Consider the following 57,671-nt stretch of genomic DNA (forward strand, 5'->3'; position numbering starts at 1 on the left):
TCAGGTGTCAGGTGTCAGGTGTCAGGTGTCAGGTGTCAGGTGTCAGGTGTCAGGTGTCAGGCCAGCATTTTCAGCGCGCTGCGATCCTGAGGCCAATTATAAATCATTAAAAAGTCGCTAATTTATCTTCAATGCGTTGACCAGAAAGCCTCTACGAAAGTGCTTCCGTCATAAAGCACACTTCTTGCCGGCCCGGTTGGCATTAGCCTTAATCTTAAAGCCAGACGCTGCAACAAAACTGTCATCTTCTTGACATAGGCTGACCCTACACTTTTTGAGGCAGTAACAGGTAACCCAATGGCAATCATTAAGGCAAGAAATTACAGGGACGCTGAAGAGATGCTGCAGTCCGGTATCAGCAAGGTTGAACTGGCCTATGACATTGACAGCGATGATTTTTTTCGATTCGCCAGCCACTGGTGCGATCGCGGCGCGAAGATTTCCCGCGGCAATAAGCACTTTGTCGTTTCACTGAAAGGGCTGCACATTCCTCCCAACAAGTAACCTGCGCCGCGCTTTACTCTCGGTACGCTAACCTGCTTAAATCCTCTTTTTGATTAACAGGCAGAAGAAATGCGTTCTGATTGGCTCAACAGACCGGCACAGAGCGAACCGGCGATTTTGTCGGGCGCCACCTTACCCAAAGATCGGTTTTTAGCCGCGCCCGTCAGTTCCCGACTGGCAGAACATCCTGATGTTCTGCTGGTACAGGCCCGCTACGATCTGGCTTATTACAGCGACCAACTGTTCACCGACTATCGCCTGCCCTTCCCTGCTCACCTGAATAAAGCCGTGGCGAAACGCCGGGCGGAATACCTTGCCAGCCGCTTGTGCGTGCGTGCAGCGCTGCGTCAGTTTGGCTTTGACGACTTCCTGTTGACTAACGATGCCGACCGCGCGCCGGTCTGGCCAGAAGGAATAGCGGGTTCCCTTTCGCATACCCGCGCCTGCATCAGCCTCCTGCTGGCCGATAAGGTGACGGGAAAGCAGCCCGGCGTGGATTGCGAAGAGATTATGCGGCCCGAAGCGGCGGAAGAGATGCGTGAGATGATTATTAACGAGCGCGAACACGGCATTTTACAGAGCAGCGGCGTGCCGTTCGCGACCGCGCTCACCGCCGCTTTTTCCCTCAAGGAGAGTCTGTATAAGGCGCTGTTCCCGCTTTTCCGCCAGTTTATGCATTTCAACGAGGCGGAAATCATCGCTTGCCGGGCCGGACTGACCAACGTCACGCTGCGGTTGAACCGGGCCTTATCGCCAGGCTTTCCCGTCGGCACGCTGTTTACCGGCCGCGTGGCGCTGGCTGAAGGGCAGCTGACCAGCTGGGTCATCGTCACGCAGGCGGCCAATACGCCCACTGGCCCTTATTAAGCCATAGCCTCAGGCTGGCTTATCCATTTTTTAGCCAGCCTGAGTGACGGCAAGCCGGCGTCGGCAGGCTAGTCGGTGCCGGTGCGTTTTACCGCATCCAGCGTAGCCTGATCGCGCGCTTCGCCGATCAGCTCGCTTAGTTTGCCTTCACGCATTTCCAGCAGCCTGTCGGCGTGCAGAAAATAGTGGTCGTCATGGCTGATGGCAACAACGGTTTTGCCCATCTCTTTCAGCCACGGCAGCAGCTCGCGGTAGAAGATGCGGCGGAAATGCGGATCCTGATCGGCGGCCCATTCGTCCAGCAGCAGAATGTCGCGCTGCTCCGCCGTAGCAAGCAGCATCGCCAGACGCTTGCTCTGCCCTTTCGACAGTTTAAGGTTCAGCACCCGGTTGCCTTCAAGCTTGAGTTTATCCTGCATATGCAGGCGCTCCAGCCACAGCTGTACCTGAGCCGGATCGGCCGGTTCGCCGCTGGCGTCGATCAGGCGGTCAAACAGGTGAACATCGGTAAAGACGGCGGAGAAAAGGCGTCGATAGTCCGCCATCTCCGTTGCCGCCACCGGCACGCCGTCCAGCAGGATCTGCCCGGATACCGGCTGATAAAGGCCGGTCAGCAGCATCGCCAGCGTGGATTTACCGCTGCCGTTGCCGCCGATCAGAAAGACCAGCTCGCCGCGTTTCAGCGTCATGTCGATCGGGCCGACGGCAAAGCCGCCGTCGCCATAATGAAACACCACGTCACGCAGCTCCAGCGTTTGCCACGCACGCGCGGCGGCGGGCTGCGCAAAGCTTTCCTGGTAAGCCGCCAGCCTGAAGGTGTGGAGCTTGTTAAAGGCAACCTGAGCGCTCAGCAGCGTAGGCAGCGCGCCGACGGCGGAAAGCAGCGGCGTGCGCAGGAACAGCAGCGTCAGCGAATAGGTCGCCGCTACCGCCGTATTCGCCCAGCCCAGACCGTTAGCCATAAAGAAGACCAGCCCGATGGCGCCCAGCATCATGATATTCGACCAGTTCACCGCGCTGAGATGGAAAGTATCGGCGCGCACAATATGGTGACGATATGCTCGAGCGTCTTCCTGATAAACCGTCTCGTAAATTTGCTGCGCGCGCTGGCGGTTAAGCGCCAGCTCTTTGCGCCCTTCGATAATGGTTTGATAGTCGGCGTAAAGCGCGTCTTCAAGCTCGCGCAGCTTCGCCAGATGGCGATAGACTCTGGAGACCAGCAGCCAGCCGCCGACGATGGTGATGGTCAGCCAGAGGGTAGTGATCAGCAGCATTTTCGGCGACAGCCACGCCAGGTAAGCGGCCGAACCTAAAGTCAGGATCACGCCCTGGATCAGCTCGGGCAGGCGCACAAAGGCAAGGGTAATGCTGCGGACGTCGCTGGTCAGCGCGGCCAGCAGCTGGGCGCTGCCGATCTGTTCGATACGTTCGATCTGCGTATCCAGAATGCGTCGAATAAACTCACCGCGCAGCCGATAAACAAAATGGTGGCCAAGCAGCGTCAGCGCCAGCTGCGAGGCCAGGGTCACCGCCATCAGCAGCAGCAGCAGCCCAAGGAAAGAAGGCAGCAGCCAGGTACCGGCGTTCAGCGAAACAATCAGCTCGCGGTTGATAAAAGCGATCAGCCCGATACCGAGCGCGGCGCTCAGCAAACTGAGGCCAATAACCAGCACAAAAGGCCAGCGATACTGGCGGTAAACGACGCGAAGCAACTCCATGACACTATCCCATTATTCTGAGCAGCCTGCAGTTTAATGAGAAGCGGGACGATAGCAATAATAATTCTCGTTTACCGAAAAGCGCGCCGGAAGGTCAGATTATAGCGAAATGCGCCGGTGGCCGGATGGCTGCCCGCTTTTAACGGCAGGATGCCGTGATAGCGCAGGCGCGACGGCCCGCCCCATACCACCACGTCGCCATGCTCCAGCAGCACGCGCTGCACCGCGTCGCCTCGCTCGAAGCCGCCAAACTGAAACACGGCGGGCAGGCCCAGCGAAACAGAGACGATAGGCTGGCGCATATCCTGTTCGTCCTTGTCCTGATGCAGGCTGAGCTTCGCCTCCGGCGCATAGCGGTTAATCAGGCAGGCATCGGGCTGAAAATGGGGAAAACCGGCCTCTTCCGCGCAGGCCACCGCCAGCTGATGGAAGCGATCCGGCATCGCCGGCCAGCGCTGGCCGCTAACGCTGTCGTATTCGCTGTACTGATAGCCGCGCGCGTCCGTCGACCAGCCGAAATCGCCGCAGTTGGTCATCGCCACCGACATGCGGTGTCCGCCCGGCGTAATGCGGTGATGAAAAGGATTCTGCGCGGCGATATCGTCAACCAGCGCCAGCAGCGCTGCCGCCTCGTCCCGCGCGCGTCGACGCAGGATAGCCGCGCCTTCCGCCAGCGGCTCCAGCCAGGGCGCTTCTTCACTAAATAAGTCCAGCATAATGGCTCCTTAGCGGGCCGTTGCCCGTGAGTAAATGCCGCTACTGCGCTTCCGGCAGCAGAAAGGCGCTGAACTGCGGCGACATCCAGCTGCTAAAGCCGTTGCCCTGCTTCACGATCAGATAAACCGCCAGCTGTTCGCGCAGCGCCAGCGCCTTCGCCTGCTCTTCGCCAAGCACCATCAGGCCGGTATCCCAACCGTCTGCTTCCAGCGCGGTGGTCGCGATCACCGTTGCGGAAACCAGCTTGTGCTGGATCGGCTCGCCGGTGGTCGGATCGATCACATGCGAAATGCGTTTGCCGTTCAGCTCATAATAGTTGCGATAGCTGCCGGAGGTGCTGATACCGTGCCCCTGCAGATCCACTACTGCCTGCACCGCGTTTTCTTTATCGGTAGGCTTCTGGATCGCTACTTTCCACGCCTTGCCCTCGGCGTTTTTGCCGCGCGTCAGCACCGCGCCGCCGACGGAAACCAGATAGTTGTTAATCCCTTCTTTTTCCAGCAGGCGCGCCAGATGATCGGTGGCGAACCCTTCTCCCATGGTGGACAGATCGACATAAAGATTCGGCAGATCCTTTTGCAGATAAGCCCCTTCGCTGCGCTGGATAACGCGCAGATGTTGCAGGCCGGTCAGCGCGCGCGCCGCCGCAATCTGCGCCTGCGTCGGCACGGTGGCAGGCTGCTTAACCGGCCCAAATCCCCACAAATTGACCAGCGGCCCGACGGTGATGTCCATTTTGCCGTGCGTTTTCTGGCCGATGCGCAGCGCCAGAGTGACGATGTCCGCCATGTTGTCGCTGACCGGCTGCGGGTCGCTGCCGCGATACTGATTAAAGCGCGAAAGCACCGAATCGGCTTTCCAGGTCGACAGCTCCCGATCGTCATTATCCAGCTGCTGCTGTACCGCTTTTTGCAGATTTTCTTTCAGGCCGGGGTCAACGTTGGCGAGGCTAACCCTCCAGAATGTTCCCATAGTGCGTCCTTCCAGCACCATGGCTGACGCACCAACGGTTTCACGATGACGGTCACAGCCGGAAAGCAGGATAAATGCTGCCATAACAGGATAGTACAGCCATTTCTTCTTCATATTACGCAAATTTCCCTGCAATAGTTTTGGTCCTGAAAGCGTGAAAATGCAGCATGGCGCCGGACCAGGCGGGGTTGATCTTCTGACGGATGCTACTCAGTATACCCATTGAACCCACTTTACCGCGGCGCTTTGCCGCAATAATGGAGGTCTTTATGATCTACTTTCTGCTGCCTTTCGTCTGTCTCGCGCTGATTATCTTTTCAGGCTACAAGCATTACAAGCAGACGCATACCAGACAGCTCAATCGTCCACGTTTTCGCTGAGAAAGTGGTCAGGGAGGTACGCTAAGCGCAGGGAAACGGCGAAGAGTTAAGAAGCGGGAGCGCATGGCGCGCTCCCGCGTAAATCAGAACTGGTATACTAAGCCCAGCGCTACTACGTCATCGGTGTTGATGCCGGCAGCGTCGGTAAAGTTGTTGTCATCAAGCAGGTTGATCTGGTAGTCAACGTAGGTAGACATGTTTTTGTTAAAGTAGTAAGTCGCGCCTACATCCACATATTTTTTCAGGTTCTGCGTGCCGTATCCTTCGATATCGGAGCCGCGAGAGCTGACGAACGCCAAAGACGGACGCAGGCCGAAGTCGAACTGATACTGCGCCACCACTTCCCAGTTATCCGCCGTGTTGGCGTAACCGTAGATGCTGTCGTCGCTTCTGCTGTCGCCAAAGCGGGTTGCGTTGTAAGAACGGGTATACATCGCCGCCAGGTAGATGTTGTTAGCATCATATTTCAGACCGCCGGTATAGGCTGTTGCCTTGTCGCCGTTACCCAGAATGCCGTTGGTGTTATTGTTCTGTTCGTTGGTGCGGTCAGAGCTGAACATCGCCGCGCCGATACCGAAGCCGGAACCCAGATCGTAAGTGGTGGACAAACCCCAGCCGTCGCCGTTGCGCGCCAGCACGTCACGTCCGTCCAGCTCGGTGCCGCTGTTGTTTTTGCCCTGATACTGGATAGCGAAGTTCAGGCCTTCAACCGCACCGAAGAAGTTGTTGTTGCGGTAGGTCGCCAGGCCGCTGGAGCGCTGGAACATAAAGTTGTCCGCGCCGTAGGTGTCGCCGCCGAACTCCGGCAGCACGTCGGTCCATGCGCCGATATCGTAAGCCACGCCGTAATTACGACCATAGTCCAGAGAGCCCGCATCGCCGAATTTCAGACCGGCAAAGCCAACACGCGTGTAGCTGTCTGCGGTGCCTTCATTTTCCGTGGTGTTCAGCGCCGCCTGGTATTCCCACTGGCCGTAACCGGTCAGCTCGTTGCTGATTTGGGTTTCGCCCTTGAAGCCGAAGCGCAGATAAGACTGGTCGCCATCGGAGCCATCGTTATCAGAGAAATAGTGCAGGCCGTCTACTTTGCCAAACAGGTCGAGCTTGTTCCCGTCTTTATTGTAGATTTCTGCCGCGCCGGCAGAACCTGCGATCAGCATGGCCGGAACGACCAGGGAGAGAACGCGAAGTTTCATTTTGTATTACCCTCTTGTTATATGCCTTATTTACCACTGCGTGCTGAACGTCGAAAATTCAGTCGGCACCCTCATGGTAGAGCGCGGACAGTAATAATCTATAAAGAAAATGCTACTAAATTTCCGAATGTGTTTCATTTTGTAATTCAAATATTACAAAATGATAATAACCGGGAACTTTACGGCCGCACGCAGTGATAAAAAATAACGCACGTAATGTCAAGTAATAGCTAATCTTTGAAGATTCATATGGTTATGTAATGTTACTTGTGTGAGCACTGAATGATAAAAAGGCGTAGCATTTTGGTTTATAATAACCGGGCTATCATCATTTTATTTCATTATTACCTTCATTCACCCCGAATGTTTTGTTTTACCCTATTTTTCGGCCGAACCTTGTGTTCGGCTTTTTTTATGGCCGCTATCTGCAGAACGCCTCGCTGTTTCTACGGTTATAATTAAGGCCAAAAAAAACCGCTGAACGGCGAATGATAAAAGTTTATTTCATTCACTATTCAGCGGCGTAAGTAATTATCTTTCGCGCAGCGACTCTTTAACCTTATTCAGCGGCTTAACCAGGTAATCCATGACGGATTTCTGGCCGGTTTTAATTTCAACGTTTGCCACCATGCCGGGCACGATAGGGAATTTTCTGCCGGCCTTATTGACCAGCTCCGCTTTCTGCGTACGTACGTAAACGCGATAGTAATACTGGTCGCGTTTAACCTCGTCCTGCAGCGTATCCGGCGAAACCGTCTCCACTTCGCCATCCAGATTGCCGTAGATAGAAGAGTCGTAGGCGGTGATTTTGACCACCGCAGGCAATCCCGGACGGATATAGGCGATATCGCGCGGGTTGATGCGAGTTTCAATCAGCAGCTGATCCTCCAGCGGAACAATCTCCATCAGCTTACCGCCCGGTTGCAGCACCCCGCCGACGGTGGTGACCTGGATATCTTTGACGATGCCGCGCACCGGCGAATAGAGCGTGGCGCGCGTCAGCTGATCCTCTTTACCGGTCAGTACCTGGAGCTGAGCATCCAGATCGGCATTGTTTTTAACCTGTTCCTCGCGCGCGCGTACCGCGTAATCATTTTTTGCCTCGTCGATCTTACCGCGCAGATCGCTAATCTGCCGACGCAGCCGGATCACCTCCACCTGCCCCGCCGCGCCTTTCGCCACCAGCGGCTCGGTCATGCGCAGCTCGTCCTGCACCAGCTTCATCGACTGGGTAAGGTTGCTGACCGTTTCCGTGAGGTTGCGCCGACGCGACTGGAAAAGCTGCGTCTCGCGCGCCACCAGCTCCGGCTCCTTGAGCGTTTCAGCGCTGAACGCCAGCGGCGCGCCGGTCAGTTCAGCACGCAGTCGTTCCGCCGAGGCGCGCAGCGTACGGGCTTTAGCTGCCGCCTCGCCAAAATTGGACTGAAAGCGCGTGGGGTCGAGACGGCCCAGCACCTGGCCCTTTTCGACGATATCGCCTTCATGCACGTTCAGCTGATTGACGATGCCGCCGTCCAGGCTGTCGATAATCTGCGCGCGGCTGGACGGCGTGACTTTACCGGTGCCGACCGTGACCTCGTCCAGAATGGCGAAGTGCGCCCAGACAAAAAAGATCACCAGCGCGGCGGTACAGAGCCAGATAATAGCCGAGGTGCGCTTTTCGTTACGTTTCAGGCTGCGGTCGATCAGTATCAGGCTCATGCTGCGTCCCCCTGTCCGCCGGTTTGCTTCGCCGTCTGCGCGGCGGCGGCGCGTAAAATATCATCGCGCGGGCCGTCCGCCACGATGCGCCCGTTATCCATAACGATAATTCTGTCCACCAGTTTCAGCAGCGCCGGACGGTGCGTGACCAGCACCAGCGTGCGGCCCGACAGCCAGCCCTGCATCTGCCGGATCACATACTCTTCCAGCGCTTCATCCATCGAGGCGGTCGGCTCGTCCATCAGCACCACCTGCGGCTGCCGCAGGATCATGCGGCTGAGCATCACCATTTGCCGCTGCCCGCCGGACAGGCCGCGCCCGCCCTCGTTGATAATACGGTCAAGGCTGGACGCATCCTGCTGCACCAGGCTCAGCGCGCCGCTGACCTTCAGGGCCTGGAGCATTTCCTGCTCGCTGGCGTGCGGATTGCCCAGCATCAGGTTTTGCCGCAGCGTGCCGAAAAACAGGCGCGAGTCCTGCGACAGCCAGCCCAGCTGACGACGCAGATCTACCGGATCGATGCGCTGAACGTCCACGCCGTCGACGATCACTTTGCCCTGCGTTGCCCGCGCCTGCCCGGCCAGCAGCTTCAGCAGCGTGGATTTCCCCGCGCCGACCTTGCCGAGGATCGCCACGCGCTCGCCCGGCTTGATTTGCAGCTGGTTGATGGTCACCACGTTTTTGACGTTTTCCTCATCGTAGCTGTATTGCACGCCGCGCAGATCGTAATGGCCGGTCAGCGTCGGACAGTGCGCCATTTCGCCCTCTTCCGGCTGATCCAGCGGTTTTTTCAGCAGCTCATCCAGACCCGCCATCGCGGTTTTGGCATGTTGCCAGCGCGAAAACACCATGGTCAGCTGCATCAGCGGCGCGATAGTGCGCGACGAGAGCAGACTGCTGGCGACCAGCGTCCCGGTGGTGATATCGCCGTTCAGCACCAGGTAAACGCCGAACACCAACATGCTGGCATAGGTCAGCTGCTGCACCGTCGAGGCCCAGCCGGTCAGCCTCGCGCCCCACAGCCTTTGCTGCATGCCGATGGTGGCGCTGACCTCATGCGTCTGCTCCCACTGCCGCTGGAAATAGGGTTCCGCCTGTAAGGATTTGATGTCCTCGATGCCTTCGATGGTTTCCACCAGCACCGCGTTGCGCAGCGCGCCCTCGCGTAGCCCCTCTTTCGCCAGCTTCGCCATCGGGAACTGTACCAGCAGCCCCGGAATAACGATCAGCGGGATCGCCAGCAGAGGAATAATCACCAGCGGGCCGCCGATAAAGCCCATCAGGCATAAAAACAGGATCACAAAAGGCATATCCGCCGCCGCGCCCACGGTAGTCGAGGTCAGCAGCTCGCGAACCTGATCGATTTCACGCAGCTGCGAGATAAAAGACCCGGTGGATTTTGGCCGCGCTTCGTTGCGAATATTCATCGCACGCGCGAACAGCATGGAGGAAACTTTCAGATCGATGCGCTTTCCCATCAGATCCGAAACCTGGGTGCGCATCAAACGAATCACATATTCGATGGCGGCGGCAATCAGCACGCCGGCGAACAGTACCCACAGCGTCGGCTCCGACTGCGCCGGGATCACGCGGTCATAAACCTGCATGGAGAAAAGGATGCCGGCCAGCGCCAGCACGTTGCCGACCACCGAAGCCAGCGAAATCTCCATGATGCGGCGGCCCATGCCGCGAAAGTTTTCCCAGAACCAGTGCTTTTTGTACGGCTGCACAAATTCGTCGATGCGCGCGTCGCGTCCGCGCGCCGCCACGCCGACAATGCCGACCTGCTCCTGGCTTTGCGCCAGCAGCAGCGCCAGCTCGCTTTCCCGCACCACGTCGCCGCCGTCGCTCAGCCAGTAGCGCGCTTTGCCCTCCGTATCGATGGTTTCCACCACCACCACGCTGCCGTTTTCCATAATCAGCACCACCGGCGTCACCTCCTGCCGCCAGCGAATTTTATCGCGCGGCATCATGGTCAGATGCAGGCCCAGCAGGCCCGCCAGCCGTTCCAGCTGCTGCGCGGGCGTCAGATGCTCGAACCAGCGCATCTGCTGACGCAGCGTGGAGCCATCCGCCGGTTTGCCAAAGCGCGCCGCCACGCGCAGCATCGCGTCAATCCAGTTTTCAGTACTAGCGGTTTTGGTCATAAGTACGGCCTTATCTTGTTTGGCATCAGAGCGATGGCAGGGTTTGTCCGCTGGTGGCTTCACGATCGATGCCCATAATATCCAGCAGGTTGTCGACGGCGGAAGCGTAGCGCACGGTGGCGTCCCAGCCGTCGTAAAGCGCGGTCAGACGGCTGCTGTCAGCCTGAAAGACATCCTGCTCAACGCTCAGTAAATCGTTGAGGCTGCGCTTATTTAATTTGTATTCGTCGGCGTAAACCGAGCGGGTGTGAGCGGCGCTGCTCAGCTGCTGCTCGCCTGCCGTCTGGCGCTGCTGCGCGCCAATCATGTCGGCATAGGCGGTGGAGGCGCTCTGATTGATATCCAACTTGGACTGTTCGACGGCGGCCTGGGCCGCTTCGCGGTCGCCTTCCGCCGCGCGGGTTCTGGCGTTGACCAGACCGCCCTGATAAAGCGGCGCTTCTACCTGAAGCTGTAGCTCATCGTCCCAATAGGATCGGGTGGCGTTTTCATAACGCGTGCGGCCCGCCTGCACTTTGATGGTCGGCCAGTGGTTAGAGGACGCCTGGCGAACGCGTTCGATCGCCGCTTCCTGTTTGGCCTGCGCGCTGCGCACCGCCGCGCTTTTTTCGTAGGCGATCCTGTCCAGCGTGATCTGCTGATTCAACAGCGACTGCGGCAGCTCCGGCAGCGCGCTGGGCACCACGCCGGTCAGCACCGTCAGCTGCGCCAGCGCAGAGCGTTCTGAAGCGCGGTACTGCTCCATCGTCGCGTGCATCCCGGCGATGCGGGTTTCCGCCTGTAGCACGTCCGACTGCGAGCTTAACCCCGCGTCGGCGCGCATATGGGCGATGTCCTTGACATGTTCCAGCGAGGCGACGTTGTTTTTGGCCGCCTCCACCAGCGCCCGGTAGCGTTTGACCTGCAAATAGGCCTGTAGCGTATCCTGCGCCACCGTGGTCATGGTGTCGTAAAGGGCGAAGCGATAGGCTTCAGAGAGGTGATGCTGTTCGTCAATAGCGCCGCCGGTGCGGCCAAAGTCATACAGCAGCTGGCTGAGGGTAATGCCGCCAGAGCCGTTGTTGTTGAGGCTGCCGGAGGAGTCGGTGGTGTGCGATCGTCCACCGGTCGCCGCCAGGGAAATTTGCGGATACCAGGCGCTTTCGGCGGCATCCAGATCGGCCTCGCCCACGCGGATTTGCGCGGCGGCCTCGGAGATTTTTGGGTTGCGGGCAAAGGCCCGGAGGATAGCTTCACGTAGCGTCAGCGTTGAGATTTGCTCCTCGGTGGGAGCGGCACGCCAGTTAAATTCCACTTTCTGCTGCTTTGCTGCCAGCGCATTCTGTCCCACGGTGCCGCACAGCGCGGCCAGGCACAAAGATACCCACACTTTCTTCATCCTGGTCCTCTCTTCCTTCTTCCTTTTTGGTGAAAAAACGGCCGGTGCGGCAACCCCGCGCCGGCCTGTTACGTCAGGCAGTCTGTACCTGTAGATTATGTTGAATTAAGACATCCGCCAGCGTGCCTTCATGGCTTGCGGAGGAATTGTGATAGAGATCAAACTGCTGACCGGCGATCGTCTGCATACCGGCCTCGTTCCAGACGCCGCCTTCGGCGGTGCTCAGCGTCACCGCGCTGCCGTCCGCGCCTTTGATGGTCAGCGCCTCGCTGGCGTTGTCGGTCAGCGCCAGCAGATCCTTTTGCCCCAGCGTAAGGCTGTTGCTGCCGGAGGTGCCGAGGTCGATCGTTTCAACGCTGCCAATCTTCAGGCCCAGCGAGGCGAAATCCAGCGCTTCGTGCGCACCGCCCAGCACCAGCGTGTCGTGACCGGCGCCGCCGTTCAGATTGCTGAGCAGATTCAACGTGGAGAGCGTAAAGGTGTCATTGCCCTCGGTGCCAGCGGTGGGAGCAACGCTTTCGACGTGGCTGGCTACGGCCGGTTCGCCGCCGGTAGCGCCGCTTTCCGTTACGGCTGCCGCGCTGCTCTCGTGCGCATCCGTGGCGCTGGCGTGACTAACGTCATCCAGGGGATTAGCCTCCGCAAGCAGGCTAAACGTACTTTGATCGGCCGTTTCTACTGTGGCTGGCGCATCCGGCAGAGTGACGCTATCCCGCGTCTCATACCAATGGCCCGCCGCGTCCTGATAGGAGACGTAGAAGCCAGGCGTAGAAGAAATGGAGGTGTATTCGCTTACCGGCACCTCGGATGTGAAAGTGCCGTCCGCCGCCACGTTGATATCATAGTAATTAAGCAGCTCGCCGCCATAAAACGACAGCTTGTCTACGGGGAGCGGTTCGGTCACCGTGCCGCTGATAAGGTAGTAAGCATTATCGTCGTGATAAACAACATCTTCTGGCGTCAGCGCGTTAAACGTCAGCACGGGATCGCTACTGTGAAAATGCGACAGCAGCAGGACGTCGCGGCTGGCGCTGGCATTGCCGCCCGCGCTTTCAACGCTGACCTTAAGGTTATAGTAGCCGTCCGCCGTCGCCTCTATATCCGCTGAAGGGATCGTGGCCATCCAGTGATTGGCGTAGACATAGCCAGTATAGGTTTTGTCGGCCAGGGTAATGGTAACTTCGGTGTCCGTATGCAGACCCCAGCTGTCGCCGTGCAGCTGGACATCATTCTGATAGTTGGCGTAATCAACGATATCGTTGATTTCCACCGTATCCATGGTCAGCGTTGGCTGCACGTCCGCCGCATAAAGCTCCACACTTAGCGACGCGCTGTGTTCATGCCCGGCCGAATCCTGCACGCTGGCGAGTATCGTGGTATTACCGGCGGTCAGCTGCTTAGCGTCGTTCTCGTACAGCCAGGTTGTCCATTCGCCGTTCTGCCCTACGATAACCGAGCCGAGTGCAAGCGAGCCGATGGACACGGTAACCCTGGCCCCCACCTCGCCGGTTCCCCTGATGGCGTAATCATCGGTAAGGATGTTGAGATTGACGCGGTTGTCGTCGGAGAGGCTGTTAATGGTGACGGTCGGCGACGTGCTGCCGCTGTAAAAGTCCAGCGCCAGCGAACTGGAGCCAACGTTTTTCGCCATGTCCGAAATCGTGGCCTGTAGCGTGTAGTCGCCCGCGGTCAGCTGCTGCGCCTGCTGCGGCGTCAGCGCCGCCTGCCAGGTTCCGTCAAAGCCGACCGTGGTGTGCCAGGTCAGCGCGCCCAGCGTCAGGGTCAGCGCATCGCCCGCATCGCCCGTGCCGGTAAAGAGATAATTTTCGGCGATCTGGTTGAGATTGATGTGCGTCCCGTCAGCAGGGGTGTCGATAGCCGTTTGCGGCGTGCTGACGTCGGTAAAGAAGTAAGCCTGGGTGCTACCCGTTTCGCCTTCCGCGTTGCTGGCGGTCACGGTGATCCAGCGCTTGCCGGTATTAAATTCGCTGTGCAGCAGCGTTTCGGTATTCAGATCCAGACGCCAGTTCCCATCGTTGGTCACCGCGGCCTGGTAGTCCACGCCGTTGATATTCACCGTAACCGTCTGGCCGCTGCCGATCGCGCCGGTCGTGCCGACCAGGGCCTGACCGTCAAGCTTTTCACTGCGATTCAGCCAGCCATCGCCAAAAGGCGTATTGATAGTGGGATGCGGCACGGCGGTGGCGGCCAGCAGCACGCCGCTACTGTCTGCTTCAGGCTGGGCAGCGGGGATCGCCTGCCCGGCGGTCGCGGCTGCGGCTGCGGCTGCGGCGGCATCGTCGGCGGAAACACTGTCAACAGCCGCAGCGGGCGTCACCGCGCCGTTGTAAAACGTAATATCCTGTGTCTCCGTGCCAACGTTTTTCGCCGGATCGGTCACGCTGGCTTTCAGCGTATAGTTGCCCAATTGCAGCTGCTGCGCCTGCTGCGGCGTGATGTCTACCCGCCAGGTGCCGTCGAAGCCGACCAGGGTCTGCCAGGTCTGGGTGCCCAGCGTCAGCGTCAGTCCGTCGCCCGCATCGCCCGTGCCGGTAAAGGCCAGGCCGTTTTGCCGGGCGCTATTCAGGTTGATATCCGTGTTCGACAGCGTATCGACGCTGACATGCGGCGTACTGATATCGGTAAAGAAGTAGGCGCCGGTCTTCCCGCTTTCGCCTTCGGCATTAGTGGCGTAGACGTTAATCCAGTGCTTGCCGGTAGAGAAATCAGTGCCCATCAGCTGGGCGGAGGTCAGCGCCAGGCTCCATTTACCGTCGTCCGCCACCGTTGCCTGATAGCGGCTGCCGCTGATATTGATCGCTACCTGTTGACCGCTGCCCGTCACGCCCGTGGTGCCGCTCAGCGTTTCGCTATGGGTTTTCTCATCGTGATTCAGCCAGCCATCGCCGAAAGGTACGGCAATAGTTGGCTTCGGCGTAGCGGTCGCGCCGCCGCCCGTTTCCGGCGGCGTGGTGCCTGGGTTATCCGGCGGCGTACCGTCCGTTGGGTTTTCTACCGGCGGAACAGGAACCGGCACTTCCGCGCCACCGCCGCCCGTGCCGACCGGCGTCTCCAAATCGGTGGTAACATAAATCTGCTGCTCGAACCAGTTGCCCGCGCCGTCCTGCACGCCCAGCACCAGCGCGTTTTGCCCATGCTGAGTATGGATATCCTGGGAAGTGAGCTGCACGCTCCAGCTGCCGTCCGCATTCAGCGTGCCGGTACGATAGCTCTCGATCTCGCCTTTAACGGCAAACATGGTCAGCGGAAAAGGCGTTTGCATCGTACCGGTCACGGTGTAGATCGGCTCGCCGTTTTGATAAGTCACGTCGGCCAGCGTCAGCTCATCGGTGGTGACCAGCGGGATGCTGCTGTTGTAGTGGCTGATAAGCAGCAGATCGCGCGTGGCGCTGACGCTGTTGCCGCTGGCGTCGGTGGCGCTGACGGAAAAGGTGTAGCTGCCGTCTTTGATCGCCGCCAGATCGCTGTCGCCAACCTGCACCGACCAGACGTTGTTATTGACGTAGCCGGACCAGGTTTTACCATCCAGCGTCAGCTCTACCCGCGTGCCGGAGGCCAGCTGCGTGCTGGTGCCGGTAATTTCGACGCCGTAAACGCCCTCTTTATAGTTAACCGCGTCATCGCCAGAAACCGGATTGATGGTCAGCGTCGGCAGTGTGGTCGAGGCTTCTGCGGTAACAGCGCCGGTGCCAGGCGTTGGCGTTGGCGTTGGCGTTGTGGGAGTGGTGGTGACGGCCGCTGCTACGCTATCAACAGGCACGGCCATATTGTTAACAATCAGCGTGGAATCCACTGTTTCGACGGCTGCCGGCACCGCAGCCAGCGTCGGCGTCAGTGTGACGGTTGTTTCAGCCTCATCTGCTTCGTTTGCGAACAGCGCCTGCTGCTGCGTAGCGCCATCCTGAAAAATCAGCTGGCTTTGCGATTGTGGATCGGTACTAAAAAACTGCTGAAAACGCGAGACGCCGCCATCCTGATGCAGGATCAAATCGCTGCCCTGCCTCTGCCAGGCAGAAACCTGAGAAGGCGCGCCCTGTAAGGTGACGATACTGGGTTCGCTGAGGGTGTAAGCCTGTGAATCGTTTTCGACGAGCAGTGTTTCACCGCTTGCCAGCGACACGATATTGACGCGGCCTGAGCCTGAATACGCCATAAAAATCCCCTTGTGCACCAGTTAAATGAGTAAAGTGACGCCGCGTAAAAGTAAAGATTTACTTTACTTAAAGCGGACATGCAGCGGCCAGCGCCTCAAAAAAGGTGCCAGGCCAGACCCGGTGCTTTCTGGATTTACAAAATAATCCACAACAAGGCTAATGGTAAAAAAAATTTCCAAAAAAAATGCTAACGACAAGGCGAGGATTTTATTTCGCCGGCAAAAAAAAACAGTACCACTCTTTGCCATAACCGAGATTCGGCCCGACTTACCACTTTTTACCTCAATAACTTATCGTCAAAAAAAGGCGAGCAGTCGACGCTGGATAGTGGATAACCTAGTCCGCTAATACACACTTTACTACTGGCGTAAATCTGGAAAGTGGTGCCAAACGGCAATTTTTTCTTATTAATGTCTTTAACGTCACTTTACGCAAAAATGACAAAACCTCGCCATTCTTTATTTTCGTTTATGCTTTTTTTGTTGTTACAAATGATAAACCCTCCTTAACGTTAACCTCCCTGCGCGAGCCATACCGCCCTCGCGCAGGGAAGGTCTTGTTATACCAGATGAACCTGAAGATTATGCTGGATCAGCACATCGCCCAGGGTGTTTGCCGCATCCAGCGCCGAGTTGTGGTAAACGTCGAATACCTGCCCGTCTACCGTACGCTGCGCAGTGGCAGCCCAGGTGCCGCCGTCGCCGTTAGCCAGCGTGACCTGATCGCCGGTTACCCCCTTGATCATCAGATCGTCGGTCTGTTTATCGGTAATATTCAGCGCCTCGTTGAGATCCAGCTTGACGCTGTTGGTGCCGCTTTGCCCTAAGTTGATGATTTCGATATGCTCCACCTTCAGCCCGAGCGTGGTGAGATCCAGCGTCATATGCTCGCCGTTGAGCACCAGCGTATCGGTACCCGCACCGCCATCAATATGCGTAAAGTTCAGCGTATTAAGCGTTACGGTATCTTCGCCGCTGCTGCCCGCGACCGACGCACCCTCTACCGTCTGACCATCCGCCAGCGCCGCGATTAACCCACCGATGCTGTAGCTGCCGTCATCGGCTACGGCGGTCGTAGCGGATGCATCCGCTGTAGCCGTAGTCTCTGTCGTGGTGGTCGCCGCCGCCGTGGTGGTGGCATCTGTCGTGGTGGTGGCATCCGCCGTACTGCTGGCCGTCGCGCTGTCTGACTCGCTGTGTGCCGCGTTCGCCGTCGCCACCTGTGCGGAAGCCGTAGCCACAGAGGCGTTGCCGGCGTCGCTGGTATCCGCAGAGGCGATAGCCGTGGCATCATCCGCCGCCATTGCCAACAGCGCCGTTGCCGCCGCCGCAGAAGAGGTGCCCGCAGCCGGCAACAGCGATCCCAGCAGCAGGGTATTGCTGGTGGTGGCGCGGTTGCCTGCCACATCTGCTGCGGTTACGGTAACGATAGAGTTCAGGCTTATAGAGGTTAACAGGCCGCCGGTGAACTTCACGCTATAGCGGCCAAGCGCATCCGTGGTGGTGGTCTGCGTTGAACCGTTCAGCGTGACGCTCAGCGTAGTGCCCTGCGGCAGGTTCAGCGTGCCGCCGGTCACGGTCAGCCCTGTTACCAGCACGCTGACCAGGCTCAGCACCGGATCGACGCCAATAGCCGGCAGGTTATGGGTAATGGCCGTAAAGGTATTACTGCCTGTGGCGGTGTTGCCTACCACATCGGACACGGTAGCCGTGACGGTATAGCTGCCGTCGGCGATGCCTTTCAGCGTGGCGGAAGGCACCGTGACGCTCCATGCGCCTGTAGAACCCACGGTTGTGGTGTAAAGGTTGCCCGCAATATTAACCGTCACCGTACTGCCGACCGCATTAACCGAGCTGCCGCTGATGGTGGCCGGCGTGTTGGCCTCGCTCAGATTGAGGTAGTGGTCGCCGCCAAACATGGTGCTGTTATTAATAGTCACGCTTGGCAGCGTATGGGTTTTCACCACCGCCGTATCGGTACCGGAACCGATATTCCCTACCGCATTGGTTACGCTGGCGGTGACCGTCGCGTTGCCATCCGGCAGCGCGGCCAGCGTCGCGGCCGGCACCAGCACGCTCCAGGTGCCGTTCGCGCCGATAGTGGTGGTCAACGTCGAGGTGCCTACGCGCACGTTCAGGATCGAGCCTTCGGCATTGGTAGACGAACCGGTAATCGTCTGGGCGGTTTGCGCATCGACCGCGCTGAGCAGGCCATCGCCAAAGATGCTGGAGATGGTGACCGACGGCGGCGTCTGCGCAATCACAACCAGCTGTCCGGTATTGGTCGCCACGTTGCCGTAGCTGTCCGTTACCGAGGCGTTGACCGTCAGCACGCCGTTCGCCAGCGCGCTGAGATCGGCTTTCGGCACGTTCAGCGTCCAGCCGCCGCTGCTGTTAACCGGCGCCGTGTAGGTTTTACCGTTCAGCGTGACGGTCACAATGGAGCCAGCCGTAACGTTACGGGCTATACCGCTGATGGTCTGGACGGTGTTGATATCGTTGGCGCTGAGCACGCTGTCCCCGAATACCGTATTGACCGTCAGGGTTGGCGTAGTCTGGATGCCAACCCGCACGCCCGTGCTGGCGCTGGCGGTGTTGCCTACCGCATCGGTAACGGCGACGCCCACGGTAAGATTACCGTCCAGCAACGTGCTGAGCAGAGCAGGCGACACCTGGGCGCTATAGGCGCCGTTCGCACCGACCGTGGTGGTAACAATGGTGTTGCCGAGGTTGATGGTAACGGTCGATCCCGGCGCTACATTGCTGGCCGTCCCGCTGATGGTCTGCGTGACCAGCGATTCCACCAGGTTCAGCACGCCATCGCCGCCAAAGACCGGGTTTAGCGTCACGGTTGGCAGCGTATTGACGCCGACCGTCGCGCCGGCGTTAGCGGTAGTAGTGTTGCCTGCGCTGTCCGTTACGCTGACGCCCACGGTCAGGTTGCCGTCCAGCAGCCCTTTCAATAACGTCGGCGTTAGCGCCACGTTAAAGGTGCCGTCCGCTGCCGTGGCGGTCACAAATTGCGTCCCGGCTACGTTAACCACCACCCGCGATCCCGGCTCGGCATTGGTAATGGTACCGCCGATGGTCTGGCCCAGCGCCGCATCCGCCGCGTTAAGCAGGCCGTCGCCAAACAGCTGCGCGATATTGACTACCGGCGCGGTCAGCTTGGCCACCAGGTTGCCGGTGGTGGTGGCGATGTTGCCTGCCGCATCGGTCACGCTGGCGCCCACCGCCAGGGTGCCGCTGGTCAGCGTACCGAGAATGTCCGGCGTGACCGTGGCGGTAAAGGCGCCGTTCGGCCCTACCGCCGCCTGCACTGTAGAATTGCCCAGCGTCAGGTTAATGGTCGAACCGGCCGCTACGTTATTGACCGTGCCGCTGATGGTCTGGTTAACCAGCGCATCGGCGATATTCAGAATGCCGTCGCCAAAGATTGGGTTAAGCGTAATGGATGGCTGGGCGGTAAAGATGCCGATAGTGGCCGACGTTGACGAGGTGTTGCCCGCCGGATCGGTCACCGAGACACCCAGCGTCTGGTTGCCGGTGGTCAGCGCCGCCAGATCCAGCGGCGGAATAGTCACGTTCCATGCGCCGCCCGCCTGAAGCGTGGTCTGGTAGGTTTTGCTGCCCAGCGTCACGGTCACCGTGGAGCCGACCGCGCCGTCAATGGTGCCGCCAACCGTCTGCGCCAGCGCCGCTTCGGCGATGTTCAGCAGGTTGTCGCCGCCAAACAGGCCGGTGATGGCACTGATGGTCGGCGCTTCCAGAATGGCGGTGACGGTTTCACCCACGGTGCGGGTGTTGCCTGCGCCATCGGTCAGCACAATGTTCAGCGCGGTGTCGCCATCGCTTAACAAACCAAGCAGGCTTGGCGGTACGACCAACGCGAAGCGTCCATCCTGACCGACATCCGCCGTCAGCGTGGTGCCGCCCAGCGTCAGCGATACGGTCGCGCCAATCCCGGCGGAGCTGGCCAGACCGGTAATGGTTTGCGCTACCGTGGTGTCGACCGCGTTCAGGAAGCCGTCGCCGAAGACGGAATCCACCACCAGATTCAGCGCCGCGTTGACCACTTTATTTACCGTCAGCGTGGCGTCGGTGGCGTTGCCCGCGGCGTCGTTAACCCGCAGGCCGAACACCAGCGTGCCGTCGGTGAGGCTGCCCAACACCTCCGGCGTCAGATCAAGGCTGAAGGTGCCGTCGGCATTGACCAGCGCCGTGGCGATCGGCGCGCCGTCACCCAGATAGAGGCCGATAGTCTGGCCTTCGGCACCGCTAGCTGTTCCCGTCACTACCTGAGTGGTCAGGATATCCGCAGCGTTCAATACGTTATCGCCCACCAGCGCGTCCACCGCAATCAGCGGCGCGCCGGTGTCTACGGTAAAGTCGCGCGTAATGGTGCCGGTGTTGCCCGCCGCATCGGTCAGCGTGGCGGTCAGAGTTTGGCCCGCCTGGCCCAGCGCCTGCAAATCACCTGACGGCAGCGTGGCAGACCAGCTGCCGTCCGCCTGAACGATGGCCGTATAGGTCTTGTCATTCAGCGTGAGGGTTACCGCTCTGCCCGCCTCACTGGCGGACGCCGTCCCGCTAATTATCTGGGTAACCGCCGCTTCCGCGCCGTTCAGCACGTCGTCGCCGGCAAAGGCGTTGATGGTGACGACAGGCACGGAGCGATCCACCAGCACCTGGCTGCTTGCCTCCAGCGTAGTGTTCTGATCGGTGGTCAGCGTCGCGGTTACGGTGGCGATGCCGTCGGCGATATTCGCCGCCGTGTTCGGCACGGTGAGCGTCCAGGTACCGTCGACGCTATTGACCACGGCCGTTCCGGCCTGCGCCACGCCGTTGATGCTGACCGCTACGGTTCCCGTCACCGCGCCGCCGCCGTCAACAGGCAGATTAGCGAATGTTCCGCTCAGCGTCAGCGTCGCGCCGTCCGTGCTGTTGATGATGTTGTCGTCGGAAACCGGCGCCAGCGTCAGCAGCGGCGTTGGAGGCGGCGTCAGGTCGACCGTGACCGCAGCGGTCGCGGTGCCCGTATTGCCTGCGACATCCACGACCGAAGCGTTGATGGTGCCGGTATCGCCGGTCGTGCCCAGCTGCGCCAGCGCTTCCGGCGTCAGGTTAACCGACCAGCTACCGTCTGCGGCTACTACGCTGCTCACGGTCGCCGTGCCGATGGTGACCGTCACCACCTGGCCTTCGCCCGCGCCGGTCGTGGTGCCGCTCAGCGTCTGGGTGGTCAGGCTTTCCAGATAGTCCAGCGCCCCATCGCCGGTGAATGGCGTGATGGCGATGGTTGGCACGGACGTGTCGACGGTAAAGCTGCCCGTCGCCGTCGCCGTGTTACCACCGATATCTGCCGCCACCACGGTATAGTTTTGCAGCCCCTGATCCAGCGCGCCCAGCTGCGCCGTGGAGAGCGGCAGCGTCCAGTTGCCGTCTGCATCTACCGTCGCGTCGTAGTTAACGCCGCCCAGCGTGACCGTAACGGCCTGGCCCGCGCCTGCCAGCCCGGTAGTGCCGGTAAGCGCCACGCCCGCAGCCACGTCGGCCGCGTTAAGCCAGGTATCATCAAAAGGCACATCCAGCGTCGGCGTTGGTGCGGTCAGCGCGGCGGTGAAGCCGAGCGAACTGGTATTGATATTGCCCGCCGCGTCAATCACGGTAACATCTACGGTGTGCGCGCCGTCAGCCAACGCGCTCAGCGCCCCGGCTGGTAGCGCCACCGCCCAGTTGCCGTTGGCGTCCACGCTGCCGGTATAAGTAATACCAGCTACATCGATTTGCAGCTGCACGCCCTGATTCGCTCCGGTGACGCCCGTGGTGCCCGCCAGAGTGATAGCCGTTCCCGCCTCGGCAATATTCAGGATATCGTCGGTAAACAGCGGTGAACCGATGGTCGGCTGCGGCAGCGCCAGCAGCGCGTCAAAATCAAGCGTGGCCGTGCTGGCATTGCCTGCGGTATCGGTCGCGGTGACCGCAAAAGTATGGGTGCCGCTGCCCAGCGCGGTCAGCTGTGCCGAAGTCAGATCGAGCGTCCAGTTGCCGTTGGCGTTGACCGTCGCCGTTAGCGGCGCGCCGCCGTCGATAGCAACAGTGACCGTCTGCCCCGCCGCGACCAGCCCGGTGTTACCGCTCAGCGTCTGCGTGGTGGCAGCTTCAGCCACGTTGAGCAGGCCATCGGTAAACGGCAGGTCGATGGTGACCGCCGGCAGCGCGTTAACGGCGACCAGTGCCGAATCGCCGGCCGTCCCGACGTTGCCCACGGCATCCGTGACCGTCACCGTAATCGGCAGCGTGCCGTCCGGCAGCGCAGAGAGCACGCCAGCCTCCAGAGGCAGCGTCCAGTCACCCGTAGCCGGATCGACGTTCGCCTGGTAAGCGGTGCCGTTGATATCCACGCTAACAGTTTGCGCACCGGTAATGCCGGTGGTGCCCGCCAGCGTCTGGCCCGCTGCCGCCTCAGCGGCGTTTAATATGCCATCGACGAAAGGCTGGGTCAGCGTCGGCGCCGGCAGTCCGGTAACGATAGCGGTATAGGCCAGCGAATCGGTGCTGCTGTTGCCCGCCACATCGGCAACCGTCACGTTAATGGTGTGCTCGCCGTTGCCCAGCGTGGCCGCCAGCGCAGGCGTCAGCGTGGCCGTCCAGTTGCCGTTGTCGTCGACCGTAGTGGCAATGGCGTTGCCGTCGATATTCAGCGTAACCGTCTGGCCTGCGCCGGTAATGCCGGTGGTGCCGTTAATTACCTGATCGACGCCCGCTTCGCCAGCGTTCAGCAGGCCGTCAATAAACGGCGTATTGATCGCGGCCGTCGGCAGCGTCGTGACCAGCACCTCTATGCTGGCTTCGGCCGTCGCCGGGTTGCCCGCTGCATCCGCGCTGGCGACCGTCAGCTGATAGAGCCCGTCGGTCAGGGCGGCAAGCGTGCCTGCCGGCACGGCGGCGCTCCATGTGCCGTCCGCATTGACCGCGCCGGTAAAGGTTTGATCGCCAAGCGTAACCGTTACCGCCGTGCCGACGGCAAGGTTGGTCGCCGTGCCGGTCAGCGTCTGTTCTGCCGCCGCTTCGGTCGCGTTGACCAGACCATCGACGAACGGCGTATTCAGCGTCAGAGCCGGCAGCGCATTGACCGCCACGGTCAGGTTGGTGACGCTGGTAGCGACGTTGCCGCTGGCGTCGGTTACCGCCACGCTGAGCGGAGTGGTGCCGTCGCCCAGCGCCGTCAGATCGCCACTGGCGATAGTCAGGCTCCAGTTGCCGTCCGCATCTGCCGTGGTCGCGTACACCTTGTCGTTAAGGGTGACGCTCACCGGCAGGCCCGCATCGGTGGTGCCGCTGACGACCAGACCGGCCGCCGCTTCCGCCGCGTTCAGCACGTTATCCACGCCCGCGCTTAACGCCACGTTCAGCACCGGCGCGGTGGTATCAACGGTAAAGTTATCCGCTGTCGTCGCCACGTTGCCCGCCACGTCGCTGCCGCTGGCGGTCAGCGTATTGGCGCCCGGCGTCAGCGCCTGTACCGCAGCAGCCGGCACAGTAGCGCTCCAGTTGCCGTCGGCGTCAACGGTGCCGGTATAGGTCGCGCCGTTCAGCGTTACCGTCACGGTGCCGCCTTCCGGGATGCGCTGGCTGGAGCCGGTGATCAGCACATCGCTCTGCGCTTCCTGATTATTGACCACATCGTCGCTGGTGACCGGATCGATTGAGATAGTCGGCAGGCTGGCGGCCTGGGCGACCACGGTAAACTCCGCGAAATTGCTGCCCGTGTTGCCCGCCACATCGGCGACCGTGGCGGTCAGCGTTTGCGCGCCGTCGGTCAGCGCGGCAAGATCCGCCGCCGGAACCGTCGCGGACCAGCTGCCGTCCGCCTGCACCAGCGCCGTATAGGCGACGCCGTTAAGCGTGACGGTCACGGTCTGCCCTGCCGTCACGTTGGTGGTGGTGCCGGTAACGGCCAGATCCGCGCCCGCTTCGCTCTGATTAAGGTAGTTATCGCCGCTGATGGCATCCAGCGCCACGGTCGGCTGGCTTGCCAGGCTGGCATCGACCACGACCGTCAGCGCCTGAGTAGACACGTTGCCCGCCGCATCGGTCAGGCTGACGCTCACTGGATAAGTCCCGTCCGCAATGCCCTGAGTGACGCTGGCGGGCAGATTGACCGTCCAGTTGCCGTCGTCCTGCACCGACTGTTGATAGTCGACGCCGTTAAAGGTGACGGTCACCAGCTGGCCCGCTTCGCTGGCTGAAGCAGTGCCCGTAATGGTTACCGGCCCTACGCTTTCCGCCGCGTTGATAATGTTATCGCCCGCGACCGGATTGACCGTCAGCGTTGGCGCAGTCAAATCAACGCTAACAGAAGTCGTCGCGGTGCCCGTATTGCCGATGGCATCCGTGGCGGTCACGGTGATGCCCTGAACGCCTTCGCCCAGCGCCTGTAGCGTGGCGGCGCTGACCGGCAGCGTCCAGTTGCCGGCGTTATCCACCGTGGCGGTGTAGTCCGTTCCGGCAATATTGACCGTTACGGTCTGGCCTGCGCCGGTCGCCCCGGTCGTGCCGCTCAGCGTCTGATCGCTCTGCGACTCGGTAAAGTTGACGTAGCTGTCGATAAATGGCGTATCCAGCGTTGGCTGTAGCGCCACGGTCGACAGCGTGATATCGGCAGCGGTTGAGGCCGTGTTGCCCGCCGCGTCGCTAAGGGAAACGGTAACAGGATAAGTGCCGTTCGGCGACGTCTGAAGCAGACCGGCCGGCAGCGCAAGGCTCCAGCTGCCGTCCGCCGCGATGGCGGTGGTGTAAGTCTGGCCGTTCAGCGAAACCGTGACCAGCTGACCTTCTTCCGCGCCGGTGCTGCCGCCGCTGACGGTGATATCCGCCGCTGCTTCGCTACCGTTGACCACGCCGTCGCCCGCCACCGGATTAAGCGTCAGGGTCGGCGCGACGGTATCCACGGTGACCGGTACCGCCACCGTGCTGGCGTTGCCGGCCGCATCGGCTACGGTAACCTGTAGCGCGTTTGCGCCCTGCGGCAACGCCTGAAGTTCAGCGGTCGGGATAGTGACGCTCCAGTTGCCGTTCGCGTCTACAGTGCCGGTATAGGTGGTATCGCCCACCGCCACGGCAACGGTTTGCCCGTCGCCCGTTACGCCAGTAGAACCGGTCAGCGTCTGATCCGTCGCCGCCTGTGCGCCGTTCAGCACGCCGCCGTTAAATGGCGTATCCGCCGCGACCGCAGGCAAATCGTTGACCTGCACGTTCAGCGTAGCGGTGCCGGTTGCCGTAGCGCCGCTGGCATCGGTCGCGGTGACGGTCAGCGTGTTAGCACCGTCCGCCAGGCCAGCCAGCGAGGCGGCCGGGATCACGGCGTTCCAGGTGCCGCCGGTGCCGACCACGCCGGTAAAAGTTTGTCCGTTAAAGGTGACGGTCACCGGCGCGCCCTGCACCAGGCCGGTGGTGGTGCCGGTAACAATCAGCGCATCCTGGGCTTCCGCAGCGTTCAGGTAGCCGTCGGTGCTGAGTGGATCGAGGCTGATGCCCGCCGCCGTGCTGTCCACGGTTACATCATGACTGACGGTGATCGGATTGCCCGCCGCGTCGCTGACCGCCACGCTGAAGGTCGCCGTGCCGTCAGCCAGCGTCGCCAGCGCGGAAGAAGGGATCGCCACGCGCCATGCACCGCTGGCCAGCACGCGCGTGGTGTAAGCCACGCCGTTAAGCGTGGCGGTCAGCTGCTGCCCAGCCTCGACGTTAGTGGTCGTACCGCTGAGATATTGCGTAGTCTGCTGTTCGGCGCCGTTAAGCGTATCGTTGCCGGTGAAAGGATCGACAGAAAGGGTTGGCAGCGCGGCCGCGCTGGCTTTAACCGTCAGCGGGCTGTCGGCGGTTGCGCTGTTGCCTGCCGGATCGGTCACGGTAGTGGTGATCACATAGCTGCCGTCCGCCAGCGCGGCCAGATCGGCTGCCGGCACCGTTACCGTCCACTGGCCATCCGTGCCCACCGTAGTGGTGTAGTCGATGCCGTTCAGCGTCACCACGATAGCGGCATTAGCTTCACCTGTGCCGCTAACAGGCAGATCGCTGCCCTGTTCCGCCGCGTTAAGAATGTTGTCGCCAGCGATAGCGTTAACCGCAACCGCAGGCGGCAGCGTATCCACGCTCAAGGTCAGCGGAGCAGTCGCCGAGTTGCCCGCCGCATCGCTGACGGCAACGGTCGCCAGGGTATCGCCCTGCGGCAGCGCCTGTAGCACTTCCGGCGACAGAACGACGCGCCAGTTGCCGTCGCCGTCAACGGTACCGGCATAGGTATTGCCGTTAATGGCGATGCTGACGTTCTGGCCGTCGCCCGTGAGGCCGGTCGTACCGGTCAGCGTCTGCGTCGCTCCCGCCTCGCCTGCATTCAGCGCGCCGTCGGTAAACGGCGTCTCGATAGCCAGCGTCGGCAGCGTGGTCGCCACGTTCAGCGTCGCCTCGTTGGTCACGGCGTTGCCGTCCACGTCAGGCACGCTGGCGCTGACGGTCGCCGGGCCTTCAGGCAGCGCCGCCAGATCCGCCGCCGGTACCGTCAGGCTCCACGTACCGCCCGTCGTTACCGTAGTGGTGTAGTCAATGCCGTTCAGGGTCACCGTCACGGTATTGCCTTCCGGCACGTTAGAAACCGTGCCGCTCATGGTCAGTTCGCTTTGCGCCTCCGTCGCGTTCAGGTAACCGTCATCGCTAAGCGGATTAATCGCTACAGAACTGATATCGGTATTGACGCTAAAACTGCCGCTGGCGGTAACCCCATTGCCCGCCGCATCGCCTACGGAAACGCTATAGGTCTGCGTGCCCGCCAGCTCTGCCAATACGGCAGCAGGAATAGTAACGCTCCAGGCACCGCTATCCTGCACCAGACCGCTGTAAACCGAGCCGTTCAGCGTCACCGTCACCACCTGGCCCGCCTGGACGTTAGTGGTGGTACCGCTGATTGCCTGGCTGACCTGCTGCTCTGCGCCGTCCAGAATGTTGTTGCCCGCAAAATTGTCCAGCGTCAGCGTTGGCAGCGTAGCGGCATCGGCCACTACCGTCAGCGTGCTCTCCTGAGTCGTCACGTTGCCTGCCGCGTCGGCGGTCGCTACGGTCAGGGTGTAGTCGCCGTTGGCCAGCCCGGCCAGATCCGCAGCCGGAATAGCCAGCGACCACTGGCCGTTAGCGCCTGCCGTGGCGGTGTAGTCCGTGCCCTCCAGCGTGACGGTAACGGTTGAACCGTTCTCTGCCGTGCCGCTAACGGTCAGCGGCTGCGCCTGCTCTTCGGCGTTCAGGATACCGTCGCCGCTCAGCGGATTAACCGTCAGCACAGGCGTGCTGACATCCACAACCAGCGCGCTGGTTTGCGTGACGGCGTTGCCCGCCGGATCCGTCGCGGTGACGGTGACCGGATAGCTGCCGCCGGTTAAAGCAATAGTCGCCGTCGCGGGAACCGTAACCGTCCAGTTGCCGTCGCCGTCTACGGTGGCGGTATAGACGCTGCCGTTCAGCGCCACGCGCACGCTGTCGCCCGCTTCGCCGGTGCCGGTAATAGCCAGCGGCTGACCCTGTTCGGCGGCGTTCAGGAAGTTGTCTTCAGCGATAGCCGCAACGGTCAGAACTGGCGCAGCGGTATCTATGGTAATGGCGTGAGGCAGCGACAGGCTGCCGCCGCTGGCAGGCGAGGCGGTGACGGTCAGGGTGTAATCACCGTCCGCTACGCCCGCCAGCGCCGCGGCCGGGATCGCCGCGCTCCACAGGCCGTTTGCGCCCACGGTCGCCGGATAATCCGTGCCGTTAAAGCTTACGACTACCGTGCTGGTGTCATCAGGCACGCTGCCGGTCACGGTAAAGCCCTGGGCGGCTTCGGCGGCGTTGATTAAATCATCGCCGGAAACGGCATTGATAATCAGGGTCACGTCTACCGCCGTATCCAGCGTCAGCGTGGTGTCCTGGCTCGCGACGTTGCCCGCAGGCGAGGTCGCCGTTACGGTCAGCGTATTAGCGCCTTCCGTGAGGTTAGCCAGCGTGCTGGCCGGTACGCTAATCGTCCACTGTCCGCCAGTGCCGACGGTAGTGGTATAGGTAGCGCCGCCCAGCGTAACGGAGATAGTGTCGCCTTCGCTGCCGCTGCCGGTAATGTTCTGCGCCTGGCCCTGCTCGACCTGGTCAATGGTGTTGTCGCCGGTGACCGGATCCACCGTAAAGGCTGGCGTCGCGGTATCCACGGAAAGACCCAGGTTTTGCGTAGCGGTATTGCCAAAGGCATCGCTGGTGCTGACCTGCAGCGCATAAGGGCCGTCGGCCAGCGCCGCCAGATCGGTCGCCGGAACGGTTACGCTCCAGCTGCCGTCCGTATTGACCGTGGTGGTATAGGTTACGCCGTTCAGCGTAACGGTAACGTCATTGTCAGCCGTGCCCGTGCCGCTGATAGCCAGCGCTGCGCCCTGCTCGTCGGCGTTGATAATGTTATCGACGCCTGCGACCGGATCCAGCGTCAGCGTTGGCAGCGCAGTGGCCACGGTGATAACTGGCGCTGGCGTAATGGCGGAAACGTTGCCCGCCACGTCGGTGACCGTCACCGTCACGGCAGACTGTCCCTGCGGCAGCGCCTGAAGCACCGCCGGCGCCAGATCCAGCGTCCAGACGCCGGAGCTGTTAACGGTGGCGGCATAATCGGTGCCGCCGATATTGACCGTTACGGTCTGACCAACGCCTTCCTGCCCCGTGGTGCCGGTCAGCGTCTGCGTGACGCCCGCTTCCTGGCCGGTCAGGGTGCCGTCAATAAACGGCGTTTGCAGCGTGGGATCCGGCACGCGATCGACGTATACGTTCAGCGTGTTTTCGCTGGTCACGGTATTGCCGTTCTGCGCGATAACGCTGGCCGTCGCGGTTTGCGGCCCTTCTGCCAGCGCCTGCAAATCTGCTGCCGGGATAGTCGCCGTCCAGCTGCCGTTTGCCGCTACGGTGCCGGTGTAGGTTTGGCCGCCGAGCGTAAAGGTGACCGTGCTGCCAGCCGCCACGTTCGCCGTAGAGCCGGTAACGGTCAGATCCGTCTGCGCCTCAAGCGCGTTCAGATAGCCGTCGCCGCTGAGCGGATCGAACGCCACGCTGCTGAGCGTACTGTCGACGGTAAAGGTTTTGGCAACGGTACTGCTGTTGCCTGCCAGATCGGCCACGGTGACGCTGAGCGTCTGCGTGCCGTTGGCCAGCGCGCTCAGATCGGCGGCCGGGATCGCCACCTGCCAGCCGCCGCCGGTTTGCACCGTGGTCACATAATCGGCACCGTTAAGCGTTACGGTGACCGTTTGCCCCACTTCCGCATTGGTTACCGTCCCGCTGAGCAGCTGGTCGGTCTGCTGTTCCGCGCCGTCGATAATATTGTTAGCGGTCAGATCGTTAACGGCAATAACCGGCGCGCTGGTATCCACCACCAGCGGCGTGCTGGCGGTGGTCACGTTACCGGCCGCATCGCTGGCGGTAACGGCAAGCGTATAGTTACCTTCCGCCAGCGTATTTACCGCCGTGTTGGGCACGGTCAGCGTCCACTGACCGTTAGCGCCAACAATAGTGTTGTAAACGGTGCCGTTCAGCTCGACGGCGATAGTGTTGCCGGTTTCGCCCGTACCGCTGACCACCAGCGGCTGGCTGGTGTCGGCAGCGTTAAGATAGCCATCGCCGGAGACGGGGTTCACCGTCAACGCTGGCGGCGTCAGATCCACATCCAGCGTGCGGGTCAGCGCAGAGACGTTGCCTGCCGCATCAACCACGCTGACCGAAACAGGATAGCTGCCGTCGGTTAACGCCAGCAGCGCCGCCGCCGGCAGCTCAATGCTCCAGCTGCCGGTGCCGGTCACCGTCGCGGTATAGGTGGTGGTGTTCAGCACCAGCGTGACCACGTTGCCCGGCTCGCCGTCGCCCGTTACCGTCAGCGCCTGGCCCTGCTCCGCCAGGCTCAGGCGGTTATCTTCCGCCAGCGCATTCAGCGTCAGCGTCGGCGTTGAGGTATCTACGGTAAAGGTATTGGTCAGTGAAGAAGTATTGCCAGCCGGATCGGTGGCGGTCACGGTCAGCGTGTTATCGCCCTGCGGCAGGCCTTGCAGCACCGCATTGGGCAGCGTGACCGACCAGTTGCCGTCCGCATCCACGTTTGCCGTATAGGTGATGCCGTTCAGCAGCAGGCTAACGGCCTGGCCGCTGCCGGTAATGCCGGTCGAGCCGGAAAGGGACTGGTCGCTGAGCGCCTCTGTGCCGTTCAGCGCACCATCGATAAACGGCTCGTTCAGCGTCACGGTAAAGTCTGGATTAATAGCGGAATCCAGGCTCTGCGTGGTAGCGATCTGGTTGCCGTTAACGTCGGTCGCCGTCGCGGTGATCGTCTGGTTGCCGTCAGGCAGGCCGCTCAGCGCGCTGGCCGGAACGGTCACGCTCCAGCTGCCGTCATTATTGGCGGTGGTTTCATAATCCGCATTGTTAAAGCGCACCAGGATGCGCGCACCAAAGGCGACAAAGCGGGTGCTGCCGTGGATCACCAGCGGGTTTTGCGCTTCGACGGTGTTGATAGCGTTATCATCGCTGATGACGCCAATAGCAATTGAGCTAAAGGTATTATCGATGGTATAGCCGCTGGTCGCCGTGGCCGGATTGCCCGCGACGTCGGCTACATCAACGGTAAAGGTTTGCGTGCCGTTGGCCAGTCCGTAATAGGCCGTAGCCGGCACCAGCACGCTGTAGCTGCCGTCCGCCTGTACGGTACCCGTATACTGCGCGCCGTTCATGGTCAGCGTAACGATCTGGCCTGCCTGAACGTTAGTCGTAGTCCCGGTAACCAGCTGATTGAGATCCTGCTCCGCGCCGTCCAGCACGCCGTCGCCCGTGAAGGCGTCTACGGCGATCGTTGGCTGCGCGCCCGCGCCCGCCACTACCGTCAGCGGTTGCAGGCTTGACGTAGCGTTGCCCGCGCTGTCCGTGGCCTGCACGCTCACCGCATAGGTGCCGTCCGTCAGCGCATTGACGTCGCCAGCAGGCACGCTGACGCTCCAGTTGCCGTTGGCGTCGGACACGGCGTTATAGGTAACGTTATTAAGCGTAACGACAATCGCCGATCCCGCATCGGCCGTGCCCGCTACGCTGAGCGCGGCGTCGTGTTCCGCCGCGTTCAGATAGCCGTCGCCGGAAACCGGTGCAATGGTCAACGCAGGCGTCGCGGTATCCAGGGTTACCGGCGTCAATGAGGTGGTCTGGTTACCACCCGCGTCCGTAGCGGTCACGGTAATATCATATTTACCGTCCGGCAGCGACTGTAGCGCGGAAGGCGAAATCGCCAGGCTCCAGTTGCCGTCCGCATCCGCGCCGGTCAAATAAGTGACGCCCGCCAGCACTATGCTGAGCGTGCTGCCCGCTTCCGCCGTGCCGCTCACGGTCAGCGGCTGGTTCTGCGCCTGCGCGTTAATCACGCCGTTATCGCCCGGAATGGCGACGTCCAACGCTGGCGCGGCGGTATCGACCACGATCGGCGTGGTTGAGCTGGCCGTATTGCCCAGCGAATCCGTAACGGTAACGACAATATCTGCGGTGCCGTCCTGTAGCGAGGCCAGCGCCGGCGGCAGCAGCGCCACGCTCCAGCTGCCGGTAAGGGTATCGACGGTAGCGGGATAACTTACGCCGTCAACGGTTACCGTTACCGCCTGATCCGGGAAGTTGACGCCGGTATTGCCCGTCAGCGTTTGCGCCGCCGTGCTTTCAGCCGCGTTCAGCACGCCGTCGCCAAACGGCGAGTTAAGGATGATTTCTGTCGGGAACGACGTACGCACGTTCACGTCGCTGGTGCCGGCGATCGGATTGCTGTTGGCGTCCGTGCCCGTCACGGTAACGGCATAGCTGCCGTTGGCAATGCCGGTCAAGGCGGCGGCAGGCACGGTTACCGTCCAGCTGCCGTCCGGATTAACCGTAGAGGCGTAATCCACGCCGTTAAAGGTAACCGTCAGCGGCGTGGCGGCGGCAAGGCCAGCGCTGCTGCCGCTGATAACCAGATCCGCCTGCGCTTCTGTCGCGTTAATAGCGTTATCGCCGCTGACCGGCGCAATAGCCAGCGCGGCCACGGTGTTATCAACGGCCACCGCAAAACTGCCGGTGGCGTTGCCGGTATTGCCCGCCGCATCGCTGACGCTAACGGTATAGTTTTGCGTGCCGTTCGCCAGCGCCGTTAGCGTGGCCGCAGGCAGCGTGATATTCCAGTTGCCGCCCGGCTCAATGCTGCCGGTAAAGATTGTGCCGTCTGCCAGCTGCAGGGTCACGGGGCTGCCTGGGGCGACATTAGTGGCCGTCCCGGTCAGCACCTGATCGACCGTGACTTCTGCGCTGTTCAGCGAGCCGTCGGCGGTGAGTTCATTAACCGTCACGATCGGCGTGGTGGTTGCATAGGTTACAGTGGTATAGGTCTCGCTGGCGTTACCGGCCGCATCGGTGGTAACGACGGTGACGACGTAAGTGCCGTCAGCAATGGCGGCCTGGCTGTCCGGGCTTAACGTCGCCGTCCAGGCGCCGGTAACCGGGTCGACAGTGGCGGGCACGTCAACGCTGTCAAAACGCACCAGCACCGTGCTGCCCGGCTGGGTGGTGCCGGTAATAACCAGCGGCTGACCGACTTCGCCCGCATTCACATAGCCGTCACCGCCCAGCGGATTAACCGTCGCCGTCGGCGGCGTGGCGTCCACGGCCAGCGGAATATTTTGCGTGGTGCTGTTGCCGTAACCGTCGGTAGCGACCACGCCCAGCGTGTAATCACCATCGGCAAGCTGTTGCAGATCGGAAGCCGGAATATTCACGTTCCAGCTGCCGTCCGGGTTAACGGTGGTGTTATAGGTCACGCCGTTCAGCGTGACGGTGACGCTCTGACTGTCAGCGCTGACGCCGCTCAGGATCAGCGGCTGGGTCACATCGTCCTGGTTCAGCGTCGCATCCGGTGGCGTAACGGTAAGAGCTGGCGCGGCGGTCGCTACGTTTACCGGCGTGGTCGAGGTGCTGCTGTTGCCTGCCGGATCGGTAATCACTACGGTGATATCGTTGCTGCCCTGCGGCAGGTTTTGCAGCGAGCCGGCTGGCAGCGTCACGCTCCAGCTGCCGTCGTTGTTGACCGTGCCGGTATAGTCCGTGCCGCCTATTGTCGCTGTGACCGACTGGCCTGCGCCCGCCACGCCGGTATTGCCGGTCAGCGTCTGATCGGCGCCCGCTTCACTGCCGCTGATAACGCTGTCGCCGAAGGGCACATTAAGCCCGGCGTTCGGTTCGGTGGTAATAATGTTAAGCGAAGCGGCAGAGCCATTTTGTACGACGGTGCCGTCCGCCAGGGTGGCTGACGCGATAATGAGATTCTGACCCTGCGACAGCTGTTGCAGATCGGCGGCGGGGATGGTGGCGCTCCAGCTGCCGTCTGCCGCCACGGTGGCAGTATATTCGCGCCCGCCCAGCGATACCCGGATAACCGTGCCGGCAGGAAGATCGGCTGAAGAGCCGGAAACGGTGAGATCGGACTGCGCTTCGGTAATACTGAGATAGCCGTCGCCGCCCGGCGCATTAACGCTAATGCTGCCGATGCCAAAGGCTGGTACGGTGAAATCGTGCGTGGTGGTTGCCGCCGCGCCCGCCGCATCGGTAACGGTGGCGGTAATGGTCGTGGTGCCCGCCGCCAGCGCCTGTAAGGCGCCAGCCGGAACGGTCACGCTCCACGCGCCGCTGCCGTCAACGGTGGCGGTGTAGGTTTGGCCGTTCAGGGTAACGGTAACGGTCTGGCCCTGCTGCACGTTGGTGGTGGTGCCGCTGATGATCTGCGCCTGCTGCTGCTCGCCGTTGTCCAGCACGTCGTCGCCCGCAAAGGCGGCGATGGTGATGGCCGGAGCGGTAGCCGGGGCGCTAACGGTGAAATCGTGCGTGGTGGTTGCCGCCGCGCCCGCCGCATCGGTAACGGTGGCGGTAATGGTCGCGGTGCCCGCCGCCAGCGCCTGCACGGCCGCAGCCGGAACGGCCACGCTCCACGCGCCGCTGCCGTCAACGGTGGCGGTGTAGGTTTGCCCGTTCAGGGTAACGGTAACGGTCTGGCCCGGCTGCACGTTGGTGGTGGTGCCGCTGATGGTCTGCGCCTGCTGCTGCTCGCCGTTGTCCAGCACGTCGTCGCCCGCAAAGGCAGCGATGGTGATGGCCGGTACGGTCGCCGGGGCGTTAACGGTGAAATCGTGCGTGGTGGTTGCCGCCGCGCCCGCCGCATCGGTAACGGTGGCGGTAATGGTCGTGGTGCCCGCCGCCAGCGCCTGCACGGCCGCAGCCGGAACGGCCACGCTCCACGCGCCGCTGCCGTCAACGGTGGTGGTGTAGGTTTGGCCGTTCAGGGTAACGGTAACGGTCTGGCCCTGCTGCACGTTGGTGGTAGTGCCGCTGATGATCTGCGCCTGCTGCTGCTCGCCGTTATCCAGCACGTCGTCACCTGCAAAAGCGGCGATAGCGATGGAAGGCGTGGTCGGCGTGACCGCACCGGCCTCTACCGTAAAGATTTCAGCGGTGGTCGCCGTGGCGCCTGCATTGTTGGTCACGCTGATGGTCAGCGTATTGCTGCCTTCCGGCAACGTAGCCAGCGCGGCGGCCGGTAAGGTGATGCTCCAGCTGCCGTCTGCCCCGACCGTGGTGGTATAGGTCACGCCGTTGAGCAAGACGGTAACGGTGTTGCCCGCTTCCGTGCCGCTGGTGGTGCCGTTCAGCGTCTGGTCAGAATTTTTTTCCGCCGTCGACAGGGTATTATCGCCGGTTAACGGATTGACGGTAAGGGATGGCGCTACTGTCACTGCATCATCACCGCCGCCACCGCCACCGCCGCCGCCCGCCAGTGCGGCGACGCCTGCTGCGCCAAGACCAAGCGCGCCAATACCTGCGGCGGTGATAACGCCGGTGGTAGCACCGGTATCAGCCAGCAGCAGCGGTTCCAGCGAGCCAAGCGACTCATACTGTGGCGTAATCGCTACCACCGCCTGCGCATCGGCGAATTCGTTGGTGACCGGGAAAAGTGCGTGCTCAGGCGGATTGACGCCGTCATCAAAAACCAGCTCGCTGTGATCGCCGTCAACGTCATCCAGGAAGAATTGCTGATAGCGTTTAACGCTGCCGTCACGCATGTGGACGATGAGATCGTTACCCTGGCGTTCGAACTCGGTCACCATGGCGCGGGTTCCATGAATGCGGACTACGCTGGGTTGATTCAGGAGGATGGTATTGTTGGAATTCCCTGCTGCGACCTGAGAAAGAATGCTGCCATCGTCGCGCGAAAGTATTTCCACGCTGCCATCAGTAAGCTGAGCCATAGTAACCTCGTGTACACCAGACATTGGATGTTTCGCACGTAAACATGAAGAAAACCTTCAGCTTTACGCGCAAAGTAATAGATCGCCTTACCCGAGGGCAGGCGGCTTTACCTGGTGCAACGACATTTCCGGACGGCGTAGAAATGTTAAAAACAATCTAAAAAGAGGCGCTGATACGCTATTTTTTTTAACTTTTATCTTTCTGATAGTATGAAAAACCCCGCCACTCGCCTTGATTAATATTTATCGACAGGATAAACATAATTTATAATTTGACTTAGTTTACAATTCTGGAAACTGTCAACTATCAAGTAAAATTGATGAAATAACGCATTAATAAATTGATTTAACTTAAGGAATTTTTTTAAGGAAGTGTAAAAACTGTAACAGTTTCCAGAAAATTTTCTGCTGCTGCTGCGGCTCGTTTTTTTTGACCGCGCGCAAATTTTCATATCAGCGTGCAGAAATCGGCAAAGGCAAACGGCAGGGGCAGTACAAAAAAACAGCAAGAGCGTAAAGCGGAGCTAAAGCGCGTCAAAACGTTTTTTTTACCTTTAGCCAATGATTTGAGTTAAGCGAAGATCGCGCGCTATCCACCAGGAGTTATCTGTAAAATCACCTTTAGCCTCAATATTTGATTAACAGGGGCTTTTTTTCAGGTTATTTAACACAAACGCCCGCGTCGCTATGGTTTTGTCGCGATATAATATGCGCCTTGCCCGTGGCGCGTTCTTCTTTAATTTAGCGAAATGTGATAAAAAGTAGTGTTTACCGCGACAAGCTTTTAACGGAACCTATGACGATTCAGGATGCCAGACCCGCAAGCGCCTGCGCGCTGGCAGCACCCCACGCGATTTCTTTGTTTACGCGCGCGTGGCCGCACAACAGATCCGTGTGTTCCCATGAATCGCCAGGCAGCCACTGCCCGTCTTCCGTTGTCTCATCCGGCCTTTTGTTCGCGGCTTGCCTTTACCTGTGCCTGACTGATGGCTCGTTAACTGGGGTTCCACGGCTATGATGCCCTACAAATTTCCACTGACTTCCGGTAACGTCACCCGGTTTTTCGTGATGTTTATCCTGGTACTGCTGTTGGCATCCGGATTTATGATCCACAACGCCGTTAACGCCTGGCTGACCGATAAACGCTATGCGATGGCGGATATCGCTCACGTTATACAGAAGCGTATCGACACCTACCGGTTCGCTACCTGGCAGATTTATGAAAATCTTGCGGCCAATGCCGCAGGCTCGCCGCCGAACAGCCTGCAGGAAACCCGCCTGCGTCCCGATGTCTATTATCTTGAGAAAACCCGCCGTAAAACCGAAGCGCTGATTTTTGGCTCGCACGACAGCAGCACGCTGGATATGACGCTGCGTATGTCTAACTATCTGGATACGCTATGGGGCGCCGAAAACAGCACCTGGTCAATGTATTTTCTCAACGGGCAGGATAACAGCCTGATTTTAATTTCGACGCTGCCGTTAAAAGATATGGCGACGCGTTATAAAGAGAGCGCCATCAGCACTATTGTCGATGCGCGCCGCGCGGAGATGCTCCAGCAGGCCAACGCGCTGGACGAGCGGGAAAGCTTCTCGCCGCTGCGCCGCTTTACCTGGCAGAATGACCACTATTTTACCGTGCGCACCACCTTTAACCAGCCGGGCCACCTGGCCACCGTGGTCGCCTTCGATTTGCCGATTAACGATCTGATCCCACTGAATATGCCGCTGGAAAATTTCCAGCTGAAGCAGGATATGGCCGGTACCGGCAGCAGCGCCAGCGTGAATGAAGACAGTACGCACAGCACTAAAGTCACGCTGCTGAATCCCAATGTAGAAATCGCCGCCTCGCTGACCAGCACGCCGTTGCAGCTGGTTTATCGCGTGCCGATCCTCGGCCTGATCGCCGACACGCTGCGTAACCTGATGTGGCCGCTGCTGGCGAATTTTGTGCTGCTGCTGCTTTCGCTGGCCGGTCTGCTGCTGCTGCGCCAGCAGTCGCTGCGCCCAAGCGAAAACCAGAGCGCCGAACTGGAGTCGCTGCGCATCCTCAACGAAGAGATTGTGGCCAGCCTGCCGGTTGGCCTGCTGGTGTATGACTTTGCCAGCAACCGCACGATTATCAGCAACAAAATCGCCGAGCACCTGCTGCCGCATCTCAATCTGCAAAAGATCATCAATATGTCCGATCAGCATCAGGGCGTGTTGCAGGCTACCGTTAACAACGAAGTTTATGAGATCCGCCATGCGCGCAGTATGCTGGCAGCCAGCACCCAGCTGTTTATGATGCGCGATCAGGATCGCGAGCTACTGGTGAATAAAAAGCTGCAAAAAGCGCAGCAGGTGCTGGATAAAAGCCACCAGACGCGTCAGCAGCTGTTGCAGAATCTGGGACACGCGCTGAACCGGCCGCTGGGCGATGTGATCGGCCATTTGCAGGCTATCGAATCCGCGCAGCCTGGCGAGCAGCTGGAAGACGCGCTGCAGGAAGCGCAGGCGCTGCGTCGGCTGGTAGATGATATCGTGCTGTTAAATCGTCTGGAAACGCACGACTGGGCGCCGGACGCCGAAGCCTTTAACCTGCAAAGCGTGCTTGATGAGCTGGTGACCGAGGCCCTGCCCTCGCTGCGGCGTAAGGGGCTGAAGCTGGTGGTCAGCAACCGTCTGAACAGCGACGAGAACCGTTTTGGCGATCGGCGCGCTATTTACAAAATCCTGACCACTCTGCTGCACTATTCCATTACCAGCACCAGCTGGGGCCGCATCTCTATTGAGGTAAGCCATCCTGCCGATCGGCCGGACAGGCTGGCGATTGAAATGGTGGATACCGGCGCCGGACTGACGGTGGACGAGATGGGCAACACCGATTTTCCTTTCCTCGGCGAAACCAGCTTTGACCGTTTTGGTCAGGCTTCGGGGCTGGCGTTTTTCCTTTGTAAGCAGCTGTGCAAACAGCTTGGCGGGCATCTTGAAATTGTCGCGCGTCCCGATATCGGCACCCGTTACAGCATCCAGGTTCATGCGCCGCAGGAACATCAGCAGGCTCAGGAAGAGAAGCTGCTGGAAGGTCTGACCGCGTTAATTGATATCAACGTGGATGAGGTCAGAAAAATTGTGGTGCACCAGTTAGAAAACTGGGGCGCCAGCTGTATTACGCCGGACGAGCGCTTTTCCGGACAGGATCACGATGTGCTGGTCACGGACGACCCGGCCAGCCTGACGGCCTGGTCGCTGCTGCTGACGGATGATGAGGCGGGCTACACCGCGCTTTCCCGCGATCGCTTCAGGGTGAATTTCAATATCAGCAGCGCTATGCAGGATGCGTTACTGCAGCTTATTGAGCTTCAGCTGGCCCTGGATGAGACCGAAGAAGAGGAGACGCCTGCGCAGCTGTTCGCGCCAGGCTATTTCCAGCTGTTTGTTGAGACAGTACCAGATGATGTAAAGAGATTGTATAATGAGGCAGCAGAAAGGGACTTGAGTTCGCTTGCTCAGACTGCGCATCGCCTGAAGGGTGTGTTTGCCATGCTTAATTTGACACCGGGCAAGCAGCTTTGTGAAACGTTAGAACAGCACATAACCGAGTGTGACAATTCAAACATTAAAAATACCACCAGTGAAATTGACCGCTACGTCAACGAACTGCTGCAGCAAGGTAACCAATAATATGAACAACCTGAACGTAATTATTGCCGATGACCATCCTATTGTTCTGTTCGGCATTCGCAAGTCACTTGAACAGATTGAATGGGTCAATGTTGTCGGTGAGTTCGAAGATTCCACAGCATTAATCAACAGCCTTTCCAAGCTCGACGCCAACGTCCTGATCACCGATCTGTCGATGCCTGGTGAAAAATATGGCGACGGTATTACGCTGATTAAGTATATCAAGCGTCACTATCCGGACCTGTCGATCATCGTTCTGACCATGAACAACAACCCGGCCATCCTCAGCGCCGTGCTGGACCTGGACATTGAAGGGATCGTGCTGAAACAGGGCGCGCCAACCGACCTGCCTAAAGCGCTGGCCGCACTGCAAAAAGGCAAGAAGTATACGCCGGAAAGCGTGGCTAAACTGCTGGAGAAAATCAGCGCGGGCGGCTACGGCGACAAGCGCCTGTCCCCGAAAGAGAGCGAAGTGCTGCGCCTGTTTGCGGAAGGTTTCCTGGTAACCGAAATCGCCAAGAAGCTGAACCGCAGCATCAAAACCATCAGTAGCCAGAAGAAGTCGGCGATGATGAAGCTGGGCGTGGATAACGATATCGCGCTGCTGAACTATCTTTCATCCGTCAGCACCATGCCGGTGGATAAAGACTAAATCCCCAGGGCTTGTCCTGAGCCTGGCTCCCGCCAGGCTTTTTTTATTGTCCGCGTTACCCTTCCCGGCTTTTCCTGACCCGATCCGCGTAAAACGCCAGCGTCTGCTGTAGCGTGTCCAGCGTAACCGGCTTCGACAGACAGTTATCCATACCCGCTTCCATACAGCGCTGTTTTTCTTCCGCCAGCGCGTTGGCGGTGACGCCGACCACCGGGAAGGTCAGGCCCAGCTGCCGCAGGCGCTGCGTCAGACGGTAACCGTCCATATTCGGCATGTTGACGTCGGTCAGGACGATATCAATCTCGTTGCGGCTCAGCACGTTGAGCGCATCCACGCCATCCTGCGCCGTTTTCACCCGATAGCCCAGCGAGCCAAGCTGATCGGACAGCAGCATGCGGTTGATAGGATGATCGTCCACCACCAGGATAAGAATATCTTCGTTGGTGACGCTTTTCTCGTCCGTTTCCGGCAGCTCTGACGAAGCGTCCGGCATCTCTACTTCAACACGATAGATGCGTCCCAACAGCGCGGGCAGCTCGTGCGGCGTGGTGGTGCCGTAAACCCAACGCCCCGGCGAGAGCTCCTGCGGGCCATCGTTATGGCTGCCGTCAAAGCGGATAGTCGCCCGGTGCACCTGCTGACTCTGGAAGTCGTAATCGGTCACGATCACGTCATCCGGCTCGCAGCGGCTTAGCTCATGCAGGCGCTGCACCTTCAGGCCGTGCCCGTCGAGCAATTTTTCCAGGAAAGCGGCCAGCGCCTCGTTACGCAGTTCCAGCCAGCAGGTTTTGCCTTCCAGGCCTTCGTGCCGCTGCGGGGTTTTCACCTTGCTGTTATAAAGCGGAATGCGCACGATAAACTGGCTGCCCATTCCCGGTTCGGAATCGACCTCAATATCACCGTCCATCATATTGATCAGCTTTTCACAGATAGCCAGCCCCAGGCCGGTGCCCTGGAAATTACGCTGCACGCCGGTGCCGACCTGAAAGAACGGATCGAACAGGCGGGTGATCTCTTTGGCCGGTATGCCCACGCCGGTATCACGCACGCGGAAAGCCAGATAGCCGTCTTTAACGTAGGCCTGCAAAATAATGCCGCCGGTGTGGGTAAACTTAATTGCGTTGTTCAACAGGTTAGAGATGACCTGCTGAAGGCGGATCGGATCGCCGTCCAGCGTGACCGGCACGTCGCTGTCGATAAAGCACCAGAGCGTCAGGCGTTTTTTCACCACCATCGCCAGATAGTTAGAGGCGATATGGGTGATCACCTCGCGCGGCGCGAATTCCCGTGGTTCAATACGCAGCTGCTCGGACTCAATTTTAGAGAAGTCGAGAATATCGCTGATGATTTTCAGCAGCAGGCTGGAGGAGTTATTCATCGCCGTGACCAGCGACTCTACGCCTTTAGGCAGCGCGCGGGTTTGCAGCAGATCCAGGTTGCCGATAATGCCGTACAGCGGCGTGCGCAGCTCGTGGCTGACCGTGGCCAGGAACATGGATTTCGACTGGCTGGCCTGCTCGGCAGCCTGCGCCATTTCCTGTAGCGACTCTTCCATTTTCACGCGTGCGCTGACGTCCACCAGCACGCAAATCGCCACGTTTTCGTTGCGATAGCGCGAATGCACAAAGCTGATTTGCAAATTGGTATTGCTACCGGTCAGCACGTCGACAAAGTTAACCTGCTGGCCGCAAATAATTTCGGTCAGGCGCTGCCTGTCTTCCTGCGTCAGCATACTGAGGTAGTTATGCGCCAGCTCGTTGCTGAGGATATTGGTGCCGTCGCTGGTGCGCAGGATGCAAATGCCGACCGGAGCAGAGGCGACGATTTTACGGTTAAACTGCTCGTGCTCTTCCAGGCGATGGGCATTATCTTCGGCGGGCAAAAACATGCGCCGCTCAAACAGCCAGGCCAGCGTAAACAGAATAATGGCGCTGATGACGTTCAGCAGGATGGCATTGATGATCAGCATTTTCAGCTTTTCGACCATCTCGTTGGTCTGCACCGAATAGACCATGGTCAGCGAAGACGGCGTCAGCGTTTTTTTCAGCACCAGCTGTTTGTAGCCGTTGATATAGCCGAACCAGGTACTGTCGTCGGGCAGATCGTCCAGCGATACCCGGCTGCCGGGCCGGGAAGAGGTCAGCACGCGCTGATTGTCTGCGTCCAGCAGCATAGCGTTGACCGGGAAGCTGCCCGGCACCACAAAATCATCCAGGCGGATGGTTTGCTCAATGCCCAGCAGCGCCGCCATTTTGCTGGCGACATACACCGGCGTCACCATATAGTAGTAGCCCGTACCGGGCTGGCTGGCCGGCGCGATCCAGAAGAAGCTGTTTTTGCGCTCTTCATCATTGCCGCTGCGGTATTTCAGGATGCGTTCGTGCAGCGCTTTCAGCGCGCGCTCGCGGTCGGCGGAGGCGTTGCCGACGCCAAAGTCTGCCAGGCACAGGCTTTCACCGCCAATAAAGAACACCCTGTTCAGCTCATAGGCGGAAGCGAAATTGGCTTTCCAGTAGTGCAGGAAATAGCTCAGCGACTCCAGCGAATTGCGCCAGACGTCGCTCATGGCGCTACAGTCAGAGTCGGAATAGAGCGGATAAAACTGTGGCAGCGCCGTTTTGCCGGGAAAAACGCCGTTGAGCACGTCAAGGCCGTTGGCGGACGCGTTCAGCCGGTTCTCGGCGATGTACTTCAGTTCTCGCGTAACGTCTGTGGAATGGCGAATATACCACTGCGCCTGCTCAAAGCTGGCGTTGAACTCCTGCCGTACCTGCGCCTCTTTCTCGTGCAGCACGTTAATAATATAAAAGGTGGTGAGCAGCGCACCGAGCGTCCAGAGCATCAGCGCCAGCGCCCGGAACAGATAGCGAGAGATCCTTAACGTTGTTCTGAACGAGACTAAATATTTCAAACGGAACCTACAGTGGCGGCTGGTCGGGATGACAAATACGATCCCGCTACAGTACCGCCAGAGCCGTTAAAAAGCCAGTTACCCGTACGCTCAACGCGCTGTTTTCTGCGTAAAACGCCGCGCTTACTTAAGACTTTTCTGGATAACCGTCAGCGGAACGGCGACAGGCCGCAAAAACGTCGCTTTTTTGCGCCAGCGCGGCCAGTTTCTCGGCAGATTCATTCATACAACCCAGCGATAGCGCAATAATCTCCTCTCTGGAAGGTCGGCGCGCGCTCTGGCTTTGCGCTTTTTGATTTTTTCTCGATAACATAAATAGCCTCCTGCACATATGTCTGATGATAAAGATAACCGGCCGCCTCTGCGTGCCGAATAAGAAGACGATGATACAACCTGCCCAGCTTTTTCCGGATCGCCACCGCTACCAGCATCATCGGCCGATGCCGTTGCGAAAAATCCTCTATGGCGGCCCCAATTCCCTGCACCATAAACTTCTCCAGCTCGCTACGCGTAAAGTTCATGCCGCCGTCAGGCTTAAAACGTCCCTCTTTGCCTGGCAACAATAGCGCATCGTGCGGATAAAAGCTTACTATCCAGGCGAAATTTTCAACATAATCATGCGTCCAGTTTCCAGTAAAAAGAAAGTACATTGCCCTGTGTAATGGATTGATCTCAACAATGTATTTCCGGTTTCTTCCGTCCCACTTAATTACGCTGACCAGATAACATTCTCCCCTGCCCGTCAGCGGAGAAAAATAACGTTCGGCTTTGATTTGCATGGCAACCCTCCGTAGTTCGCCCTGCGTGTATAGCAATCCTCTTCGCCGCTGTCCGTTTCGGACGCCAATCCTGCGTAGCGTCTTCCGCATTTTCTTTGGCGCATAAAAAAAGGCCGGTTCACTGAACCGGCCTCTGGCACCTTAAGCGGAAGAAATTACTCTTCTTCGTCGCCTTCCGGCGCGTCATCTTCCATCACTTCCGGCGCGATGTCCTCGTCGCCTTCGGCCACGCTGCCGTCGATAGCATCCAGCTCTTCTTCAGCAACCGGCTCGGCCACGCGCTGTAGGCCCACCACGTTTTCATCTTCCGCAGTACGGATCAGAATAACGCCCTGGGTGTTACGGCCAACCACGCTGACTTCAGACACGCGGGTACGCACCAGCGTACCGGCATCGGTGATCATCATGATTTGATCGCTGTCGACCACCTGCACCGCGCCGATAACCGGCCCGTTGCGCTCGGTGACCTTGATCGAGATAACGCCCTGGGTCGCACGAGACTTGGTCGGGTACTCGCTGTTGGCGGTACGCTTACCGTAGCCGTTCTGCGTCACCGTCAGGATAGCGCCGTCATCACGCGGCACGATCAGCGAGACCACACGATCGCCTTCCGCCAGCTTAATGCCGCGCACGCCCGATGCGGTACGGCCCATCGCGCGCACCGCGTTCTCGGCGAAGCGCACCACTTTACCCGCCGCAGAGAAGAGCATCGCTTCATCGTTGCCGTTGGTCAACGCCACGCCGATCAGCTCATCGTCTTCACGCAGGTTGACGGCGATAATGCCGGCGCTGCGTGGACGGCTGAACTCGGTCAGCGCGGTTTTCTTCACGGTGCCGCTGGCGGTCGCCATAAAGATGTTCCAGCCTTCCGCGTATTCACGCACCGGCAGAATTGCGGTGATGCGCTCGTTCGCTTCCAGCGGCAGCAGGTTGACGATAGGACGTCCACGCGCGCCACGGCTCGCTTCCGGCAGCTGATAGACCTTCATCCAGTAGAGACGACCACGGCTGGAGAAGCAGAGGATCGTATCGTGGGTGTTGGCCACCAGCAGGCGGTCGATAAAGTCTTCTTCCTTGATGCGTGCTGCCGACTTGCCTTTGCCGCCGCGACGCTGCGCTTCGTAATCCGTCAGCGGCTGATATTTCACGTAGCCCTGATGCGACAGGGTCACGACCACATCTTCCTGGTTGATCAGATCTTCAATATTAATATCGGCGCTGTTGGCGGTGATTTCCGTGCGGCGTTTGTCGCCAAACTGGTCACGCACCAGCTCCAGCTCTTCGCGGATCACTTCCATCAGGCGCTCTGCGCTTTCCAGAATGCGGATCAGCTCGGCAATTTGCTCCAGCAGCTCTTTGTACTCGTCCAGCAGCTTTTCGTGCTCCAGGCCGGTCAGCTTCTGCAGACGCAGATCCAGGATCGCCTGGGCCTGCTGTTCGGTCAGGTAATACTGGCCGTCGCGAATGCCGTACTCTTCTTCCAGCCACTCCGGACGCGCCGCGTTGTCGCCCGCGCGTTCCAGCATGGCGGAAACGTTGCCCAGCTCCCACGGACGCGCCACCAGACCCGCTTTCGCTTCCGCTGGCGTTGGCGCATGGCGGATTAGCTCGATAATAGGATCGATGTTGGCCAGCGCGATCGCCAGCGCTTCAAGGATATGCGCGCGATCGCGAGCCTTGCGCAGTTCAAAGATAGTCCGGCGCGTCACCACTTCACGGCGGTGGCGAACAAAGGCTTCCAGAATATCCTTCAGCGGCATGATCTTCGGCTGGCCCTGATGCAGCGCCACCATGTTGATGCCGAAAGAGGTTTGCAGCTGGGTCAGCGAGTAGAGGTTGTTCAGCACCACTTCGCCTACCGCATCGCGCTTCACTTCCACCACGATGCGCATCCCGTCTTTATCGGACTCATCGCGCAGCGCGCTGATCCCTTCCAGACGTTTCTCTTTCACCAGCTCCGCCATCTTCTCGATCAGGCGCGCTTTGTTCACCTGATAGGGAATTTCGTGGATGATGATGGTTTCGCGGCCGGTTTTAGCGTCCACTTCCACTTCGCCACGCGCGCGGATATAGATTTTGCCGCGCCCGGTACGATAGGCTTCTTCGATGCCGCGACGGCCGTTGATGATGGCGGCGGTCGGGAAGTCCGGCCCCGGAATGTGTTCCATCAGCCCTTCAATGCTGATGTTCTCATCTTCGATATAGGCCAGACAGCCGTTGATCACTTCCGTCAGGTTGTGCGGCGGAATGTTGGTCGCCATGCCCACGGCGATGCCCGAAGAACCGTTAACCAGCAGGTTCGGGATCTTGGTCGGCATGACTTCCGGGATCTGCTCGGTGCCGTCATAGTTCGGCACGTAGTCGACGGTTTCTTTTTCCAGATCCGCCAGCAGCTCGTGAGCGATTTTAGACATGCGCACTTCGGTATAACGCATTGCCGCAGCGGAGTCGCCGTCAACGGAACCGAAGTTGCCCTGGCCGTCTACCAGCATGTAGCGCAGCGAGAAAGGCTGCGCCATACGCACGATAGTGTCATACACGGCGGTATCGCCATGCGGGTGATATTTACCAATAACGTCGCCGACAACACGGGCTGACTTTTTATAAGGTTTGTTCCAGTCATTGCCCAGCACGTTCATGGCATAGAGCACGCGACGGTGTACTGGCTTCAGGCCATCGCGGACGTCTGGCAATGCACGGCCAACGATGACCGACATGGCATAATCAAGGTAAGAGTTCTTTAGCTCTTCTTCGATATTGACCGGTGTGATTTCTCTGGCCAGGTCACTCATGGAGGCGCTTTCCTTCTAAATTATACCCGGATTTAAAGGTGCGAAAGTATATCACCTTTAGGCACTATGGTGAACGGAAAGCGTCGTTCCGCCCGCTTTAATCGCGCGCTTTTATCCTGTCGGCCGTTCGCCTGCGGAAAGATGTATACTGAAGCCAAACTTCCAGGGAGTAAGAAACAATGAAGGCAGAGCAAAACAGCGCCACGGCTAACGTGGATCATCAGGAAATTGCCAAGTTCGAGGCGGTCGCGTCGCGCTGGTGGGATCTGGAAGGCGAGTTTAAACCGCTGCACCGCATTAACCCGCTGCGCCTGGGTTATATCGCTCAGCACAGCGACGGCCTGTTTGGCAAAAAGGTGCTGGACGTCGGCTGCGGCGGCGGCATCCTGGCGGAAAGCATGGCGCGTGAAGGCGCCGAAGTGACCGGCCTGGATATGGGCGCGGAACCGCTGGAGATCGCCCGTCTCCATGCGCTGGAAAGCGGCGTGAAGGTCGACTACGTACAGCAAACCGTTGAAGAGCATGCGGAGCAGTTCGCCGGTCAGTACGACGTGGTGACCTGTATGGAGATGCTGGAGCACGTGCCGGATCCGCGCTCGGTGGTGCACGCCTGCGCGAAGCTGGTTAAGCCCGGCGGCGAAGTGTTCTTTTCCACCCTTAACCGCAACAGCAAATCCTGGCTGATGGCGGTGATCGGTGCGGAGTATGTGCTGCGCATGGTGCCGCGCGGTACGCACGATATTAAAAAGTTTATCCGCCCCGGCGAGCTGTTGAACTGGGTTGATGAAACCTCGCTGCGCGAGCGTCATATGATTGGCCTGCATTACAATCCGCTGACCAACAAGTTCAAGCTGGCGCCGGGCGTCGACGTTAACTATATGGTGCATACGCACCGCCCTGCGGAATAACGCCTCTTCCCTTAAGGACGCTGTTTCTTAAGGGAAATTTTTTCCTGCCTCCGCTTTGGCTGCACTTCCCTTCCCGCACCGCACTTTTTGTCCTTCTGCCTTTGCAGGAATTTCTTATTAGCTTCGGCGTAAATTTTATTTCGTGCCTGCGTCGCTTTTTTCGCCATTCGTCAGGATATTTTCAGCATCTGAAGTATACTTTTTGGCCAAAAAAAAAGGCGGCGGATCAAGGGTGCGCAAAGATCCCGCATTCAGGAAAAATAAGAAAAAATTTCTCGCCCTGTTGACATGGACCCAGGGCCTTGAGAAACGCGGACTTAGGAAAACAGCCAGCCCGCGATCAGTAAAATTGCCGCTGCGTCAAGGCTTGTTAAGATCGCAGAAATTACTAAAATAACCACCATATTGTTATCAATACTTCATCTACCCCCTATATATAGTGTTTATCCACAGAGTTACTCACACGTGAGCAGTCTGTGTATAAACGGGGGATATTTTCGATCTCACGGACAGGATAAAAACGCCACATGAATCAGAGCCTGCTTGTCACTAAACGCGATGGCCGCACCGAACGCATCAATCTGGATAAAATCCACCGCGTGCTTGACTGGGCTGCAGAAGGTCTGCAAAACGTTTCCGTCTCTCAGGTTGAACTGCGTTCCCATATCCAGTTTTACGAAGGTATCAAGACCTCCGACATCCACGAGACGATCATCAAGTCTGCTGCCGACCTGATCTCCCGCGATGCGCCGGACTATCAGTACATGGCCGCGCGCCTGGCTATCTTCCACCTGCGTAAAAAAGCCTACGGCCAGTTTGAGCCGCCGAAGCTTTACGATCAGGTGAAGCGCATGGTCGATCTGGGTAAATACGATCGCCACCTGCTGGAAGACTACAGCGTGGAAGAGTTCGAGCAGATGGACGGCTTTATCGACCACTGGCGCGATATGAACTTCTCCTATGCCGCCGTTAAGCAGCTGGAAGGCAAATATCTGGTGCAGAACCGCGTGAGCGGCGATATCTACGAAAGCGCGCAGTTCCTCTATATTCTGGTGGCGGCCTGCCTGTTCTCCGGCTATCCACGTGAGACGCGTCTGGATTACGTAAAACGTTTCTACGACGCGATTTCTACCTTTAAGATTTCCCTGCCGACGCCGATTATGTCCGGCGTGCGCACCCCAACCCGCCAGTTCAGCTCCTGCGTGCTGATCGAGTGCGGCGACAGCCTGGATTCGATTAACGCCACCTCCAGCGCCATCGTGAAATATGTTTCCCAGCGCGCCGGTATCGGCATCAACGCTGGCCGCATCCGCGCGCTGGGCAGCCCGATCCGTGGCGGCGAAGCCTTCCACACCGGCTGTATTCCTTTCTACAAGCATTTCCAGACGGCGGTGAAATCCTGCTCGCAGGGCGGCGTGCGCGGCGGTGCAGCGACGCTGTTCTACCCAATGTGGCATCTGGAAGTAGAAAGCCTGCTGGTGCTGAAAAACAACCGTGGCGTGGAAGGCAACCGCGTGCGTCACATGGACTACGGCGTACAGATCAACAAACTGATGTACACCCGTCTGCTGAAGGGCGAAGAAATCACCCTGTTCAGCCCGTCCGACGTGCCTGGCCTGTATGACGCTTTCTTTGCCGATCAGGAAGAGTTTGAGCGCCTGTATACCAAATACGAGAAGGACGACAGCATCCGCAAGCAGCGCGTAAAAGCGGTAGACCTGTTCTCACTGATGATGCAGGAACGCGCCTCAACCGGCCGTATCTATATTCAGAACGTTGACCACTGCAACACCCACAGCCCGTTCGATCCGGCTATCGCGCCCGTGCGCCAGTCCAACCTCTGCCTGGAGATTGCGCTGCCGACCAAACCGCTGATGGACGTCAACGACGAGAACGGCGAAATCGCGCTCTGTACGCTGTCGGCGTTCAACCTTGGCGCCATTGAAAGCCTGGACGATCTGCAGGAGCTGGCCACGCTGGCAGTGCGCGCGCTGGATGCGCTGCTGGACTATCAGGATTACCCAATCCCGGCCGCCAAACGCGGCGCGATGGGCCGTCGTACGCTGGGTATCGGCGTGATCAACTTCGCGTACTATCTGGCGAAGCACGGCGTGCGCTATTCCGACGGCAGTGCCAACAACCTGACGCACAAAACCTTTGAAGCCATTCAGTACTACCTGCTGAAGGCCTCCAACGAGCTGGCACAGGAGCAAGGCGCCTGCCCGTGGTTTAACGAAACCACCTATGCGCAGGGCATTCTGCCGATCGACACCTACAAGAAAGATCTGGATGCGATCAGCAACGAGCCGCTGCACCTGGACTGGGAAGCGCTGCGCGAGGCGATTAAAACGCACGGCCTGCGCAACTCCACGCTTTCCGCGCTGATGCCGTCAGAGACCTCTTCGCAGATCTCCAACGCCACCAACGGCATTGAGCCGCCGCGCGGCCATATCAGCATCAAGGCTTCCAAAGACGGCATTCTGCGTCAGGTAGTGCCGGAGTATGAGCGTCTGAAAGATCAGTATGAGCTGCTGTGGGATATGCCGAATAACGACGGCTATCTGCAGCTGGTCGGCCTGATGCAGAAGTTTATCGACCAGGCGATTTCATCGAACACCAACTACGATCCGACGCGCTTTGCCAACGGTCGCGTGCCGATGAAACAGCTGCTGAAAGATCTGCTGACCGCCTATAAGTTCGGCGTGAAAACGCTTTATTACCAGAACACCCGCGACGGCGCGGAAGATGCTCAGGACGACCTGGCGCCATCCATTCAGGATGACGGCTGTGAAAGCGGCGCCTGCAAGATTTAACCAAAGCGGGGCGAGCTTCGCCCCCTGATTTTACGTCGGGCCGGGTTTTCCCTGCCCTTCCTCACTGGATAATGTCATGGCTTACACCACGTTCTCGCAAAATAAAAACGACCAGCTGAACGAACCGATGTTTTTCGGCCAGCCGGTCAACGTCGCCCGCTACGACCAGCAGAAATACGGCATTTTTGAAAAGCTGATCGAAAAGCAGCTCTCCTTTTTCTGGCGTCCGGAAGAGGTGGACGTGTCGCGCGACCGCATCGACTACCAGGGCCTGCCGGACCACGAAAAGCATATCTTTATCAGCAACCTGAAATACCAGACGCTGCTGGATTCCATTCAGGGACGTAGCCCGAACGTGGCGCTGCTGCCGCTGATTTCGATCCCCGAGCTGGAAACCTGGGTCGAGACCTGGGCGTTTTCTGAAACCATCCACTCGCGCTCTTATACGCATATCATCCGCAACATCGTTAACGATCCGGCGGTGGTGTTTGACGATATCGTTACCAACGAGCAGATCCTGTCGCGCGCCAAAGATATCTCCGGCTACTACGACGATCTGATCGAGATGACCAACTACTGGCATCTGCTGGGCGAAGGCACGCATCAGGTCAACGGCAAAACCGTGACCGTTAACCTGAGAGCGCTGAAAAAACAGCTTTATGTCTGCCTGATGAGCGTGAACGCGCTGGAAGCGATCCGCTTCTACGTCAGCTTTGCCTGCTCGTTTGCTTTTGCCGAGCGTGAACTGATGGAAGGCAACGCGAAAATCATCAAGCTGATTGCCCGTGATGAAGCGCTGCACCTGACCGGCACTCAGCATATGCTGAACCTGCTGAGAAGCGGCGAAGACGATCCGGAGATGGCGGAAATCGCTAAAGAGTGCCAGCAGGAGTGCTACGACCTGTTTGTGCTGGCCGCGCAGCAAGAGAAAGAGTGGGCGGAATACCTGTTCCGCGACGGCTCGATGATTGGCCTGAACAAAGATATTCTTTGCCAGTACATCGAATACATCACCAATATCCGCATGAACGCTGTGGGTCTGGAGCTGCCGTTTAAAACCCGCTCTAACCCGATCCCGTGGATCAACTCCTGGCTGGTTTCGGACAACGTGCAGGTTGCGCCGCAGGAAGTAGAGGTCAGCTCTTATCTGGTTGGGCAGATCGATTCCGAAGTAGGCGAAAACGACTTCGACGACTTCCAGCTGTAACATGCGGATGTACGTTACCCTCAGCGCCTGCGGCACGCGTCTGGAATGCGCTGAGGATCACCCTAACCTGCTGACGACGCTGGAAGCCCACAACTATCAGGTGGAGTTTCAGTGCCGTGAAGGCTACTGCGGCTCCTGTCGTATGCGCCTGGTAAAAGGGGAAGTCAGCTATGCGGAGAAACCGCTGGCCTTTATTCAGCCGGGAGAGATCCTGCCGTGCTGCTGCAAGGCTAAAGGTGATATTGAGATCGAGATCCTGCACCTTTAGTTGTACGCTGAATAACCGCGCCCTCCGGCGCGGTTTTTTTAGCCTCGCTGCGTCTCCACCACGTCAATCCAGCCGTGGCCGCCCGTAACCTCCAGACCATCCAGCCAGCGCCGCAGCATATTCAGCGCCATCATGGCAGAGACGTCCTGACGCGCCTTCAGCCCGTGCCGGTTGTTGCTGAACTTTACCCGCTGGCTCCAGCAGCCCTGCGGCGTAAAGAGGGCAAAGCCGAGGTGATTTTCTTTTTCTGCGCCAATCACCAGCGCCAGATCGACTTTATCCGCTTCGGCTAACCGTTGCGCGCGCTGCATCAGTTCAGCCAGACTTTCATCCTGCGACGGCAGCACGTTGCCCGCCGCCAGCGGCGCCTGTACCGAGGCGAGCTGATACTGCACCAGTCCGGCGGTAAATTGTTCGCTGACTGCCAGGCGATGGGTCTGTTCCTGCAGGCGACGCGACAGCTGCGCGGGCAGCCCTTCCGCACCTTCAAAAATCGTGCTTTCGCCAGCGATCTCGCGCACCTGCTGCCAGAACTGCTCCATCTCAGGCAGCTTAGAGGCCGGGCCATTCAGCTTCAGCTCGATAATCGGCATTGAGGCGCGGTAGCCCATTACCACGCCTTCCGGCAGCGGCAGCGGCTCGATTTCTGACGCCAGATCGCTTTCTCCGCGACCGAAGGTAGTCAACCGCAGGCATACCGGCGGGTCTGACACCGGGAAGCGAGCTTTAAGACGAGGCAGAATTTGCTCCTCGACCATTCTTTTATATTCTGACGGCACGCCGGGGGTGAAGAAGATCCAGCAGCGGTTGAGCTGAAGCGCAAAACCGCAGGCGGTGCCGATCGGATTGTCAATCATCTCGGCGCCCGCCGGGATTTCCGCCTGCTTGCGGTTGCTGTCGGCCATTTTGCGGCCACGTCCGGCAAAAAACGCCTCCATCTTCGCCAGCCACTCTTCCTGCATCACCAGCCCGACGCCTGCCGCTTTCGCCGCCGCAACCGCGCTTAAATCATCGCTGGTCGGCCCCAGGCCGCCGTTGACGATCAGCACATCCGCCACCTTGCTGCGCTCGGTAAGCACGCTGACCAGCTCTTCCATACTGTCGCCAACGGTCTGGCGGCTCGTCATGGGTAATCCCTCTTGAAACAACAGTTCGGCCAGCCAGGCCGCATTGGTATCCACGATTTGCCCGTGCAGCACTTCATCGCCGGTAGACAGCATTTCCACTCTGATCATGTTCTTCTCCGCATTGTTCAGACCTGTTTAACAGTATGAAGCCTCACGGGAAATTACAACGTCATTTCACCATCAATACGGCAAATGGCAGCAATAGCTAACGCCAGATTGCCGTCGATTAACCGAAGCGGGCAATATAGCCCACACAATAGCCAGTGCCGATTGAAAAAGAAATTTTGAAAGGTATCACTTCAGTTAACGAGGATATGCGCTCATGACCAAAAAAGGACTCACCACCGCCTCAGGCGCGCCAGTCGCCCATAATAATAATGTAATGACTGCCGGACGCCGCGGCCCGATGCTGCTACAGGACGTTTGGTTTCTGGAAAAGCTGGCCCACTTCGACCGCGAAGTGATCCCGGAGCGCCGTATGCACGCCAAAGGCTCCGGCGCTTACGGCACCTTTACCGTAACTAAAGATATTACCCGTTTCAGCCGGGCGAAGATTTTTTCCGAAGTGGGTAAAAAAACCGACCTGTTTATGCGCTTTTCTACCGTGGCCGGCGAGCGCGGCGGCGCGGATGCCGAGCGTGATATTCGCGGTTTCTCGATGAAATTTTATACCGAAGAAGGCAACTGGGATCTGGTCGGCAACAACACCCCCGTTTTCTATCTGCGCGATCCGCTGAAGTTCCCCGATCTGAACCACGTGGTGAAACGCGATCCGCGTACCAACCTGCGTAACCCAACCTACAAATGGGATTTCTTCTCGCAGCTGCCGGAGTCGCTGCACCAGCTGACTATCGACTTCAGCGATCGCGGCCTGCCTACTTCCTATCGCCATATCCACGGTTTCGGCAGCCACACCTATAGCTTTATCAACGACCAGCAGGAGCGCTTCTGGGTTAAATTCCATATGCGCTGCGAACAGGGCATTCAGAACCTGATGGACGATGAGGCCGCGCTGCTGATTGGTCGCGACCGTGAAAGCTCGCAGCGCGATCTGTTCGACGCCATTGAGCAAGGCAACTTCCCGCGCTGGAAATTCTTTGTGCAGGTTATGCCGGAAGCCGAAGCCTCCTCCACGCCTTACAACCCGTTCGATCTGACCAAAGTCTGGCCGCACGCCGACTATCCGCTGATTGAAGTGGGCGAGTTTGAGCTGAACCGCAATCCGGACAACTACTTTGCCGAAGTGGAACAGGTCGCCATGAGCCCGGCTAACGTAGTGCCCGGCATCGGTTTCTCGCCGGATCGGATGCTACAGGGTCGCCTGTTCTCCTATGGTGACGCGCACCGCTATCGTCTGGGCGTCAACCATCATCAGATCCCGGTGAACGCGCCGAAGTGTCCCTTCCACAACTATCATCGCGACGGCGCGATGCGCGTGGACGGCAACAGCGGCAACGGCGCCACCTACGAACCCAACAGCTTTAACGTGTTCCAGGAGCAGCCCGATTTCAGCGAGCCGCCGCTGTCGCTGGAGGGCGCAGCCGACCACTGGAACCATCGCGAAGATGATGACTACTTCACCCAGCCGCGCGCGCTGTTTAACCTGCTGAGCGAAGAGGAACACCAGCGGATGTTCCAGCGTATCGCCGGAGAGCTGCGTCAGATACCGGAGTTTATCCAGCAGCGCCAGCTCGCGCTCTTTTATCAGGTGCATCCGGCCTACGGCGCAGGCGTGGAACAGGCGCTGAAAGAAGCAAAACAGGGCTAAATGTCGGGCCGTCTTTGGCCTCGATAGCGCCAGTCAGCATAGCCATGCCGGGATATTTTCCCGGCATTATTGTTTGATGACCAACTTAAAAGCCTGCGGGTGTATTGCCGTTTTTTACAACAGCACCACAGCGGTAGAGGCTGAGCGGACAGGCGATCGCGCATGGACGCGCGAAACAAGCCTGGATAGTCGTATTCACGGCGTCTCCGTGTTCCGCTCTGTCTCTGCGGCTATTCACCCAACGAAGTAGCGAACTGACGGCTGAGCATAGTTTTGTCAACAGTCAGTAATGCCGGAATTTGTTCCGGCATTACTGTTTTTCCTGCCGTAACACCCACTCCGCCAGCTGCCTGCGGGAAGGCTTGATGCCGCCGCCGCTCAGCTTCGGCAGTGTGTACCAGCGCACCGGGCGTTGAAACCCGGCCAGATTTTTTGCCGCCCAGTCCTGCAGCGGCGCGAACGAAGACGTGCCCTTGAGCGCCACCAGCGCGACCGGCCGGTGACCATATTCCTCATCAGGCTGCGGCACGATAAAAACCTGCTCCACCGTTTCGTGCCGGGCCAGCACCGCTTCCAGCTGTTCGGGTTGAATACCTTCCCCCGCCGAGAAAAACAGATTGTCCAGACGCCCGCTAATCAGCAGATTGTTACCGCGCTGCACACCACCATCGCGCGTGTGAAACCATCCTTCCTTATCGGTAAGCGGCAGCAGCTTCCCGTCCTGCCAGTAGCCGCAGGCCAACGCCTCTGAACGTATAGTAATTTCTCCCTCGTTTAGCCTGATGCTATGACCGGGCAGCGGATCGCCGACGCCTGGCTCGCCGTCCGCCCTTTTCGCCGCCACGGTCGAGGCCGTTTCCGTCATGCCGTACCCGCACCAGCAGGCGATGCCACGCGCTTCCGCCTGAGCGGTCAAGGCTGGCGAAATAGCCGCGCCGCCAAGCAAAACGGTGCCCAGCCGCAGCGTCGGCTCCTGCAGCAAACGCCAGAGCTGCGTAGGCACCAGCGAGGCAAAAGTCGCTTCCGGGCTGATTTTGTTATCGCTGAGCACCAGCCTTGCGCCGCGGTAAAGCCAGCGCCAGAAAATGCCCTGGCCGGAAACATGAAACAGCGGCAGCGAGAGCAGCCAGCTGTCGTCCGCCCCAAAGTTCAGCCTTGTCGTTACGCCGTGCGCGCTGGCGAAATGCGCGTTAAAGCTGTGTGCAGCGGCTTTCGGCAGGCCGGTGGAGCCGGAGGTTAACGTCAGCGTGGCGATGGCGTCGCGCTGCCAGCGGGCCGGGATCGGGCCAGCTTGATTGATTGTCTTTAACGCAGGGATATTTGCTGGCCCCTCGCCGTTCAGCGTCAGCGCATAGTCCATATTTAACGAAGGCAGCAGCGCGGCAGTCTGCCAGGCCGGCAGCCGGGGATTAATCGGCAGCAGGCGCGCGCCGCAGCGCAGCAGCGCCAGCCAGGCCAGCACGGCCCGTTCGCAGTTGGCGGCCTGTAACACCACGCCGCTCCCGGCGCTTACTCCCTGCGCGTGGAAGCCTGCCGCCAGCGCCTCGATTTGGTCTGCCAGCTGCGCCCAGCAGTAGGCGCGATCGTCAACCGTCAGCGCGAGGCGAGTCGGCGCCAGCTTCGCCCAGTACAGCCAGGGCCAGCAGTCAGCGCTCAGCATACTTCCTCCAGGTCTTTAGCAGGCGTCAGCGGCAGCCAGGGCCAGCAGCCTGAAGTCAGCATACTCCCTCCAGGTCTTCAGCAGCCGTCAGCGACAGCCAGGGCCAGCAGTCAGCGCTCAGCATACTTCCTCCAGGTCTTCAGCAGCCGTCAGCGGCAGCGGCGACCCCGGCCAGGCGCGTACCAGCTGCTGCTGCATTAGCGAAAGCGTATCCAGACCGGGCGCGACGCCAGGCGTCAGCCAGCTGGCTATCCGCGCCAGCTGCGTCAGGCCCAGGCTCGACTCCACCGACGAGCTAATCACCGCCGTCAGGCCGGCCTCGCTGGCTCGGGCGATAGTTTCGCAAACCGTCGCCAGGCTGCCGACAAGCGTTGGCTTGATCACGATAGCGCGCAAATGGGGTTCCGCCGTCGGGACGTACCCTGGGCTTCGGCTGCTCTCATCCCAGGCCAGCGCGATGCCCGTTTCCTGCGCAAAGAGACGTGAATCCTCCTGCGTTCGGCACGGCTCCTCGATAAAAGCGATACGCGAGCGCAGAGTCTCCGGCACAAAACGGGCGAACTGCCTGGCTTTCTCCAGGCTCCACTGCTGGTTCGCATCCAGCCGCAGCCTCAGCGTCGGTACCGCTTCCAGCAGCAGCGATGCGGTTATGCCATCGCGCACCGCTTCGTAAAGGCCCACTTTCAGCTTGGCTACCGGCTGCGGCCGCTGGTTAAGCTGAACAATCAGCTCGTCGGGATCGCCTGTGCACAGCATTGCGCCAGAATAGTTGCCCGCTGACGGCAGCAGGCCAGCCAGTTCCGCCAGCGCGCAGCTGAGGCCAAACGCCACGGAAGGCGACAGGCCGTGCTCTTTTGGTAATGGCGCTGAGGACGAAAGCGATGGCGACACGGGCGTCAGCAAGCCGTGTCCCGTTTCCGCGCCCGATCGCCAGCCTTGCAGCCAACGCAGCGTTTCAGCCTGCGCCTGCGCCGCCGTTTCCGTACTGAAGCCGGGCAGCGGCGCTATCTCGCCCCAGCCTTCCCGGCCCGCCTCTTCCAGCCTGACCAGCAGCCCGTGGCGCGATGCTACCCGCCGATCGCGCAGTACCACGCCCGCCGTCACTAGTATGTTGTAATTAAAGAGCGTCGCCCGGCGCATCAGGGATTTCGCTTAAAGCGGCTGAAATCCGGCTGCCGCTTCTGATTAAAAGCGTTGCGCCCTTCCTGGCCCTCTTCCGTCATGTAGAACAGCATGGTCGCGTTGCCCGCCAGCTCCTGCAACCCCGCCTGGCCGTCGCAGTCGGCATTCAGCGCCGCCTTCAGGCAGCGCAGCGCCATCGGGCTGTTTTGCAGCATCTCACGACACCAGCGCACCGTCTCTTTTTCCAGTTCAGCCAGCGGCACGACCGTATTAACCAGGCCCATTTCCAGCGCCTGCTGCGCGTTGTACATCCGGCACAGGAACCAAATTTCACGCGCCTTTTTCTGACCAACAATGCGCGCCATATAAGACGCGCCCCAGCCGCCGTCGAAAGAGCCGACTTTGGGGCCGGTCTGGCCAAACTGCGCATTGTCCGCCGCTATCGTTAAATCGCACAGCATATGCAACACGTGCCCGCCGCCGACCGCGTAGCCTGCCACCATCGCCACTACCGGCTTGGGACAGGTGCGGATCTGACGCTGAAAATCCAGCACGTTAAGATGATATACGCCTGCCTCGTCGCGGTAGCCGCCGTAGTCACCGCGAATTTTTTGATCGCCGCCGGCGCAGAAAGCCTTATCGCCCGATCCGGTAAGGATAATGACGCCGATTTGCTCGTCGTGCCGCGCGTCGCTCAGAGCATACAGCATCTCCTTAACGGTTTGCGGCCGAAAAGCGTTGCGCACCTCGGGCCGGTTGATGGCGATCCTGGCGATGCCGTCCGACGTTTTGTGATAGAGGATATCGCTGTAGTCGCCACATGGCCGCCACTCTGTCGGCGCATACAGCATCGCTTCATCGGGATAAATCATGATTTCTCCTTAAACGGGGT

At 59.5% G+C, this 57,671-nt stretch carries 26 protein-coding genes (1 of these 26 running past the window's edge); 9 read left to right on the forward strand and 17 right to left on the reverse strand.

Annotated elements, in window-relative coordinates:
- Positions 1–297: 297 nt before the first annotated feature.
- Together AB6T85_RS19375 and AB6T85_RS19380 are read left to right on the forward strand one after the other, a co-directional pair.
- Positions 298–504 carry a hypothetical protein gene (locus tag AB6T85_RS19375; RefSeq protein WP_125288215.1) on the forward strand — a complete coding sequence of 69 codons (207 nt, stop codon included), beginning with the start codon at positions 298–300 and terminating at the stop codon, positions 502–504.
- 69 nt (positions 505–573) lie between these two features.
- The gene (locus AB6T85_RS19380; protein WP_369896400.1) at positions 574–1,371 is read left to right on the forward strand and encodes a 4'-phosphopantetheinyl transferase family protein; all 798 of its coding nucleotides are present in this window, start codon (positions 574–576) and stop codon (positions 1,369–1,371) included.
- Between the two features lie 68 nt (positions 1,372–1,439).
- Here the strand turns inward: AB6T85_RS19380 and AB6T85_RS19385 are convergent, their stop codons facing one another.
- The 9 genes from AB6T85_RS19385 to AB6T85_RS19425 all read right to left on the reverse strand — a co-directional run bounded on the left by AB6T85_RS19385 (position 1,440) and on the right by AB6T85_RS19425 (position 35,106).
- Entirely contained in the window at positions 1,440–3,089 is a 1,650-nt protein-coding gene (locus AB6T85_RS19385; protein ID WP_253459866.1) for a multidrug ABC transporter permease/ATP-binding protein, read from the reverse strand.
- A 71-nt stretch (positions 3,090–3,160) separates the two neighbouring features.
- On the reverse strand, positions 3,161–3,805 hold the full coding sequence (gene alkB, locus AB6T85_RS19390; RefSeq protein ID WP_253459863.1) for a DNA oxidative demethylase AlkB: 645 nt from the start codon (positions 3,803–3,805) through the stop codon (positions 3,161–3,163).
- 40 nt (positions 3,806–3,845) lie between these two features.
- On the reverse strand, positions 3,846–4,892 hold the full coding sequence (gene apbE, locus AB6T85_RS19395) for an FAD:protein FMN transferase ApbE (protein WP_369896401.1): 1,047 nt from the start codon (positions 4,890–4,892) through the stop codon (positions 3,846–3,848).
- A 349-nt stretch (positions 4,893–5,241) separates the two neighbouring features.
- Entirely contained in the window at positions 5,242–6,354 is a 1,113-nt protein-coding gene (ompC, locus tag AB6T85_RS19400) for a porin OmpC (RefSeq protein ID WP_301251905.1), read from the reverse strand.
- Positions 6,355–6,885: 531 nt separating this feature from the next.
- On the reverse strand, positions 6,886–8,055 hold the full coding sequence (locus AB6T85_RS19405; RefSeq protein WP_253459854.1) for a beta-barrel domain-containing protein: 1,170 nt from the start codon (positions 8,053–8,055) through the stop codon (positions 6,886–6,888).
- Positions 8,052–10,202: a type I secretion system permease/ATPase gene (locus tag AB6T85_RS19410; protein WP_301730493.1), complete on the reverse strand. Its 2,151-nt coding sequence runs from the start codon at positions 10,200–10,202 to the stop codon at positions 8,052–8,054. The genes AB6T85_RS19405 and AB6T85_RS19410 overlap by 4 nt, the downstream gene beginning before the upstream one ends.
- 25 nt (positions 10,203–10,227) lie before the next feature.
- Positions 10,228–11,580, reverse strand: coding sequence for a TolC family outer membrane protein (locus tag AB6T85_RS19415; protein WP_253459848.1), 1,353 nt, complete (start codon positions 11,578–11,580; stop codon positions 10,228–10,230).
- Positions 11,581–11,653: 73 nt separating this feature from the next.
- Positions 11,654–15,754, reverse strand: coding sequence for a BapA/Bap/LapF family prefix-like domain-containing protein (locus AB6T85_RS19420; protein WP_369896402.1), 4,101 nt, complete (start codon positions 15,752–15,754; stop codon positions 11,654–11,656).
- A 560-nt stretch (positions 15,755–16,314) separates the two neighbouring features.
- Complete coding sequence (locus tag AB6T85_RS19425) at positions 16,315–35,106, reverse strand: Ig-like domain-containing protein (protein WP_369896403.1); 18,792 nt, start codon at positions 35,104–35,106, stop codon at positions 16,315–16,317.
- A gap of 1,014 nt (positions 35,107–36,120) precedes the next feature.
- Here AB6T85_RS19425 and rcsD point away from each other — a divergent pair.
- Positions 36,121–38,772, forward strand: coding sequence for a phosphotransferase RcsD (rcsD, locus tag AB6T85_RS19430; protein ID WP_369896404.1), 2,652 nt, complete (start codon positions 36,121–36,123; stop codon positions 38,770–38,772).
- A gap of 1 nt (position 38,773) precedes the next feature.
- Complete coding sequence (rcsB, locus tag AB6T85_RS19435; RefSeq protein ID WP_034938033.1) at positions 38,774–39,424, forward strand: response regulator transcription factor RcsB; 651 nt, start codon at positions 38,774–38,776, stop codon at positions 39,422–39,424.
- A 55-nt stretch (positions 39,425–39,479) separates the two neighbouring features.
- Here the strand turns inward: rcsB and rcsC are convergent, their stop codons facing one another.
- From rcsC to gyrA, 3 genes are all read right to left on the reverse strand, one after another.
- Positions 39,480–42,335: a two-component system sensor histidine kinase RcsC gene (gene rcsC / locus AB6T85_RS19440; RefSeq protein WP_301730496.1), complete on the reverse strand. Its 2,856-nt coding sequence runs from the start codon at positions 42,333–42,335 to the stop codon at positions 39,480–39,482.
- A gap of 218 nt (positions 42,336–42,553) precedes the next feature.
- Positions 42,554–43,114, reverse strand: a complete 561-nt coding sequence (locus tag AB6T85_RS19445) for a hypothetical protein (protein WP_301251913.1) — start codon at positions 43,112–43,114, stop codon at positions 42,554–42,556.
- A 155-nt stretch (positions 43,115–43,269) separates the two neighbouring features.
- The gene (gene gyrA / locus AB6T85_RS19450) at positions 43,270–45,906 is read right to left on the reverse strand and encodes a DNA topoisomerase (ATP-hydrolyzing) subunit A (protein WP_253459830.1); all 2,637 of its coding nucleotides are present in this window, start codon (positions 45,904–45,906) and stop codon (positions 43,270–43,272) included.
- 179 nt (positions 45,907–46,085) lie between these two features.
- Here gyrA and ubiG point away from each other — a divergent pair, with 179 nt between their 5' ends.
- The 4 genes from ubiG (at position 46,086) to yfaE (ending at position 51,102) form a co-directional block, all read left to right on the forward strand.
- Positions 46,086–46,814 carry a bifunctional 2-polyprenyl-6-hydroxyphenol methylase/3-demethylubiquinol 3-O-methyltransferase UbiG gene (gene ubiG, locus AB6T85_RS19455; RefSeq protein ID WP_125288228.1) on the forward strand — a complete coding sequence of 243 codons (729 nt, stop codon included), beginning with the start codon at positions 46,086–46,088 and terminating at the stop codon, positions 46,812–46,814.
- A 527-nt stretch (positions 46,815–47,341) separates the two neighbouring features.
- Entirely contained in the window at positions 47,342–49,627 is a 2,286-nt protein-coding gene (gene nrdA, locus AB6T85_RS19460) for a class 1a ribonucleoside-diphosphate reductase subunit alpha (RefSeq protein WP_253459827.1), read from the forward strand.
- A 76-nt stretch (positions 49,628–49,703) separates the two neighbouring features.
- On the forward strand, positions 49,704–50,834 hold the full coding sequence (gene nrdB / locus AB6T85_RS19465; RefSeq protein ID WP_253459825.1) for a class Ia ribonucleoside-diphosphate reductase subunit beta: 1,131 nt from the start codon (positions 49,704–49,706) through the stop codon (positions 50,832–50,834).
- Between the two features lie 7 nt (positions 50,835–50,841).
- A complete protein-coding gene (gene yfaE / locus AB6T85_RS19470) occupies positions 50,842–51,102 on the forward strand; it encodes a class I ribonucleotide reductase maintenance protein YfaE (RefSeq protein ID WP_199746382.1) in 261 nt (86 codons plus the stop codon).
- A gap of 38 nt (positions 51,103–51,140) precedes the next feature.
- Here the strand turns inward: yfaE and AB6T85_RS19475 are convergent, their stop codons facing one another.
- Positions 51,141–52,337 (reverse strand): nicotinamide mononucleotide deamidase-related protein YfaY, encoded by a 1,197-nt coding sequence (locus AB6T85_RS19475; protein ID WP_369896405.1) that lies wholly within the window; start codon positions 52,335–52,337, stop codon positions 51,141–51,143.
- 214 nt (positions 52,338–52,551) lie between these two features.
- Here AB6T85_RS19475 and AB6T85_RS19480 point away from each other — a divergent pair, with 214 nt between their 5' ends.
- A complete protein-coding gene (locus tag AB6T85_RS19480; protein WP_253459819.1) occupies positions 52,552–53,997 on the forward strand; it encodes a catalase in 1,446 nt (481 codons plus the stop codon).
- Positions 53,998–54,307: 310 nt separating this feature from the next.
- Here the strand turns inward: AB6T85_RS19480 and menE are convergent, their stop codons facing one another.
- From menE to menH, 4 genes are all read right to left on the reverse strand, one after another.
- Entirely contained in the window at positions 54,308–55,654 is a 1,347-nt protein-coding gene (menE, locus tag AB6T85_RS19485; protein ID WP_369896423.1) for an o-succinylbenzoate--CoA ligase, read from the reverse strand.
- 120 nt (positions 55,655–55,774) lie between these two features.
- Positions 55,775–56,797, reverse strand: a complete 1,023-nt coding sequence (menC, locus tag AB6T85_RS19490) for an o-succinylbenzoate synthase (RefSeq protein ID WP_369896406.1) — start codon at positions 56,795–56,797, stop codon at positions 55,775–55,777.
- Positions 56,797–57,651 (reverse strand): 1,4-dihydroxy-2-naphthoyl-CoA synthase, encoded by an 855-nt coding sequence (menB, locus tag AB6T85_RS19495; protein ID WP_369896407.1) that lies wholly within the window; start codon positions 57,649–57,651, stop codon positions 56,797–56,799. The genes menC and menB overlap by 1 nt, the downstream gene beginning before the upstream one ends.
- Before the next feature lie 9 nt (positions 57,652–57,660).
- Positions 57,661–57,671: the 3' end of a 2-succinyl-6-hydroxy-2,4-cyclohexadiene-1-carboxylate synthase gene (gene menH / locus AB6T85_RS19500; protein ID WP_369896424.1), read on the reverse strand. Its footprint extends 754 nt past the window's final position; 11 of the gene's 765 nt are visible here — the last part of the coding sequence; the start codon falls outside the window, past its right edge; its stop codon occupies positions 57,661–57,663.

This window comes from Erwinia aeris (assembly GCF_041224955.1).
GTDB lineage: Bacteria > Pseudomonadota > Gammaproteobacteria > Enterobacterales > Enterobacteriaceae > Erwinia > Erwinia aeris.

Excerpts from the sequence above, each read along its gene's own strand:
- AB6T85_RS19375 (WP_125288215.1), top strand. The coding sequence starts at position 298 with ATGGCAATCATTAAGGCAAGAAATTACAGGGACGCTGAAGAGATGCTG.
- AB6T85_RS19380 (WP_369896400.1), top strand. The coding sequence starts at position 574 with ATGCGTTCTGATTGGCTCAACAGACCGGCACAGAGCGAACCGGCGATT.
- AB6T85_RS19385 (WP_253459866.1), bottom strand. The coding sequence starts at position 3,089 with ATGGAGTTGCTTCGCGTCGTTTACCGCCAGTATCGCTGGCCTTTTGTG.
- alkB (WP_253459863.1), bottom strand. The coding sequence starts at position 3,805 with ATGCTGGACTTATTTAGTGAAGAAGCGCCCTGGCTGGAGCCGCTGGCG.
- apbE (WP_369896401.1), bottom strand. The coding sequence starts at position 4,892 with ATGAAGAAGAAATGGCTGTACTATCCTGTTATGGCAGCATTTATCCTG.
- ompC (WP_301251905.1), bottom strand. The coding sequence starts at position 6,354 with ATGAAACTTCGCGTTCTCTCCCTGGTCGTTCCGGCCATGCTGATCGCA.
- AB6T85_RS19405 (WP_253459854.1), bottom strand. The coding sequence starts at position 8,055 with ATGAGCCTGATACTGATCGACCGCAGCCTGAAACGTAACGAAAAGCGC.
- AB6T85_RS19410 (WP_301730493.1), bottom strand. The coding sequence starts at position 10,202 with ATGACCAAAACCGCTAGTACTGAAAACTGGATTGACGCGATGCTGCGC.
- AB6T85_RS19415 (WP_253459848.1), bottom strand. The coding sequence starts at position 11,580 with ATGAAGAAAGTGTGGGTATCTTTGTGCCTGGCCGCGCTGTGCGGCACC.
- AB6T85_RS19420 (WP_369896402.1), bottom strand. The coding sequence starts at position 15,754 with ATGGCGTATTCAGGCTCAGGCCGCGTCAATATCGTGTCGCTGGCAAGC.
- AB6T85_RS19425 (WP_369896403.1), bottom strand. The coding sequence starts at position 35,106 with ATGGCTCAGCTTACTGATGGCAGCGTGGAAATACTTTCGCGCGACGAT.
- rcsD (WP_369896404.1), top strand. The coding sequence starts at position 36,121 with ATGATGCCCTACAAATTTCCACTGACTTCCGGTAACGTCACCCGGTTT.
- rcsB (WP_034938033.1), top strand. The coding sequence starts at position 38,774 with ATGAACAACCTGAACGTAATTATTGCCGATGACCATCCTATTGTTCTG.
- AB6T85_RS19445 (WP_301251913.1), bottom strand. The coding sequence starts at position 43,114 with ATGCAAATCAAAGCCGAACGTTATTTTTCTCCGCTGACGGGCAGGGGA.
- gyrA (WP_253459830.1), bottom strand. The coding sequence starts at position 45,906 with ATGAGTGACCTGGCCAGAGAAATCACACCGGTCAATATCGAAGAAGAG.
- ubiG (WP_125288228.1), top strand. The coding sequence starts at position 46,086 with ATGAAGGCAGAGCAAAACAGCGCCACGGCTAACGTGGATCATCAGGAA.
- nrdA (WP_253459827.1), top strand. The coding sequence starts at position 47,342 with ATGAATCAGAGCCTGCTTGTCACTAAACGCGATGGCCGCACCGAACGC.
- nrdB (WP_253459825.1), top strand. The coding sequence starts at position 49,704 with ATGGCTTACACCACGTTCTCGCAAAATAAAAACGACCAGCTGAACGAA.
- yfaE (WP_199746382.1), top strand. The coding sequence starts at position 50,842 with ATGTACGTTACCCTCAGCGCCTGCGGCACGCGTCTGGAATGCGCTGAG.
- AB6T85_RS19475 (WP_369896405.1), bottom strand. The coding sequence starts at position 52,337 with ATGATCAGAGTGGAAATGCTGTCTACCGGCGATGAAGTGCTGCACGGG.
- AB6T85_RS19480 (WP_253459819.1), top strand. The coding sequence starts at position 52,552 with ATGACCAAAAAAGGACTCACCACCGCCTCAGGCGCGCCAGTCGCCCAT.
- menC (WP_369896406.1), bottom strand. The coding sequence starts at position 56,797 with ATGCGCCGGGCGACGCTCTTTAATTACAACATACTAGTGACGGCGGGC.
- menB (WP_369896407.1), bottom strand. The coding sequence starts at position 57,651 with ATGATTTATCCCGATGAAGCGATGCTGTATGCGCCGACAGAGTGGCGG.